The organism is Candidatus Woesearchaeota archaeon (assembly GCA_027858315.1).
In the GTDB taxonomy this organism is placed as follows: Archaea; Nanobdellota; Nanobdellia; order Woesearchaeales; family UBA583; genus UBA583.
Genome location: JAQICV010000041.1, coordinates 1 through 56,702 on the forward strand (window position 1 = coordinate 1; position 56,702 = coordinate 56,702).

General features: G+C 27.0%; 69 protein-coding genes, 1 tRNA gene and 1 rRNA gene (1 of these 71 running past the window's edge). 46 read left to right on the forward strand and 25 right to left on the reverse strand.

All coding sequences use genetic code 11. The annotated features are described in order from the left end of the window. Positions 1–221: 221 nt before the first annotated feature. The 4 genes from gatB to PF569_03280 are packed head-to-tail and all read left to right on the forward strand — an operon-like array spanning position 222 to position 3,232. The gene (gene gatB / locus PF569_03265; GenBank protein MDA3855252.1) at positions 222–1,613 is read left to right on the forward strand and encodes an Asp-tRNA(Asn)/Glu-tRNA(Gln) amidotransferase subunit GatB; all 1,392 of its coding nucleotides are present in this window, start codon (positions 222–224) and stop codon (positions 1,611–1,613) included. 56 nt (positions 1,614–1,669) lie between these two features. After that, entirely contained in the window at positions 1,670–2,614 is a 945-nt protein-coding gene (locus PF569_03270) for a sensor domain-containing diguanylate cyclase (protein ID MDA3855253.1), read from the forward strand. Positions 2,615–2,658: 44 nt separating this feature from the next. Beyond that, positions 2,659–2,832 (forward strand): hypothetical protein, encoded by a 174-nt coding sequence (locus PF569_03275; GenBank protein ID MDA3855254.1) that lies wholly within the window; start codon positions 2,659–2,661, stop codon positions 2,830–2,832. Between the two features lie 34 nt (positions 2,833–2,866). Next, positions 2,867–3,232 carry a hypothetical protein gene (locus PF569_03280; GenBank protein ID MDA3855255.1) on the forward strand — a complete coding sequence of 122 codons (366 nt, stop codon included), beginning with the start codon at positions 2,867–2,869 and terminating at the stop codon, positions 3,230–3,232. Positions 3,233–3,309: 77 nt separating this feature from the next. Here PF569_03280 and PF569_03285 read toward each other — a convergent pair whose 3' ends face one another. After that, positions 3,310–4,062 (reverse strand): ZIP family metal transporter, encoded by a 753-nt coding sequence (locus PF569_03285; protein MDA3855256.1) that lies wholly within the window; start codon positions 4,060–4,062, stop codon positions 3,310–3,312. 23 nt (positions 4,063–4,085) lie between these two features. Further along, positions 4,086–4,667: a DUF1461 domain-containing protein gene (locus tag PF569_03290; protein ID MDA3855257.1), complete on the reverse strand. Its 582-nt coding sequence runs from the start codon at positions 4,665–4,667 to the stop codon at positions 4,086–4,088. 77 nt (positions 4,668–4,744) lie between these two features. Here PF569_03290 and rrf point away from each other — a divergent pair. From rrf to PF569_03325, 7 genes are all read left to right on the forward strand, one after another. Continuing rightward, positions 4,745–4,859: ribosomal RNA gene (gene rrf, locus PF569_03295) — 5S ribosomal RNA — on the forward strand. A gap of 132 nt (positions 4,860–4,991) precedes the next feature. Continuing rightward, positions 4,992–5,834, forward strand: a complete 843-nt coding sequence (locus PF569_03300; protein ID MDA3855258.1) for a hypothetical protein — start codon at positions 4,992–4,994, stop codon at positions 5,832–5,834. 113 nt (positions 5,835–5,947) lie between these two features. Beyond that, positions 5,948–7,234 (forward strand): orc1/cdc6 family replication initiation protein, encoded by a 1,287-nt coding sequence (locus PF569_03305; GenBank protein MDA3855259.1) that lies wholly within the window; start codon positions 5,948–5,950, stop codon positions 7,232–7,234. Positions 7,235–7,310: 76 nt separating this feature from the next. Further along, on the forward strand, positions 7,311–7,598 hold the full coding sequence (locus PF569_03310; GenBank protein ID MDA3855260.1) for a 50S ribosomal protein L21e: 288 nt from the start codon (positions 7,311–7,313) through the stop codon (positions 7,596–7,598). 2 nt (positions 7,599–7,600) lie between these two features. Next, positions 7,601–7,948 (forward strand): hypothetical protein, encoded by a 348-nt coding sequence (locus PF569_03315; GenBank protein ID MDA3855261.1) that lies wholly within the window; start codon positions 7,601–7,603, stop codon positions 7,946–7,948. Positions 7,949–8,031: 83 nt separating this feature from the next. After that, positions 8,032–8,601: a DUF655 domain-containing protein gene (locus PF569_03320; GenBank protein ID MDA3855262.1), complete on the forward strand. Its 570-nt coding sequence runs from the start codon at positions 8,032–8,034 to the stop codon at positions 8,599–8,601. A 98-nt stretch (positions 8,602–8,699) separates the two neighbouring features. Next, positions 8,700–8,966 carry a hypothetical protein gene (locus PF569_03325; protein ID MDA3855263.1) on the forward strand — a complete coding sequence of 89 codons (267 nt, stop codon included), beginning with the start codon at positions 8,700–8,702 and terminating at the stop codon, positions 8,964–8,966. On the opposite strand, the gene PF569_03330 is transcribed toward PF569_03325, so the two are convergent. Then, a complete protein-coding gene (locus PF569_03330; GenBank protein MDA3855264.1) occupies positions 8,963–10,366 on the reverse strand; it encodes a hypothetical protein in 1,404 nt (467 codons plus the stop codon). The genes PF569_03325 and PF569_03330 overlap by 4 nt on opposite strands. A 74-nt stretch (positions 10,367–10,440) precedes the next feature. On the opposite strand from PF569_03330, the gene PF569_03335 reads away from it, so the two are divergent. Both PF569_03335 and PF569_03340 read left to right on the forward strand, forming a co-directional pair. Then, positions 10,441–11,010: an AAA family ATPase gene (locus PF569_03335; GenBank protein MDA3855265.1), complete on the forward strand. Its 570-nt coding sequence runs from the start codon at positions 10,441–10,443 to the stop codon at positions 11,008–11,010. Continuing rightward, positions 11,003–11,512 carry a cytidine/deoxycytidylate deaminase family protein gene (locus PF569_03340; protein ID MDA3855266.1) on the forward strand — a complete coding sequence of 170 codons (510 nt, stop codon included), beginning with the start codon at positions 11,003–11,005 and terminating at the stop codon, positions 11,510–11,512. The genes PF569_03335 and PF569_03340 overlap by 8 nt, the downstream gene beginning before the upstream one ends. Before the next feature lie 15 nt (positions 11,513–11,527). On the opposite strand, the gene PF569_03345 is transcribed toward PF569_03340, so the two are convergent. Next, positions 11,528–11,794: a ferredoxin gene (locus PF569_03345; GenBank protein MDA3855267.1), complete on the reverse strand. Its 267-nt coding sequence runs from the start codon at positions 11,792–11,794 to the stop codon at positions 11,528–11,530. A gap of 113 nt (positions 11,795–11,907) precedes the next feature. On the opposite strand from PF569_03345, the gene PF569_03350 reads away from it, so the two are divergent. Continuing rightward, positions 11,908–13,143: a transglycosylase SLT domain-containing protein gene (locus PF569_03350; protein MDA3855268.1), complete on the forward strand. Its 1,236-nt coding sequence runs from the start codon at positions 11,908–11,910 to the stop codon at positions 13,141–13,143. A gap of 381 nt (positions 13,144–13,524) precedes the next feature. On the opposite strand, the gene PF569_03355 is transcribed toward PF569_03350, so the two are convergent. Together PF569_03355 and PF569_03360 are read right to left on the reverse strand one after the other, a co-directional pair. Further along, positions 13,525–14,100 (reverse strand): ATP-binding protein, encoded by a 576-nt coding sequence (locus PF569_03355; GenBank protein ID MDA3855269.1) that lies wholly within the window; start codon positions 14,098–14,100, stop codon positions 13,525–13,527. Between the two features lie 130 nt (positions 14,101–14,230). Further along, complete coding sequence (locus tag PF569_03360; GenBank protein MDA3855270.1) at positions 14,231–15,208, reverse strand: RsmB/NOP family class I SAM-dependent RNA methyltransferase; 978 nt, start codon at positions 15,206–15,208, stop codon at positions 14,231–14,233. Positions 15,209–15,258: 50 nt separating this feature from the next. Between PF569_03360 and PF569_03365 the strand changes: the two genes are divergently transcribed. From PF569_03365 to rnhB, 8 genes are all read left to right on the forward strand, one after another. Continuing rightward, entirely contained in the window at positions 15,259–16,155 is an 897-nt protein-coding gene (locus PF569_03365) for an EamA family transporter (GenBank protein MDA3855271.1), read from the forward strand. 59 nt (positions 16,156–16,214) lie between these two features. After that, the gene (locus PF569_03370; protein ID MDA3855272.1) at positions 16,215–17,420 is read left to right on the forward strand and encodes a cation:proton antiporter; all 1,206 of its coding nucleotides are present in this window, start codon (positions 16,215–16,217) and stop codon (positions 17,418–17,420) included. A gap of 25 nt (positions 17,421–17,445) precedes the next feature. After that, the gene (locus PF569_03375; protein MDA3855273.1) at positions 17,446–17,913 is read left to right on the forward strand and encodes an HIT domain-containing protein; all 468 of its coding nucleotides are present in this window, start codon (positions 17,446–17,448) and stop codon (positions 17,911–17,913) included. Positions 17,914–17,991: 78 nt separating this feature from the next. Further along, a complete protein-coding gene (locus PF569_03380; GenBank protein MDA3855274.1) occupies positions 17,992–19,830 on the forward strand; it encodes a hypothetical protein in 1,839 nt (612 codons plus the stop codon). A gap of 31 nt (positions 19,831–19,861) precedes the next feature. Next, complete coding sequence (locus tag PF569_03385; GenBank protein MDA3855275.1) at positions 19,862–20,611, forward strand: hypothetical protein; 750 nt, start codon at positions 19,862–19,864, stop codon at positions 20,609–20,611. 46 nt (positions 20,612–20,657) lie between these two features. Then, positions 20,658–22,301 (forward strand): hypothetical protein, encoded by a 1,644-nt coding sequence (locus tag PF569_03390; GenBank protein MDA3855276.1) that lies wholly within the window; start codon positions 20,658–20,660, stop codon positions 22,299–22,301. A 276-nt stretch (positions 22,302–22,577) separates the two neighbouring features. After that, complete coding sequence (gene trxA, locus PF569_03395) at positions 22,578–22,901, forward strand: thioredoxin (GenBank protein MDA3855277.1); 324 nt, start codon at positions 22,578–22,580, stop codon at positions 22,899–22,901. A gap of 150 nt (positions 22,902–23,051) precedes the next feature. Next, the gene (gene rnhB / locus PF569_03400; protein MDA3855278.1) at positions 23,052–23,729 is read left to right on the forward strand and encodes a ribonuclease HII; all 678 of its coding nucleotides are present in this window, start codon (positions 23,052–23,054) and stop codon (positions 23,727–23,729) included. On the opposite strand, the gene PF569_03405 is transcribed toward rnhB, so the two are convergent. Continuing rightward, positions 23,726–24,316 carry a histidine phosphatase family protein gene (locus PF569_03405; protein ID MDA3855279.1) on the reverse strand — a complete coding sequence of 197 codons (591 nt, stop codon included), beginning with the start codon at positions 24,314–24,316 and terminating at the stop codon, positions 23,726–23,728. The two genes, rnhB and PF569_03405, sit on opposite strands and share 4 nt — an antisense overlap. A 52-nt stretch (positions 24,317–24,368) precedes the next feature. Beyond that, complete coding sequence (locus PF569_03410) at positions 24,369–26,102, reverse strand: metallophosphoesterase (GenBank protein MDA3855280.1); 1,734 nt, start codon at positions 26,100–26,102, stop codon at positions 24,369–24,371. Between the two features lie 101 nt (positions 26,103–26,203). Between PF569_03410 and PF569_03415 the strand changes: the two genes are divergently transcribed. Both PF569_03415 and PF569_03420 read left to right on the forward strand, forming a co-directional pair. Beyond that, the gene (locus PF569_03415; protein MDA3855281.1) at positions 26,204–26,554 is read left to right on the forward strand and encodes a hypothetical protein; all 351 of its coding nucleotides are present in this window, start codon (positions 26,204–26,206) and stop codon (positions 26,552–26,554) included. 25 nt (positions 26,555–26,579) lie between these two features. After that, entirely contained in the window at positions 26,580–27,284 is a 705-nt protein-coding gene (locus PF569_03420; protein MDA3855282.1) for an AarF/UbiB family protein, read from the forward strand. Positions 27,285–27,312: 28 nt separating this feature from the next. Here the strand turns inward: PF569_03420 and PF569_03425 are convergent, their stop codons facing one another. Further along, positions 27,313–29,139: a hypothetical protein gene (locus PF569_03425; GenBank protein ID MDA3855283.1), complete on the reverse strand. Its 1,827-nt coding sequence runs from the start codon at positions 29,137–29,139 to the stop codon at positions 27,313–27,315. 174 nt (positions 29,140–29,313) lie between these two features. Beyond that, positions 29,314–29,565, reverse strand: a complete 252-nt coding sequence (locus tag PF569_03430; protein ID MDA3855284.1) for a hypothetical protein — start codon at positions 29,563–29,565, stop codon at positions 29,314–29,316. A gap of 97 nt (positions 29,566–29,662) precedes the next feature. Between PF569_03430 and PF569_03435 the strand changes: the two genes are divergently transcribed. Then, a complete protein-coding gene (locus PF569_03435) occupies positions 29,663–30,040 on the forward strand; it encodes a hypothetical protein (GenBank protein MDA3855285.1) in 378 nt (125 codons plus the stop codon). Between the two features lie 18 nt (positions 30,041–30,058). On the opposite strand, the gene PF569_03440 is transcribed toward PF569_03435, so the two are convergent. From PF569_03440 to PF569_03450, 3 genes are all read right to left on the reverse strand, one after another. After that, complete coding sequence (locus tag PF569_03440; protein MDA3855286.1) at positions 30,059–30,508, reverse strand: hypothetical protein; 450 nt, start codon at positions 30,506–30,508, stop codon at positions 30,059–30,061. Between the two features lie 88 nt (positions 30,509–30,596). Further along, on the reverse strand, positions 30,597–30,971 hold the full coding sequence (locus PF569_03445; GenBank protein MDA3855287.1) for a 30S ribosomal protein S8e: 375 nt from the start codon (positions 30,969–30,971) through the stop codon (positions 30,597–30,599). A 1-nt stretch (position 30,972) separates the two neighbouring features. Beyond that, on the reverse strand, positions 30,973–31,551 hold the full coding sequence (locus PF569_03450; protein MDA3855288.1) for a 50S ribosomal protein L15e: 579 nt from the start codon (positions 31,549–31,551) through the stop codon (positions 30,973–30,975). Positions 31,552–31,935: 384 nt separating this feature from the next. Between PF569_03450 and PF569_03455 the strand changes: the two genes are divergently transcribed. The 14 genes from PF569_03455 to PF569_03520 all read left to right on the forward strand — a co-directional run bounded on the left by PF569_03455 (position 31,936) and on the right by PF569_03520 (position 46,047). Next, entirely contained in the window at positions 31,936–36,765 is a 4,830-nt protein-coding gene (locus PF569_03455; GenBank protein ID MDA3855289.1) for a S8 family serine peptidase, read from the forward strand. 203 nt (positions 36,766–36,968) lie between these two features. Beyond that, positions 36,969–37,967, forward strand: a complete 999-nt coding sequence (gene rpl3p, locus PF569_03460; GenBank protein ID MDA3855290.1) for a 50S ribosomal protein L3 — start codon at positions 36,969–36,971, stop codon at positions 37,965–37,967. Positions 37,968–37,972: 5 nt separating this feature from the next. Next, positions 37,973–38,770 (forward strand): 50S ribosomal protein L4, encoded by a 798-nt coding sequence (gene rplD / locus PF569_03465; protein MDA3855291.1) that lies wholly within the window; start codon positions 37,973–37,975, stop codon positions 38,768–38,770. Between the two features lies 1 nt (position 38,771). Further along, the gene (rplW, locus tag PF569_03470; protein ID MDA3855292.1) at positions 38,772–39,071 is read left to right on the forward strand and encodes a 50S ribosomal protein L23; all 300 of its coding nucleotides are present in this window, start codon (positions 38,772–38,774) and stop codon (positions 39,069–39,071) included. A 1-nt stretch (position 39,072) separates the two neighbouring features. Continuing rightward, complete coding sequence (locus tag PF569_03475; GenBank protein ID MDA3855293.1) at positions 39,073–39,804, forward strand: 50S ribosomal protein L2; 732 nt, start codon at positions 39,073–39,075, stop codon at positions 39,802–39,804. A 2-nt stretch (positions 39,805–39,806) separates the two neighbouring features. After that, complete coding sequence (locus PF569_03480) at positions 39,807–40,178, forward strand: ribosomal protein S19 family protein (protein ID MDA3855294.1); 372 nt, start codon at positions 39,807–39,809, stop codon at positions 40,176–40,178. Between the two features lie 2 nt (positions 40,179–40,180). Further along, positions 40,181–40,660 (forward strand): 50S ribosomal protein L22, encoded by a 480-nt coding sequence (rplV, locus tag PF569_03485; GenBank protein MDA3855295.1) that lies wholly within the window; start codon positions 40,181–40,183, stop codon positions 40,658–40,660. Then, positions 40,657–41,412 carry a 30S ribosomal protein S3 gene (locus PF569_03490; protein MDA3855296.1) on the forward strand — a complete coding sequence of 252 codons (756 nt, stop codon included), beginning with the start codon at positions 40,657–40,659 and terminating at the stop codon, positions 41,410–41,412. The genes rplV and PF569_03490 overlap by 4 nt, the downstream gene beginning before the upstream one ends. After that, the gene (gene rpmC / locus PF569_03495; protein MDA3855297.1) at positions 41,409–41,597 is read left to right on the forward strand and encodes a 50S ribosomal protein L29; all 189 of its coding nucleotides are present in this window, start codon (positions 41,409–41,411) and stop codon (positions 41,595–41,597) included. Before PF569_03490 ends, rpmC begins: the two co-directional genes overlap by 4 nt. Continuing rightward, positions 41,598–41,927, forward strand: coding sequence for a stress response translation initiation inhibitor YciH (locus PF569_03500; protein MDA3855298.1), 330 nt, complete (start codon positions 41,598–41,600; stop codon positions 41,925–41,927). Between the two features lie 115 nt (positions 41,928–42,042). After that, a complete protein-coding gene (locus PF569_03505) occupies positions 42,043–42,531 on the forward strand; it encodes a DUF2853 family protein (GenBank protein ID MDA3855299.1) in 489 nt (162 codons plus the stop codon). 85 nt (positions 42,532–42,616) lie between these two features. Next, positions 42,617–43,723 carry a hypothetical protein gene (locus tag PF569_03510; GenBank protein ID MDA3855300.1) on the forward strand — a complete coding sequence of 369 codons (1,107 nt, stop codon included), beginning with the start codon at positions 42,617–42,619 and terminating at the stop codon, positions 43,721–43,723. Between the two features lies 1 nt (position 43,724). Continuing rightward, positions 43,725–44,171: a hypothetical protein gene (locus PF569_03515; GenBank protein ID MDA3855301.1), complete on the forward strand. Its 447-nt coding sequence runs from the start codon at positions 43,725–43,727 to the stop codon at positions 44,169–44,171. A gap of 109 nt (positions 44,172–44,280) precedes the next feature. Next, a complete protein-coding gene (locus PF569_03520; GenBank protein MDA3855302.1) occupies positions 44,281–46,047 on the forward strand; it encodes an alanine--tRNA ligase-related protein in 1,767 nt (588 codons plus the stop codon). Between the two features lie 64 nt (positions 46,048–46,111). On the opposite strand, the gene PF569_03525 is transcribed toward PF569_03520, so the two are convergent. Beyond that, on the reverse strand, positions 46,112–46,603 hold the full coding sequence (locus PF569_03525) for a hypothetical protein (protein ID MDA3855303.1): 492 nt from the start codon (positions 46,601–46,603) through the stop codon (positions 46,112–46,114). Positions 46,604–46,721: 118 nt separating this feature from the next. Here PF569_03525 and PF569_03530 point away from each other — a divergent pair, with 118 nt between their 5' ends. Then, a complete protein-coding gene (locus PF569_03530; protein MDA3855304.1) occupies positions 46,722–47,321 on the forward strand; it encodes an HD domain-containing protein in 600 nt (199 codons plus the stop codon). Between the two features lie 53 nt (positions 47,322–47,374). Here the strand turns inward: PF569_03530 and PF569_03535 are convergent, their stop codons facing one another. Further along, positions 47,375–48,289, reverse strand: a complete 915-nt coding sequence (locus tag PF569_03535) for an S-layer protein (GenBank protein ID MDA3855305.1) — start codon at positions 48,287–48,289, stop codon at positions 47,375–47,377. A gap of 98 nt (positions 48,290–48,387) precedes the next feature. Between PF569_03535 and PF569_03540 the strand changes: the two genes are divergently transcribed. From PF569_03540 to PF569_03555, 4 genes are all read left to right on the forward strand, one after another. Then, complete coding sequence (locus PF569_03540; GenBank protein MDA3855306.1) at positions 48,388–48,558, forward strand: hypothetical protein; 171 nt, start codon at positions 48,388–48,390, stop codon at positions 48,556–48,558. A gap of 1 nt (position 48,559) precedes the next feature. Then, entirely contained in the window at positions 48,560–50,317 is a 1,758-nt protein-coding gene (gene glmS, locus PF569_03545) for a glutamine--fructose-6-phosphate transaminase (isomerizing) (GenBank protein MDA3855307.1), read from the forward strand. A 75-nt stretch (positions 50,318–50,392) separates the two neighbouring features. Next, on the forward strand, positions 50,393–50,761 hold the full coding sequence (locus PF569_03550; GenBank protein ID MDA3855308.1) for a 50S ribosomal protein L18e: 369 nt from the start codon (positions 50,393–50,395) through the stop codon (positions 50,759–50,761). A 69-nt stretch (positions 50,762–50,830) separates the two neighbouring features. Beyond that, a tRNA-Met gene (locus tag PF569_03555) sits at positions 50,831–50,905 on the forward strand. A 112-nt stretch (positions 50,906–51,017) separates the two neighbouring features. On the opposite strand, the gene PF569_03560 is transcribed toward PF569_03555, so the two are convergent. From PF569_03560 to PF569_03570, 3 genes are all read right to left on the reverse strand, one after another. Next, positions 51,018–51,284, reverse strand: coding sequence for a hypothetical protein (locus PF569_03560; GenBank protein ID MDA3855309.1), 267 nt, complete (start codon positions 51,282–51,284; stop codon positions 51,018–51,020). A gap of 143 nt (positions 51,285–51,427) precedes the next feature. Beyond that, positions 51,428–52,027: a hypothetical protein gene (locus PF569_03565; GenBank protein MDA3855310.1), complete on the reverse strand. Its 600-nt coding sequence runs from the start codon at positions 52,025–52,027 to the stop codon at positions 51,428–51,430. A 43-nt stretch (positions 52,028–52,070) separates the two neighbouring features. After that, complete coding sequence (locus PF569_03570; GenBank protein MDA3855311.1) at positions 52,071–52,619, reverse strand: DUF924 domain-containing protein; 549 nt, start codon at positions 52,617–52,619, stop codon at positions 52,071–52,073. Between the two features lie 210 nt (positions 52,620–52,829). Between PF569_03570 and PF569_03575 the strand changes: the two genes are divergently transcribed. Continuing rightward, positions 52,830–52,982, forward strand: coding sequence for a hypothetical protein (locus tag PF569_03575; protein MDA3855312.1), 153 nt, complete (start codon positions 52,830–52,832; stop codon positions 52,980–52,982). A gap of 2 nt (positions 52,983–52,984) precedes the next feature. Continuing rightward, entirely contained in the window at positions 52,985–53,200 is a 216-nt protein-coding gene (locus PF569_03580; GenBank protein MDA3855313.1) for a cold shock domain-containing protein, read from the forward strand. A 71-nt stretch (positions 53,201–53,271) separates the two neighbouring features. Here the strand turns inward: PF569_03580 and PF569_03585 are convergent, their stop codons facing one another. From PF569_03585 to PF569_03615, 7 genes are all read right to left on the reverse strand, one after another. After that, complete coding sequence (locus tag PF569_03585; GenBank protein ID MDA3855314.1) at positions 53,272–53,910, reverse strand: protein-L-isoaspartate(D-aspartate) O-methyltransferase; 639 nt, start codon at positions 53,908–53,910, stop codon at positions 53,272–53,274. Next, complete coding sequence (locus PF569_03590) at positions 53,907–54,488, reverse strand: hypothetical protein (GenBank protein ID MDA3855315.1); 582 nt, start codon at positions 54,486–54,488, stop codon at positions 53,907–53,909. Before PF569_03590 ends, PF569_03585 begins: the two co-directional genes overlap by 4 nt. A 96-nt stretch (positions 54,489–54,584) precedes the next feature. Continuing rightward, complete coding sequence (locus PF569_03595; protein MDA3855316.1) at positions 54,585–54,851, reverse strand: hypothetical protein; 267 nt, start codon at positions 54,849–54,851, stop codon at positions 54,585–54,587. After that, positions 54,788–55,369, reverse strand: a complete 582-nt coding sequence (locus PF569_03600; protein ID MDA3855317.1) for a DUF2202 domain-containing protein — start codon at positions 55,367–55,369, stop codon at positions 54,788–54,790. The genes PF569_03595 and PF569_03600 overlap by 64 nt, the downstream gene beginning before the upstream one ends. Before the next feature lie 76 nt (positions 55,370–55,445). After that, entirely contained in the window at positions 55,446–56,042 is a 597-nt protein-coding gene (locus PF569_03605) for a VTT domain-containing protein (GenBank protein ID MDA3855318.1), read from the reverse strand. Then, positions 56,039–56,398, reverse strand: a complete 360-nt coding sequence (locus PF569_03610) for a hypothetical protein (GenBank protein MDA3855319.1) — start codon at positions 56,396–56,398, stop codon at positions 56,039–56,041. The genes PF569_03605 and PF569_03610 overlap by 4 nt, the downstream gene beginning before the upstream one ends. Positions 56,399–56,450: 52 nt before the next feature. Continuing rightward, a protein-coding gene (locus tag PF569_03615; GenBank protein ID MDA3855320.1) for a DUF1801 domain-containing protein crosses the window boundary here: on the reverse strand, positions 56,451–56,702 show its 3' portion. 141 nt of this gene lie beyond the right edge of the window; 252 of the gene's 393 nt are visible here — the last part of the coding sequence; its start codon lies beyond the right edge, outside the window; it ends in the stop codon at positions 56,451–56,453.

Consider the following 56,702-nt stretch of genomic DNA (forward strand, 5'->3'; position numbering starts at 1 on the left):
ATCTTATTTAATTCTTGACGAAAAGAATTCTCGTGAGGAATTATTTGTTTTTGTACAAGTTTACGAATCATAATAATTAAAGAAATTTGAACTTTATAAATCTACTTCGGATAAAGCCTGATTACCAATCAAATTGTTCCGAATGAATGTAATCAATGGCTGAACTTATTATTCTTTGATTAAATAATAAAATATATAAACCTAAACTAATATTTTTTCTTATGACTCAAGATATTATGATAGGATTGGAAGTCCACGCATATTTGAAAACAAAAGAAAAATTATTCTGTTCATGTAAAAAATCTTCAAAAGAAGATGAAGTAAATACTAATATTTGTCCAAGATGTACTGGTCAGCCTGGTGCTAAACCTAAATTACCAAATAAAGAGGCATTATACAAAACAATTAAATTAGGTCAAATCTTTGGCTCAAAAATTACTCTTAGAACAAATTTTCAAAGAAAACAATATACTTGGCCTGATATGCCTGTAGGTTATCAAAGAACTGTTTCAGGAAACATAACTCCAACTGGAGTTGGTGGTGAATTTCAAGGTATTGGAATTGAAGAACTACATTTAGAAGAGGACCCAGCAGCATGGGACCCAGTAACTGGTGAGATTAATTATAATAGAGCTGGTTCTCCTCTGGCAGAAATTGTAACAAAACCTGAATTTACTTCAACAGACCAACTAAGAGAATGGTTAAAAGAATTAATCCTTGTAGCTTCCTACATTGATGCAATAGATCCAAATTTTAATATAAAATCAGATGTTAATGTTTCAATTAAGGAATCTGGTTTCAAAAGAGTTGAAATCAAAAATGTAAATTCATTCACAAACATTGTTGCATCAGCTGAAGCTGAGATTAAAAGACAAAGAGCTTTAGTTGCAAATGGTGAAAGTATTGAAATGCAAACTAGAAGGTACAATGAAACTCTTGATGAAACTCAATTTATGCGTTCAAAAGAAAATGCTCAAGACTATATGTTTATTCCAGAACCAGACTTACCTAACTTAATTTTAACTCAAAAAGAAATTGATAAAATTAAAAAGGAAATTCCTGAACTTCCTGCTCAAAAGAGGGATAAATATTCAGGATTTGGTCTAAAACTTGAAGACATAGAAGTATTAGTTTCAAATAGATATTTAACTGAAATATTTGAACATGCTCTTAAAGAAAAACTAAACCCTAAAGAAGTAGGATTATTTTTAAGAAGGGAGATTATGAGAGTATTGAACTATAATAAAGCAACATTTAAAGATTTAGAAAGAAAAGATATTAAATCAGAAATTTCAAAGCTTCTAGAACTCTTATCTTCAGAAAAAATTTCATATACAACTGCTCAAAAATTAATTGAAAAATTGTATGCAGAAAAATTCAACATAGAAAAATTTGTTGAAGAAAATAATTTAATTCAAGTACAAGATGATTCATTAATAGAGGATTTACTAAAAAAAGCCCTAAGTGAAGCGCCAAAAGCGGTAGAAGATTATAAAGCAGGCAATACTAAATCTTTAAACTTTGTAGTTGGCATCGTAATGCGTGAGACAAAGGGAACTGCATCCCCTCAAAAAGTAAATCAAGTTTTAATGAAATTAGTAAAGAATTTATAATTTTGTTGCTAGGCATAACAACTAATATTTATAAATGAAACTCTCAAATAAATATTATGAGACTAAAAGACCATCTCGCATATAATTATTATAAATATTCTTCCAGAGTTTTCAAAAGAAGTACACTTAAGTCTAAAATAAAAAAAGATTTAGTTTGGGGCTTCTTTTTGTCTTCTTTTTTAGGTTTTTTTGTATTTGTATCTCACAGTTTTATTATTGAGGCGCGTTCTATATGGGAGATTTTTATTGAGTCGTTAATTTATTTTTTTAATTTGATAATTATTTTGATAGTTTTTGATTTTTATTTATATAATTCTATTAATAAAAATTTATTTGTTAGGTTTAAGAACATACAAGAAGAGATGAAAGAGATTATGAAAGGAAATTTATCTAAACGAATATCTAATGAAGGAGAAGATGAACTTGATGAGATGATTTACTTTACAAATGATTTATTAGATAAATTAGAACAACATATTGAAAATGAGAAAAAGTATTCATTAATTGATCCATTGACTAATTGTTATAATCGAAGAGCTTTAACTATAAATTCTGAATCTGTTTTGAGTTATTCTGATAGAGAGAAAAAGAACTTCACAATTGCAGTAATGGACTTAGACAATTTTAAAACAGTAAATGATACACATGGACATAAAGTAGGTGATGATGTATTGGTAACATTTAGCAAAGTTATTAAGGGAATTTTAAGGAAACATGATTCAGTATATAGGATAGGTGGAGAAGAATTCATGATATTACTCTCAGATATAAATGTCGCAGCTTCAAAAAAGATTTTGGAAAGATTAAGAAAGGATATTCCTTATCAAATTAAAAAACAAGTAGCTGAAATTAGTTGTAATGTTACATTTAGTTGTGGTTTTGTAAATTCGAGGAAATATAATTTAAAGAATGAAGAAACAATTAATAAAATGATTGAGGATGCTGATGTTCTATCTTATAAAGCAAAAAAATCTGGAAAAGATAAAATTGTATATCGTTAAAAATGTATAGTGTGATAAAATGTTTTAATTGTAAAAAATTCCAATTGAGCAGTGCAAATAAAATATTTACTTGTATTTATTGCAAAAAATCAAAAGAAATTACTCGAATAAGGATATATTATCAATCTCAAACGCCAAAATTAGCTCAAGAGGTTTTAAAAAAAATTAAAGAAGAACTAGCAGGCGAAGATTCAGGATTCAAATCTGCTTTAGAATAGTAATATTTATAAAATATTTAATTTATTAATTCTTATGGCTGAAAACAAAAAAAGTAAAAATTTTTACAAATTCACAACTTATGTATTACTAATTGTAATTGTAGTAGCTATTGCATTTTATTCATTTGGAGTTCATTCAACAACAAAATTTAATGAAGGAGTAATTTATGGACAACAATTAACTAGTGATTATGCAGTTCAAACTCTAAATCAAAATGGATATCTTCCTTTAACTCTTGGAAATCAAACTATTGCTTTAGTACCTTCGCAAATGTTACAAGTTGCAAAAGAAGAAACAATTCTGGAGATTTTAACTTATGTTCAAGAAAATGGATATGTTTCTTTATTTATTAATGAAACTGAAGTGGTCTTGGTACCATACCAAACACCTCAACAATAATTAATAATTAATTTTTATTTATTTATTCCTTTGAATTCTCAATGGAATGACTATTATTATTGTTAAATATTAATTATTTATTCTAAAAATAGTAATAAACTCATAATAAAAATTCCCAATATAAATGTAGTTATTTGTAAAATTGAACTTTTCAATTTGGATTCTTTATGTAATTCAGGGATTAAATCTGAACCTGCTATATATATGAAATTTCCTGCAGCAACAGAGATTAAAAATTCTAGCGAACCATTTATTTTTGTTCCAATAATTAATGCAATTATTAGCCCTAAAAATGCACTAAGTGAAGTAATAAAATTCATAGCAAGTGCTTTTTTTTGAGAAAATCCTCCATGAATCAAAACACCATAATTTGCGATTTCTTGAGGAATCTCATGAAATATTACTGCAACTGTTGTAGCAATTCCTACAGGAATACTAACTAAATAACTAACCCCTATAATAATTCCATCAATGAAGTTATGCATTGTATCACCAACTAAACTCATAATACTTAAAGGATGTACATGTTCTTTAGTAATTGGCATATGGCAATGTCTCCAATGAATTATTTTTTCAAGAATTAATGAAATAATAATTCCGACCATTATATAAATTGAAATCTTCAATGTAAAACTTCCTGCTTCTTCTACTAATTCTGGCAGTAGATGTAAAAACACATCTCCAAATAAAGCTCCTGCAGAGAAACTTATCATATATATTAATGTCTTTTTTAATGTTTGAGTATTCATACCAAAAGTTAAAATTCCAATTAATGAAAGAAAACTTACAATAAAAACGCTACCCAATGAATATAAAAATATATCAATCATAATTAATATGAGTTAATTTGTTTTTAAATAGTTATTCTTTTAGCATTAAATACTATATGAAATATTAAATTTATGACTATTGCAATCAAAATAATAAATATAAAACTATTAATAAAAAATTCGTAGGGAAACAAATAATATGATAAATCATTAGGATTTAAAATCCATAACTCATTACTAAATAATAATGGGTGAAATATTTTGTCCCAGAAAAATATAAAAAAAGGAACAATTAAAAAACTAAGAATAAAGATTAGTGAATTAATAATTGGGTATTTCCCAATTTTTTTTCTATTAAACTTTATTATGAATATTATTAGGCTAACGATACTAAGTAGAAATAAAATGTCATAGATATTTCTAACTTCGCTAAAATGAACTTTTTCTTTATCATTCCAGTTTTCATTTAAGTCTTCTTTATGATAAAAATAATTAATTAAGTTTTTAGTTGAGTTCATTACAATTTCCTCACTAGTATAATTATATATTCTTTGTTTATCATAATTCAATTCATAAGAAGAACTAGAATATATTGTATATGTTAGTGGAACATATAAAGATAAATAAAAAAAGGATACAAACAATAGAAAGTTTTTTAATTTCATTAAAATTTATAGTTCTTATGTCTTTATAATTCTTCCCGAAATGGAAAGTTTTATAAACCGATTGACATTAATATTAGTAGAAGGTTCATATAGCCTAGGGTCACACCTGTTCCCATCTCGAACACAGAAGTTAAGCCTGGTTAGCCTTGGTGAGTACTGTTATATAACGGAAAAACTTTGGTGGCCTTCACTTTTTTAATTAGTCTTATTCTCTAACTTTGAAAATTTAAATTGTAGTTTTTACTATTATATTCTGTATCGTTCTAAATAGTATTTTAAAAGCGTGTTACAAAGATTTATAAAATATTTATTTGTAAAATTATTATGTTTAGAAGTAAAAAAGGAATTACTGCCGTTGTAAGTATAGTTTTTTTAATGTTGTTATCAATTACTGCATATATTTACCTTCAAAATTGGTATTTCAATATTGATTCAAATATTCAAAATGATGTATATACTAAAGAGGTTTCACAAAATTTAGAAGTAAGAAAAATTGAAGGTTCTCTTCTTACAATAAAAAATGATTTTGGTGATGATTTTAAAATTAATTCAATTAAAATTGATGGGGTTGAATGTAACACTCAAGATTATATTATTGATGAGGGTATTGCAACTATAGATATTGGATCTTGTACAAAAGGTTTAAATGAAGTAATTCCTTATTCAGTATCATTATTTACTAATTATGGTATGATTAATTCTTATGAAACTGTTAGAAGTCCACTAATATCTGATTTGATAGTATTATTTCAATTTGGTGCTTGTGATTTTATAAATGGTTATACAAGGTTGTATGGATTAACTGATTTAGAGAGTGCTCATGTAGATGTTGATGGTTCTAGTACTTATAATGTATGCGTAAAACATGTCGATTATAATCTTACCGATTCTGGTTATGTAAATAATGTAAATTTATTTTATTTATATCCTGATTCTAATTCTGCAATTTGGACTCAAACAGGTTCAAGATATAGTGGAGAACCACCATTTTGGTATAATGTGTCTTTATCTTCTGATAAAACTATAAGTTATATAATTAATAGTTCAAGTATGGCTGCTCAAAATTATAGTTGTATTGGGAAAATAGACGAAGATAATATTTATGGATCTCACATGGGCGATTGTTCATCATCGCATCCAGATACTTTGTGGGTTAAATTAATTTAATTTTATAATATTTAGTATTTTTTTTGAAGAGTTATTTCTCCACTAGAAACCTGTGCATTTCCTTTGCCAGTTTTACAAACCTTTATATACCTTATGCACTCCTTGTATTTCTAATGGAGAATCTACTAGAAACTAATCCTATTTCTGAAAATACTAAAGATGATATTGATAACTTCTTTGACGAATTTATGTCATCAAAACCTATTTTTAAAGATAAATCTGTATTACAGTCAAGTTACAAGCCAGATCTAATTCCTCATAGGGAAGAATACATAAAAGATATTGCGAAAATTTTAGCACCAGCATTAAGAAAGGAAAAACCTTCAAATCTTTTCATATATGGTAAAACTGGAACTGGAAAATCTTTATGTATAAATCATGTTCTAAATAAAATGAGTAATGTGGCTTCATCAAGAGATATTCCTCTTCTGATAGTTACTATAAATTGTAAACTAAAGAAAGTAGCAGATACTGAATACAGAATTCTTCTTGAAATTATTAAACAATTAGGAAAGGAAATGCCATCTACAGGAATTTCTACAAATGATTTATACAAAGAACTATACATTTTATTAGACTCACAAAGAAGAACTGTTTTATTAGTCTTAGATGAGATAGACACTCTAATTCATAAAGTAGGTGATGAAATATTATACAACCTAACAAGAATTAATCCTGAACTTAAAAATTCTGAAATTTCAATACTTGGAATTACAAATGATCTAACAGTAATGGACACAGTAGATGCAAGAGTTAAAAGTTCTCTAAATGAAGAAGAATTAGTATTTTTACCATACAATGCTGTTCAGATTCAAGATATATTAAATGATAGGTCATTAATGGCATTTCAAGCAGGAGTTTTACACGAAGAAGTTATTCCTAGATGCGCTGCATATGCTGCAAGAGAACATGGTGATGCAAGAAGAGCTCTCGAACTTTTAAGATTTGCAGCAGAAATTGCAGAAAGAGAAGGCTCTGAAAAAGTATTACCTGAACATATTGACAATGCAGATAAGCGTTCTGAGAGAAATAGAGTAATTGATGTAATCAAATCTCAACCAAAACAATTTCAATTGGTAAACTATGCAATAATTAAAACATCTATGAAAGAAAAGCACAATCTTGTAACAAATAAAAAATCTATGTTTTTTGAACCATCAACAACTGGAGCAGTATATGATTATTATAATAAAATAGCAAAAGAATTAAGTGTGCCATCTTTAAGTTTAAGAAGGATTTCAGACATTATTGTTGAACTTGAAGTACTAGGTTTGATTAATTTTAAAATCGTCTCAAAAGGAAGATATGGAAGAACAAGATTTATCTCTGTAGATTTACCTAAGAGTTTATATGATGATGTTTTAACCATATTAAAAGAAGATTTAAACATTACAATTTAAACTATATTAAAAAATCTTTAAGATAAAGTTTTTAAAGCAAACAAGATTATTTTATATATATATTAAGTGATTTAAAATGAAAAGAATTGGTGGAAGTAGAAGAAAATCAAGATATAAGATGAGTAAGTCTGTATCAGAAAAAGGAAAATTACACATTAAGAGATTTATGCAAAAATATGAATCTGGTGATAAAGTCTTACTAAAAGCATACCCTTCATATCAAAAAGGTCTATTTTGTTTAAGATTTTATGGTAAAATTGGGGAAATTTCAGGAGAACAAGGTGAATGTTATAAAGTAAACATTAAAGATGGTAACAAAGTAAAAATGTGTATTATTCACCCAGTTCATTTATTAAGAGCTTAAAAATGTCAAATAATTATGATTTAATTACAATTGAAGCAATCTCTCAAGCAGATTCTGCAAAAATTATTGCAGACAAAGAGAAAAATCAAGAGCTAACTTATAGGGAAGAAAAAGTTAGAGAATATTTAAAGAAATTTCAAAAATTAGACCATGCTGAAACTAAAAAAGCTCAAGCTGAGTTATTAGCACTTGAAATTCCTAGATTAGGTGAAGAGCATATTGTAAAAATTTTAGAATTAATGCCTGCTAATGGAACTGAATTAAGAGCAATAGTCTCTCATTCAGGAACTGTTTTAGTTGATGAAAATATGACTAAAATAATTGAAGTTCTAAATAACTATAGAAAATAAATTTATAATTATTTCTTTAAAATAGTATAAACAAAGTTTATAAATTAACAATAGTATAATTTTAATTAGGTTAAATAAGAAAAATGGACAATAGATATAGAAGAGAGGAAAAAAAACCCCCAATCAAAGAAGAAAATGCAATTATTCTTGATGTTATTGTAAATAGTTCTTCATTTAAAGATAATAATTTAGCTCAAGCAATAGGAGTTAATACTTACAACTTATTTGAATTAGTGCCAAAACAAGGAGTAGAATTAAGGGCTGGTCAAAAAGTATATGTTGGTGATGGTAAAAGAGATGAAATTCAATACATAAAAAGGGTACTATATTTTGATAAATTATCAGGTACTGCAAGCTCTGAGTTATTTTTCACAATTCAAGATATTGTTGATGAAAAAGAGGAAGAATTTGTAAATTTTTTCAATATGGCTGGTCCAATTTCTATTAGAAGACATTCTTTAGAATTAATTCCTGGAATAGGTAAGAAACACCTTAAAGTTTTAATTGATGAAAGGTACATAAAACCATTTGAAAGTTTTAAAGACCTAACAGAAAGATGTCCTTTTTTAGCAGAACCTTCAAAATCAATTTCTCAAAGAATTTTAGAAGAAATAAAAGATGAAACTGATCACAAATTTTTCATGAAAAAATAATTGGGCTTGCTCAAGTATTTTGCCATAAAAATTTAATTTTTATACTAAAGTAATTTCTTCAATAAATACTTTTATTAATTCTAAAATCTATTAATACTATGCACTCAAAATTATTTGGTTATAATCATGAAAGTATAGTCTTTAAAGAAAGAGAGATAAATTTCAAAATTACTTATTTTTCGAGAAAAGAGCACTCATTCATATTAATAGACTATAAATTAAATGGTTGGAAGAATTCTACTTATTTAGGTGCTGAAAACTATGATGAATCAATTTTAAAAACTTTTTTTGGAGATTTCAAAGAATCAGAAAAAAAAGGAATAATAAAACTAGAAGAATTATTAATAAAATATTCACTCAATTAGTTCTTTTTCTCTTTAGAATTTTTACTTTTAACAAATAAATAAATGTAATGTAGAGGATTTTTAACATTTACTCTCGGAAATTTATCTTTATCTTCTTTGATAATTTCTTCATCAATACCAATTCCTCTGTAATAATTTTGATTATTATAATTTGGTGGAGAAATAGTTTTCTCTTGATTCTCAAACCATGTAATTTGTGCATTTATATAATTCTTTTTTAATGGAGAACTTTGTTTAGAATTCCATTCATCAATTGTTGCTCTAATATGGTCTTTATCCCATTTAACTGCATGTAAAAATGTAAGTAATAAAAATAAAGCTCTTTTTTTCCCATCTTCAAAATCATTCTCAAGTGCAAATACAATAGTTGCAGGAAAATCCTTTAACTCTACTTTTTCATCAATTTCAAATGCAGCAATTTCAAACTCACCTTCAAAAATTATACCTCTTTCATGTCCTTTTTTATCTTTTTTTATCTTATTTACAATTTTTTCAAATTCGTCATCATTTCCATCTTCATAAGTCCTCATAAGTAAAATGTCTCCATCTTTTCCATATTTAGGATCATATCTTAAAAATTCAAAATGTTTATTGAACTCAGGTTTCACATTTCCAACCTTTGCCCAATTCTTTTCAAATTTCATAATGTTCTCATTCTTTAAAGGCACACTAGCAAGACCTGATTTCTCATTCAAAGAATAAGGCATTCTAAAAAGATGTCTTGATGAAATCAAAATAGTATCAATTTCAATTACTTTCATAAATTCAAAATTATATGAATCAATATCATCATTAATCAAATCATTAACATCTAAATCATACTTCTTAGCAATTTTTTCAACACTTCCATCATGTTCAAGTATAGCTTTAGATATTCTTCCCTTTAATTCAACCATTAAATATGCGGCAATTTTTCTAGCAACTACTGGGAAAAGTTTTCTAGTTTCTCCAATTCCAATAATATTCTTAGAAAATGCTTCAAAAGGAATTCCAATATGAAAACCCTTATTCCCACTAAATTTAGTAGAAGCATTATGAACTCCTATCTCATTTAAAAATTCAATAATAATTTTACCAACTATTTGTGCATAAAAAAAATCTACACCATCTAAATCAAGAATTAAATCCCATCCTATTCTATTCTTAACTTTTTCTTCTTCAGAATATTTCTCATTACCTAAAAGGAGAGGATTAGCCCATCTCTCCTCGCTACAATGAAAAGAACTAGCTTCTTTTTGTACAAAACTCTTAACATCACTGATATATTCAATAGTATCTGGTCTCTTTCCAAAATAAGAACTCTTGAATTGAACTGCAATTTCCCTATCTTTAGCAAAATCTAATATTGCCTTTTGGATTTCAGGCCTAGAATAATATTTATCTGCTAAAGTTTGATTCATAATATATTTGAGAATAAATCATTTATATAATTTTAGTAAGAAATCTTATAAACTTTAAACTTTGAGAATATATTATGGGTGAAAAAGTAATTATTGGAATTACGGGAACTCTTGGTGCTGGAAAAGGTACAATTGTTGATTATTTGCAAAAGAGATATAATTTTAATCATTTCTCTGCAAGTGAATTCATAACTGAAGAAATTTTAAGGCGTAATTTAGAAGTAAATCGAGATTCGATGCGAGAAGTTGCAAATGATTTGAGGGAAAAAAATTCTCCAAGTTATGTAGCTGAAGAATTATATTTAAGAGCAGGAAAGACTAAAAACAATGCAATTATTGAGAGTTTGAGAACTCTGGGTGAAATAAATTCTCTAAAAGAAAAAGGAAATTTTTATTTATTTGCTGTAGATGCAGACTCCAAAATTAGATATGAAAGAATTTTATTAAGAAAATCATCAAAAGATAATGTATCTTTTGAGAAATTCATTCAAAATGAAAAAGCTGAGAGTCTAAATGAAGAGCCACACAAACAGAATTTACCTAAATGTATTAATCAAGCAGATTTTAAATTCAACAATGATTGTAATTTTGAAAATTTATACAAACAAATAGATGAAGTAATGAGGAAAATAGTAAATGGATAATCAAAAATCAACTTTAAAAGAAAAATATCAAAGACCTTCCTGGGATGATTATTTTATGGAAGTAATGGAAGCTGTTGCAAAAAGAGCAACTTGTGATAGGGGAAGATCTGGTTGCGTTATTGCAAAAGATAAACAACTCTTAGTAACTGGTTATGTTGGTTCTCCAATTGGACTTGATCATTGTGATGAAGTTGGACACCAAATGAAAATTATGGTACATGAAGACGGTAAAGCTACAAATCATTGTGTAAGAACAGTTCATGCTGAGCAAAATGCTATATGTCAAGCTGCCAAACTTGGTGTAGCATTAGAAGGTTCGACTCTTTATTGTCGTATGACTCCTTGTAGAGTCTGTGCTATGTTAATAATAAATTCAGGAATAAAGCGAGTAGTATGTCAAAAAAGATACCATCAAGGAGCTGAAGGTGAAGAAATGTTTAAAAAAGCTGGAGTTCAAGTTACTATATTAAATCCTGAAATTGAAAACTATGCAAATCAATAATTAAAAAATATTTTTTTAGAAAATTTTATTCTCGCTACCATCTTCTTTAAACTCAATGATATGGATACAATTAACTGGACAACTCTCAGCACCTTCTTTATTTAAATCAAAATCTGTTCCATCATCAAATTTTCTAATTTCTTCATTTCCATTTCCGGATTTTTCAGAACCTGCTAAATCTGATTTACCATCACTATTCATACTCCAATAACTAGGAGCAACACTAGCGCAAGCTGCGCAACCAATACATGCATCTCTATCGTGAACAATTTTATATGTCATATCAAATTTAAAGAAAACTAGTTTATAAATTTAATTACTTTAATATAAATAAATCTCCTATGTCTAGACCAAGAGTAGTAACACTTTTAAATCTAAAGTAATTACTTATAAATATGCGAACTGATTATGCTGAATCAATTGATAGAAATTTGTCAAATAAAAGTAAATTTATTTTACCAAAACTAGCCTTATCTTCAATCTTACTATTAGGTACTGCATTATTTAGTTATAATTCTGGGGTTAATTTTAGTAAAACTTCAATAGAAAATAAACAAAATAAAATTATCGAAAATTTTGTTGAAAATACTGATAAAAATAATTTTAGTGGATTTAGTAATAGGATTAAAATTGATAATCTCGAAAGAAAATTGGAAGTTAAATCTACTAATGAGGAACTCAATGAGAAATTAGATAGACTGCTAAAAGGAAAATATATAACTAAATTTGCTTATGACGATTTTTTTAAAAATGGTGATTCTAAAGCTTACGATTTATACAAAAATAAAAAAATTTCAGAATTTGCTTTAATTACATATTTGAGGGCAAATCCTGTTATTGATATATTAAATGAAAGTGAGGCAATCTTTCAAACTCCTGAATTTAAAGCAATAGTTGGTGCTGAATCTGATTTTTCACCTAACGCAAAATCCAATGCTGGTGCTATAGGGATGGCTCAAATGACTAAAGGTAAAAATGGTGGAATTGAAGGTTTACTCCATACTCGAAAAAGGGATAATGAAATTGTAAATAATATGTTAAATAAAGACAAAGTTAGTAAATTATCACTTGAAAATTATTTTGAGGATTCAACTAAAATTAATTTAAATGATTTGGGATTAAATAAAGAAACACTTAAATCTTATGGTATAAGTGAAATAGAATTAAGTGAAGTAATAATTCCTAGGTATTTGGCAATGAATGAAATAAACTTTGATAAATATACTTCAGAGAGTATAAAAAATAATATCAGATACAATATTTTGGCAGGAAATGCTCATTACTTCTCAGGAAAATTAGAATTAAGTATTCTGTCAACAGTAAAAAAAGAAAATCCTACTCGAGTTTTTTTTGAAGATGTTTCAAGATCTGAATTAGAAAAAAATTTAAACAATAGTGCTTTTCTTTGGAATTTAGATGAATTTTCTCAAGGTGCATACAATGCTGGAGTCAATGCCTTTAGGAATAAATATTTAAAACTTGCAAAAAAAGATTTATACGATACATTTAGGCTTGCATCTAATGAAACTAAAATTCACAGAACTAGAATAAATAAATATAAAGAAGCATTTAATGAACTTGAATCACATAATGTATTTGATAGTGAAAATCTGTATGTTACTAAAAATTAATTTTATTTTGAAAATTAGATATAAGTAAAAATTTATTGGGGTATTATAAGCCACATTCTGTATTTCGTATTAGCAAAGACCTATAATGTCTTCAATCGAAATTTCAAGATTTGTCTAAGCGAGCATTCTGCTCTTGCACCAAGCTTTTTATCTCAACTCTGCATTTACTCGAAGCTCATCTAACAATAAAAATGTAGAACATTTTTAAGCATGGTTAATAAATCAACCATAAATCATAGCTCATAAAACAAAGGGGGTTTCTGTAGTAGGCGATTTTCTCTCCTAAGCCATTTTAGTGGTGTGTGGACTTTCCTCTCCTTAAAGAGTCACTTGAAATATCCCAATAGAATTGAATAAGTGTAAGTTGTTTATAAAATTAAGTTATTGCTTTTTATAAAGGTATAAACTAACTCCACCAAGTTCTTTACTTTTAAAATATTTTATTTCATCCATATATGCATGCATAAATGATGTTCCAGTACCATTATTTATATCTGGTTTTATTTCTTCTGAAAAATTATACCAATTTAAAAAAGAGTTAGTTGAGTTTTTTTGTCTTTGTTCTAGTATAAATCTTGAAAATTTTGGATGTATTTTTTCACCTTGATCTGAGATTATGAATTCCAATTCTTTAGGTTTTATACTTGTACTAAGGATAATTTTCTTATTTTCATCATACTTATTTCCATGTTGGAATGCATTTAGCAATCCTTCATATAATGTTGTAAAAATATTTGCACTATATCCTAGTTTTTCTACATGTTCTGATATTGGTGTTATAATACTTCTAATTTGTCCAGGATATGTCTCTTTCTTAAGCGAAATTGGAGTTTTTTTAAAATATCGAGGTATTTGTATTTCAGTTAATCTACTATCTTTCAAATTAATTTCTCTATCAATTAGACATTTCAAATATTCTGATCCAGTTAAAGAAAACATATCTTCCGTTTTGTTCATACTTCCTATACTTCTTATGTATTTATAAATATATCGTTTGTAACTACTTCATAGTTAAAAGTTTAAATCTTGGACATTCTTATTAAATTTTAGGAATTATATGTAAAAATTTATATAACTAATTAATATTTTACTTTCTAAAGCAACATACAAAAAATCCTTGTGTCTTGGATAAATAAGGCATAATTCTTATTGAATTCTCAACTCCTTGGTCTAACTTCTTTCCTTTAAATATAGTTAAAGGTTTAGTATCAAATCCGAATTTCAAAATAGGTTTAAATGATTTCAATTTTGAATTCTTTAAAATCCAGTCTACATTTAATTCATTTTCTTCAACTTCAAGGGAACATGTTGAGTAAATCATAATTCCTTCCTTTTTAGTTAATTTTTCTGCATTTTTAAGTAATTTTTTTTGTAAATCTGAATTATTCAAAATTCCATTCATATCTCTTTTTTTAAGCCAATCTCTATCTCCTACTAAATTCCCACTACAAGGCGCATCAAGTAGAACTATGTCAAACAATTCTTTATCTTCATAATCCTCTCCCAAAGTATTTACTATAGTAATATTTTCAAATCCTTGTTTCTGAATATTATTAATTAATCTTGTAAGTCTTTTATTTTCAGGCTCTAGAGCTACAATCTCATAGTCAATTTCATGTAATGAAAATAAATCAGCAATTTGGGTAGTTTTGGAACCCGGGGATGCAGCCATATCCAATATTCTTATTTTTTTATTTTTATATTTACTAAAATCAATACAATTAACTGGAATTTGAGATGCTAAATCTTGCAAATATACTTTTCCTGAAATAGACTCAATAGAGGAAGAGATATTAAAAAAACTTCTCTCAATTTTAAGAGCATTAGAAATAAATGTATTAGAATATTTCACTCTATTTTTCTTCAAAAACTTATCACCTTCTTCGATACTAATCTTTGAAAGGTTAATTCTGATAAATTGATTTTTAGTATATTTCTCTTTTGCATCAAGTAATTTATGAAAAGTACCTCCTCCAAAAAAATCATCATATCTTTGACTAAATGTATTATTTTTCGGTTTAAAATTAGATTTATTCTTAGAAAAACTCTTCTTTTTGTATGTCATTATATATTAAGTGTAAAAACATTTTTAAAAGCTTTTGCAGAAAAAAGTATATGGTTTTATGGATTGCGTATGCACTTATTTCTGCTTTAACTATAAGTATAAAAGATATTTTAGTAAAAAAAGTATTCAAAAATAAGAATACTTCTCCTTATCAAATAATATTTGAGGAATATTTTTTACTACTACTTATAGTGTTAATTTTATTTTCTCCAAAAGTAGATTTTAGTTCATACATACTTCATTGGCACTATTATTTGATAAAATCAGTAACTTTAGTTTTAGCAACTATTATTTATTTTAAGCTTCTTCAAAAATATGAGGTTTCTTCAATTGTTCCTCTAATGAATCTAAGTCCTATGTTTTTACTTATACTATCAATTATCTTCTTGGGGGAGTTGATAAATCTTGTTCAATTTTTTGGAGTTATATTAATTATAATTTCAACTTATATTCTTGAAATAAATTTTCACAATCACAAAAAAAAAGATCCTAATAAACATCACTTCGATTTTTTGAAGAAATTAAATTTGAAAGTAATATCTTCAGTTCTTATAATGTTAATTGTAATAAGTATGACTGCAATTGCTGATAAAAAAATTTTAAATGAAGTCAATGTTTACACAAACATGTATTTTACGGGCTTATTGATATTTGTAATGCTTTCTATTTATTATCTATCTCAAGGTCATTTAAAATTAGCATTTAAAGATATATTAACAGAGCCTTCAACATTAGTAATTTCTATATTTGCAATAATTTCTACATTTTTCATACTTTTAGCTATAGGTACTCCGGGTGCATTGGTTAGTTTAATAATTCCTCTTAAAAGAACTTCTACACTTTTCGCCTCAATTGGAGGAGGGATACTATTTCATGAAAAACATATGAAACGAAAATTATTTGCAACAATTGGCATGCTTTGTGGAGTTTTATTAATTGTATTTTAATGTTTCTATCTCTAGGAGGTAACTTATCTTTATAGTCTTTTTTATTTGTATTTTAAAGAATGGAGCAGATGATGTTAATTTTCTTGATACTTAGTGTATCTTTCTTATTCTCTAGATTTTTTATTTATTTTAATCTGCCAAAAGTTTTATCGCCTATATTTTTTGGAATATTTATAGGTTATTATAGAGATTATTTGGGTTTAATTAATCTTGATTCATTGGAATTTTTATCTGAATTAGGAATAATCATGCTTTTGTTTTATATTGGTCTTGAATTGAACTTGAATAATGTTAAAAAGCAAGGAAACCAAACTATCTTTGTAGCAGTCTTTGGTTTTATTTTCACATTTATTTTGGGTTTTATATTTTCACATATGATTATGTCTTATTCAATTAAGGTAAGTTTTGTTATTGCATCAGTTTTAAGTGTCACCGCAGAGAGTATAGTAATTGTAATTCTAGAGCAAGCCAAATTACTTAAAAGTAAAATAGGTGAAGTCATTATTGGTGCAGGATTACTTGATGATATATTTGGCCTTTTTTTTCTTGCGATTATATCTATAATGGTAGCTGATAATTATAGTTTAATTTCTATGTTGCCTTTATTTCTAGGTGTATTGGTTGTTTTTATTGGATACTTTTTTATAAAGAAAATTTCATATTTTATTGATAAAGTGTTTATGCAAGATAGTTTAAAATTATATGATATATTTACAATATCTATAATTTTTCTTTTATTTTTTGCTTTATTTTCATCTCTTATTGGTTTGGATTTTTCATTAGGTGCAATTTTATCAGGAATTTTATTAAATTTTTCATTAAGTAGGGAAGGTAAGAAAGGAGTTTTAGAAGAACATCAAATAAATTTATTTATCAAAAATATGACTTTTGGTTTCTTGTCATATTTCTTATTTTTTTGGATAGGATTTAATATTGATTTAACTCAATTCTTACAAAATCCAGTTTTAGGTTTTATTTTTGCAATAATTGCTTTTAATGGTAAATTCTTTGCAGGACTTTTTTCATCATATATTACTAAAAATAATTTTTTCACAGGTTCATTAATAGGTGTAGGGATGACAACAAAAGGTGGAGTTGAATTAATTATACTTGAGATTGCAAGAAAGTCTGGTTTAATTAATGTACAAATATTTTCTGCATTAGTTCTTATGAGCTTAATCTTGACTATTTTTTCGCCTATTATATTTAATATAATTGTGAAGAAATATAATAAAGGATTACTATTAAAGACAGGAAATATTTAAAAACAATCATTTCTTGAAATATATTATGACGCAGCAAGAACTCTCAAAGGAAGAGATTCAAAAGAGAATGGAATTGATGAAGGAAAATTGTATTTTCTGTAAAATTCAAAAAAAAGAAATTCCTTCAAAAATTATTTTTGAAGATGATATTTGTCTTGCAATTCTCGACATAAATCCTGCTACAATGGGACATTTACTTCTAATGCCTAAAGAGCACTATATGTTAATGCCAATGGTTCCAGATGAGATTTTAGGGCATTTATCTATCATCTCTAAATATCTAGCAGACTTATTAAAAGAGACATTTAATCCAAATGATATTTCAATTTTTATTTCTAATGGTGCAGCTGCAGGCCAACAATCTCAACATTTCATGATGCATGTAATTCCAAGGTATGAAAATGATGGACTTAATTTTGACTTATCAGGAAGTAGTCTTTCTTCAGAAGAATTAGAAAATCTTGCAATAAAATTAAGATCAAAATTGAATTAATTCTTATCGTGTCTAGTCAGAGTAGTAACTAACTATTATAAACGAGTTATTCAATAAATATCTTATATAATTATAAAAATGGCTATGGTTAAAAAGGTTTTAATATTACTGATTGGGATTTTTGCACTGCTTAGCGTATCATACGCAACACAGGAGCAAATTCTAATTGAGTTAAATGAATTCGTAGATCAGGAAGTTATCTACAATCCATTAAAGTTTGGCGGAACAGGCGTTGGTACTTGGTCTGATGCTAATGAGAATCAATCTTCATATTCTATTACTGGATATGTTGTAGTATCAAATACAAATCCTAATGGAAAAACACTCTCGGATATATACATTTCATTAGATAATACTAATAATATGACTCTTCCGGTTTTACATCAAGGAAGAAATGGTACTTTTATTAGTAATAATCCTGCAAGTAATTTATTAGTTTTACATATTCCTGAGTTAATGACAGGAGAGAATAGTACTTGGGTTTATTCTGTAAACACTACAAGTATTAGACCTCCTTTAAATTTTACTTCAACATATTCAGATAGTAAAGTTTTAGCTGGTGATAATGTAACAATATATGATAGAGTTGAAAATGTATATGATAATGAAACTTATCAATTAAACACTTGTATTTATGGGATTAATGTATCTCAAACAACTGTGCCTGTTAATTTTTCAGGACTTATGCAAGATTATTTCTTTTTCCCTATTTCAACAGCAGGTTCTGATGCAACTAATGTAACTTATCCTGCAGCTTACGCAGATAAAACTCAACATTGGTCAGTTTTAGGTGGAGGCAATTCATGTTTGGATAAAGGTGCAAGTACTGATATTGAATACATAGTTTCAACTCCTTTAAATATTCCAAAGACAACAGATTATACAATGCTTAATACAACACTAAAATATAATTTAAATAGTACAATATCTCATACTAGAGTTATAGATATTGTTGCTTTAAGTGAGGCATATTTGGATTTTGAGAAAAAAATTCTAAAACCTTCTCATCCAACACTTTATGGAAGTAATGTGACTTGGAATGTAACTGGCTATTTTGCAACTGATATTAATATATCTTATGTTTTAGAAGAAGTAACTTTATGGGTATCACAAAGAAATGTGAATGGTATTTATACTGACCCAAATACTGTAGATAATGATACTATTGCAACAACTGTTCCTTTAACTGTAGAAACAAATCCTTTCGTTGTAGTAAATACGACATCCCCTTGGTCAAGTTCAAATTGGTTATTCAATTATTCCGATATTCCTTCTCCTATTGTTTGGATGGATATTAATTTTTCAATTGATAATGATGGAACTCAACTAATTAATAGAAGTATTACTAAAAATGGTAGAGATATTTATATTAAAGAAATCTATTTAATTATTGGTTATTGGTTAGAAATTAACAAAAATATTACTGCAATTTCAGATGATGAATATCATGTAAGAATCGATGTTCACAACAAAGGAAATCAAGTAACTCCTGCAGATACAATTGTAACAATTTACGATTTCATTCCTGGAAATTATAATTTGACTGGTCCTTTTGTTTTTAGTAATTCGCCATGGTATACTACAGCAAATACTAGTAATAATATTTCTGGAATTTATAATGGTACACTTCATCAATGGGGTCTAGTTCCAACTGGAGTTGGAGGTTTAAATACTTCTTTTGCACAAGGTCCAGGAATTAGTGTTAATACTTCATGGAGTGCAGATTATAATGTTACAGGTATTGGAGATTACACTTTACTGGACATATTTATTACAGGTTTAGATCCTCAAAAAGTAGATGGTGCAGGTTCAACAAATACTGTAATTGTTACAGAAGTTATGGATAGACTAAAAAGTACTGAAGGAATATTTGCAGCAGTTGCAAGTGTTTTATTACTATTAGGTTTATTATTATAATTAAATACTTAAAATTATTTTTATATATAAGATGCATTCGAAGAATAGATATTTAAAGTTTTTTTTAGCATTCATAGTATTAGTTTTTTTATCTAATCTTGTTTATTCTAATGTTGAAGTTTTTTCAAATTACGATACTGTTGTAACAATTAATAGTGATAATTATATTGATGTAAATAAAACTCTAACTCTAAAAAATGTTTATAGTGTAGGAATAGTTCCTGGACAAATTGAATTTAAAGTTGCAAAAGGAATTGATGGTAGTTTATCAAACATTGAAATTCAAAATGTTTCAGCAGTAGATCAATATGGGAAAGAAATTAAGACAAGAGTTAGAAATACTGACAAATACTCAGTGATTATAGTTGATGTTTATTATCCTTTACTTCCTGGATTTGAATACAAATTTAACTTAAATTATCAATTAGGATATGATCCTGGTGGAATTTTTTTTAAGAGTTTACAAATACCTTTAAGAGAAAGTACGATTCCTATTGAAAAAGGAGAATTTAAAGTAGTTCTTCCTGAGAATTATCATTTTACATATGTTGAAGAGAATACTGATACTAAAACTAGTATTGAGGGAAATAATGCTGTTTGGGAAATTAAAGATAATCTGCCTAATTCAATAGTATTTGAATATTCGTATCTTCCTATTTCAATAGGTTCATTTAAAGGTTCATATATTTTTTGGATTACAATAAATATAATTTTACTGACTATATTATTTGTCGAAGTTAAAAGAGAAATTAAGAAGGTGAAAGGACAAAATGATGTTTAGATCATTTATTAAAAGTTTTATTTTAATTATTTTTTCAATTATTTTTTTGAGTAGTATAGTATACTCTATAAAAGTTGAAATTTCAATTACAGAAGATAGTGCTGTAACTAAATTATTAAATGATAAATACTCTCTTGATGCAAGTGGAATTTTAACAATTAAAAATCCTTCAAATGTAAGTAAAGTATATGAGTTTGTTCTTCCTCTAGACTTAGATTCATTAATTGGGATAAACAAAATAAATTTGCCAAATTCTTCGACATTTAATAATATTACAAATATAACAACTTCAATTTCACCAAATTCTGAAAAATTTGAATTTAGTTTTGATAAAATTAAAGGTTATATGATTGAACCAAATCAATCAATTAGTGTAGGATATCATATCTTTGGACTTTCCGAGTATAATATTTACAATAATTTAAATGATACCCAAAGTGTTTTAGATTATTATGTGAAATCTTATGATCTAGTTTCAAATGTTATTTTAAATTTGCAAAAACCACAAAGGGAAGATTTCGAATATAATATAGATGGAACTTTAAATAAAACTCCATCATCAAATTCTTCAAGACTGGTTTCAGCACAAATTAGAAATCCTACTGATTATGATTATTTCATCGATGAATTAAAATTATATAAAACTTCAGTTTCAGACCCATTTTTTAATAATGGTGGAGTTTTAAATTCATATTTTAATCTCTCGATTAATCCTTTTGGTTATAGGGAAGTAGATTTTTACGATATAAATAGTGATGAAACTTCAGTATACTGGGTATCTTCTAGTGTTTTCATATTAACTGATATAAATTCAACATTAAGTAAAGTATACAAGCTTGAAAATAAAGGTGGTGGAAGTTCTGATAATGATGCTAATACTGGTGGTGGCGGTGGAGTATATATTAGTGATACTATAAAAGATTCAATCATTTTCAAAAAAGATGTTGATAAAACTATCATTTCTAAAGGTGATGAATTCAATGTAATATTGACTCTTGCAAATGTAAAAGATAGAACTATTCTAGATTTAGAATTAAGTGATGAAGTGCCTGAAGGATATGAAATCAAAAATGTATCAACAAGCGTTAAAATTTCAAATAGGGATTTAACTTTTGATATTTCTAAAATTGAAGGATATGAAACAAAAAATATAATATATACTTTGGTTTCGAAAAAAGAATATAAAGGAATTACATACTTAAAACCTGCAAAATTATCTCATAATGATGAGACATTATACTCTGAAGGTGTTCTTTTAATTAATGATATGCTCCCTGATCAAAAAATTTTCATTCAAAAAGAAGTAAAATATATGGATGATGATTATGCAAAAGTAATAATTACTGTGAAAAATTTAGGAAATTTTCATCTTGAAGATTTATTAATTTCAGATGAAATTCCTGATGATTCGATAATAAAGCAAATTTCGAAAGTATTTTTAGAGAGAGGAGTTTGGTCAATTAAATCTTTAAAGCCTGGAGAAGAATGGGAAGTCTCATATTTAATTTCAAGGGATGGTTCAAATTTTGATACCCTACCAAATATTTTTGGTGTAGAAAAATCAGATGTGTATGGAACGATGATATTTTCTGAAGAAATTGTCACAATCTTTAATGAAGAACCAAGAACTATAGAAAAAGTGGGGATGACTCTTGCAGTAGGCTTTTTGATAGTATATTTATTATTCTAAAAATTATGATATGCAAAGCAAATCTATTCTTTTGGTCCATACTTTCGCAAGAAATTAAAAATTTCTGTGCACTAAAAATTTATTCAAAATTTTTCTATGTCTTAATGAGTCAATTTTTTGACGAATGTTAAAGAAAAGGTGGGTAGGGATGACTCTTGCTGTAGGTTTCTTAATAGTATATTTATTATTCTAATTATTACTAATATTATATTGAATTTTCATTCATTTTTTTCTCAGATAAGTAACTTTTATAAATTAATAGTATGTTTAAATTATATGACAGTAAAACATATAACAACTATGGCAGAATTTCAAAAAGAAGTTCTTGATTCTGACAAACCAACAATCGTTGATTTTTGGGCAGAGTGGTGTGGTCCTTGTAGAATGCTTGGTCCTATTTTTGAAGCAGTTGCAACTGAGAGAGATGATATAGTCTTTGTAAAAGTTGATGTGGATGAAGCGCAAGAAATTGCAGGAAAATATGGTATCATGAGTATTCCTTCCATATTAATAATTAAAGAAGGTGAAGTAGTTGATCAACAAATGGGAGCTGTTCCTAAAGATGTTCTGAATTCTTTCATTGATAAAAACATTAAATAAATTTTTATTTTTTTAAATAGTTCTATAAATAATATTTTTTATTTTATGTACTTAAAAATCTTTGATATTTTTTAGAGACATTTGTAATAACTAAAATAAGATATAAAATTCTAAAGATAGATTTTTAAACAGAATTAACTTAAGTAAATTATGTATAAAGTAATTGGAATTGATGAAGCTGGAAAAGGGCCAGTTTTAGGTTCTATGTTTATTGGTTTTTCTATAATTAATTTAGCTAATGGTCTAAAAGATTTAAATGAGTATCAAGATAATTTGAAAAGTATTGGAGTAAAAGACTCGAAACTTCTAACATCAAAAAAAAGGAATGAACTTTATCAAATTTTAAAAGACACTATGGATTTAAAATATGCTCAAATAACTCCTGCTTTAATTGATTCAAATAATGCTCAAGGAGGTAAATTAAATGAACTTGAAGTTGATGCTATTGTAAAAATATTGGAATCAGAAAAACCTGACCTAGTAATGATTGATGCACTAACAGCAAATCCTGAAAAATTTGGACAAGATATTCTTAAAAAATTATCTTTTGAACCAAAAATGATTTCTGAAAATAAAGCAGATGTAAAATACACAATAGTTGGAGCAGCATCAATTGCAGCTAAAGAATTACGAGAACAAGAACTTGAAGAAATTAGAAAAAATATTGGAATTGATTGTGGAAGTGGTTATCCTGCTGACCCAAAAACTAAAGCTTTTCTAAAAGAACACTACGAATCAAAAGAATTTGACTTCATATTTAGAAAGTCTTGGCAAACCTATAAAAATTTGGTTGGTGATAAGACAAACAAATCTTTGTTAGATTTTTAATCTAGATGTTCAACATTACCAATATCATGATTCTTCAATTCTCTTTTTTCATCAATATCAATAATTGAAATTGAAGCATTAGGTTTTTTAATTTCATAAACTCCAACTTCCCAAGGGATTTTTTTAAGAATTGAAAGAAGCATTTTTAAAGTTCCTCCATGTGAAACAACTAATATGGTTTTACCAAAATGTTCTTTATGAATTTCATCTAAAAACTTTTCAACTCTTTCTCTAAAAATTGTTGGGCGTTCAACACTAAATTTTTCATAAGTATCATCTTTCTTAACTTTCGGATAATCTACATTATCATAGCTCTCTCCCTCAAAATCTCCGAAATCTCTCTCAGTAATTTCATCCAAAGTTTTAATTTCTTTATTATGAAATTCATTAATAATTTGAGCAGTTTTCATTGCTCTCTTAAGTGGGGAAGATATAATTAAGTCAAAATCAAAATCTTTAAGGAACTCCGCAGTTTTCTTAACTTGGCCAATACCAACTTCATTTAATTCCTTATCAGTTCTCTTTCCTTGATAAACTCTTTTAGTATTTAAATCAGTCTGTCCATGTCTTACTAGAATTAATTTCATTTTTTGTTCTCCGAGCAAAAAGATGCCCAAAAATTATTTTCAATTTTTAAGATCATTTCTCCGTATAAAAATTTAATATTTGTGGTTTTCTAGTTCTAGTATTAACTAGGATAACTTTTCCAATATCTGGATACATTCCCATTTTTTCTTGATAATCACTCATCTCTACCCAACATCCACAACTAATTATCGAACATCCTTTATAATTGGCAAGACTCATTTTATGTGTATGTCCTGTAATGAAAAAATCAGGCATTTTTTTAATAACTAAAGGATCATTTTGCGAATCAGGAACATAAAGTGTAGATCCATGTGATGGTGCTAGGTGTCTCTTTTCAAGAAGGTACTTTACAACCTCTTCAGGAGACTTAACTCCACCTTTTTCCCTTAAGTGTTGTATCTTGTCTGCATAATAAAAAAAACTACCTCCATGATACAAATAAAAATCTAATCCTCCACTAGGATCCTTTGAAAAAAGACAAACAGTTGAAGGATTCGAAACCATAATAACATTTTCCATATTATACAAAGCGTATGTTTTTTCATAAGATAATTTAAGTTGTGGTTCTGATAAACGAGAAGTATCGTGATTTCCTGGAATTATAATAATGCATTTATCTTTTGGAATTTGAGAAAGCCATCTTGCAGCATCATGGTATTGTAATTCTGTTGAAAAAATTCTAACATCCTCTCCTTGTCCTGGATAAACTCCTATACCTTCAATTATATCTCCTGCAATGACTATATATTTAACTTTTTTAGCAAGCTCATTAAGTTCATCTGAACTAGTATTTCCATTAATCCAATCAATAAATTTTTGAAATGCCTCATCAACAAAAACTTTTGAACCAAAATGTATATCCGAAAGACATGCAACATAACCACCATTCTCAGTTTTTTTAAGTTCAGAGTTATTAGGTGGAGAAGGGATAATTATTTCATCAGTCCAGATAATATTCTTTCCAACTTTGCCTAAAATTCCAATACCCTCGTCCAAACAAAGTCCTGCAACTATCTTTAAGAGTTCTTTTTTATCTTTGTTAATAAAACATTTAATCTCTCCACCTTTATCTTCAATAGTAAGCATAATATGTCCATTTTTTGTTTCAATAATCTCTGAAACAAGTCCAATAACTGTAACTACTGTATTTGTTTCAAAAAGATCTTTAAGCTTAGAAATTCTCATAACATTATCTGCATTAACTCTACCCTCTAGGAGGTTAGTAAAATATTCCAGTCTTTTTGTGAAATACAAAACAAAATCATTAACTGTAGTTTTTTTACCTCTCGTAGTATAGTCAAAAGTTATATCTACTCCAAACTCTTTAGCTTTTCTTAAAGTATCTTCTTCAATGTCAAAATTATCTTCTTTTTCAAATATCTTAGGGTCAATCCTATAACCACTTTCATCTATTTTTCCATCAATTAATGACTTGTCATGTAATGGTTTTTCAGGAACATGAAGTCCAATTTCACTTTTAATAAAAAGAATAAAATTTTCATAGATTCTCTTTTTTCTTTTATTATTTTTTGCACTAAGAATTATTTCTGTGAAATCTTCCCAATTAATTTTTTGAAGTTTTTTAATATTATCTTCATTAAGATCAAAATCATTAATAATTTCTTTCAAATCATTATTTATAACTTTTAATTTAATATCTTTTCTAGCAATACTCTCAAGTTTATTTAAAAAATCAAGTTTTTGATTTTCACTTTCAAATTCTAATTTTTCTATAAGTTCTATATCAAATTTTTCTAGAATTAATTCTATATCACTATTATTCATATATATTTGAAGATACTTTTATTTATATATTTTTACTTATGAATTTTCAAATAGATTTAAAAAACAAATAAACTTAAATACTTCCTAAATTAGATTAACATATGGTTGAAACGGAAAGTGAATTATTATCTTTAATTTATTCGAATTTAAAAGAATTATTAGATCAAATTGAAGATAAGAAAATATTTGTTGAGTTAATGAGGAAAAATTCAAATTTAGAAAGTCGACTTCATACTACAAACTTCAAACTTAAAATTTCAATTAATGGAATTAAAGATGAGGATTTAAGTGAATTAACATATAAAATGAATACTTACAAAAATAATCTCTCTTCGGCTCATTCAAATTTTTTGGGAAAATCTGACGAGAATTATAATAAAATAAAAAATATTGCAATATTACAATTAAAAGATCTCTTCATTTGTGCATATGATTTAGGAATCCATTTATAAATACATATTTCTTACTAATATATAAGTGGCTAAAATTACTAGGGAAAAATTTAAAGTATATTCAGGAGTATTTGATGAATTTACTTTAAATACATTAGAATTTCTGAAAAGAAAGAATTACTATGACAAATTTGGAAAACCTATTAAAACTGGAAAAGAAGGTGATGTCTATTCAGCAGTAAAAGGGGAAGAAATAAGAGCAATTAAAATTTACAGATTAACTAATGCTAATTTCAAAAAAATTTCTGAATACATCAATCGTGATTTCAGATTTAGAAACATTAAAGGTAATTTAAGAAAATCAATTTTAGTTTGGGTACAAAAAGAATATCGTAACCTTTCAATATGTCATAAGGCTAACATGAATGTTCCTTATCCTTACAAACAATCGAATAATATAATTATTATGGAGTACATTGAAGGAGGAATGTTAAAAGATATTCCTCTTTCAAATCCTGAAGAATTTTTTGATTTATTAATTGAACAAATGTATATTATGAAACATGAAGCAAAACTAATTCATGGAGACCTTTCAGAATTTAATATAATGGTGAAAGATGATTTGCCAGTAATTATTGATATGGGTCAAGCAATGACAATAAAAAATAATGATGATTTCAAAGAATTTTACGATTTATATGAAAGAGATGTTAAAAATGTTGTAAGATATTTTAACAAAAGATATTCTCTTAATGTATCTGAAGAAGAAACTTTTCAAAAACTTTTATGAAATAAAATTCAATAAAAATTTAAATTTTTTATTTTAAAAATGCTAGGAGAACAAGCAAAGCTCCTAAAAATACTAAAGACTCATTATTTCCACTAAATAATTCAACAATAATTGTATTAAAATATGATTTTCTTGTAACTTCCTTTTCTAAATAAATATTCAAATCAGTATATGAAAGTGCATAATTTGAATAAAGCATACTAGAAGATAAATCGTCTTGTTCAAACAAATCTTTGGAATATTCAAAATATATGTAAGGTATTAATGGGAAATCTCCATTAGTATTATGATTCAATCTAGAGTTTGTAATTTCAAGTAATTCTTTAGTATAATTTTTCTGATCTTCATCATTAATTCCCATAGAGTTTAATAAAGTATTAATTTTCCCATTAAGTTCTAATCCCTTGTATATACATAGATATTTATTTGAGAAAGGTTCTCCCAATCCAATTTGTTCTCCAATTTCTTCATTTAAAAATCCGAATCCATAATTATTTAACAATTGGGACTTAATTGATATTTCTCTATTTATTTTAACGCATGCATCACTAATTGTTTTATCATTAAATTTAACTCTATCTCCATTATTAATTATTAATTCTTCCCAAAGTTCAACTGTGTAAAACCTCTCTGAAGCATAAGAATAAAGTCTTGTTTTTTGTGAATTAATCTCTTCTTTAGTTAGGATGTCAATTTCTGCTAAATCGGAGATATTAATATTTGAATTAGTAGAGATGAGATTATTCTCTTCAATATCTTCAGCAATTTTTAAAAATTCTCTACTCTCTTCAATTCTATCTATTAGCAGAAGATAAACATAAAAATCATTTATTGTTTTAATCTTACTTAAATATCCATCAGAACTTATTTCTACATACTTCAAGTTTACTTTACTTTTAAGTGCATTAAGTTCAGTATTTCTATCATCAAGTGTTAAGTTTTTTTGTGTTTCCAAAAGAGCTTTATAGTTCAAATTCGCATTAAAGCAAAAACTTCCTTGTGAGTAATAATTTTCATTAATTTTTGCAGTTTTAGACGAATTATAACTATTATCTGCAATTTCTTTTGAGCTATCTTCAGAACTATTATCTTTAATTATTCCAAAGTCGATATCATTAATTAGATTTAAACTTCTATCACACATTTTTTGTCCAAGATTTTCCATAACTCTTTTATAGTTGCTATTATTAATTGTTTGAGTTTTCAAATCATAATGAGTTTGATTATTAAAATTATTATAAGCCTCAATCACATCAATTACTTTTACTATTTCTATAAAATAAGTTACATTTTCATCATAACTAGAAAAAACAGGAATTAAAACTTTTCTAAATCCTAATTCTTGGGCAATACTAATCTTTTCATCAACGCCTCCAACATTACCTATAATTCCTCCAGAATTCAAAGCTCCAGTAATCACAACTTCATCAATAATTGGTTGTTTTTTAACAGTCTTAGCAGTAAGAATTGCAATTGCTGAACTTGCAGAAGGTCCCTTTAAAACAAGTGCAGAGCCTTCAAAATTATAAAAAAAATCATATTCATTACAATCAAGAGCAAATAAATCACATGCAATTTTTTGTGAATTAATAATTGAGATTTGTGTATCTACTTCTTCAATAGTATTCAAATTAGTATAAATTTGTCCATTACCTGGCTTTATTCTAAGATTCAAATTAATAATTGAACCACCTACTGCATTACCATTTGAATCTTCAGTTACTGCAAGAAGTGAAATATCATTTTCAAATGAATTATTTGTATAATAAAATCCGAAAACAAAAAATCCAACAATTAAAATTTTAATAAGAATTATTGTAATTGAAAATTTTAAGCTCTTTTTTTTCTTAATCATAACAATAACTATTTTTTTCGATTAATAAGTGTTTTTATTTACTCATAGTTTAATACTAATATTTATTGTCTAGATTTTTTTTTAAAATTAGAAGTTAGATTTAGTATTTTATTCCTTAGAATACTAAATATTTTAAGTATGGGATAAAATAAATATTTGATAATGAGGTAAATTTTATAACTTTTCAAGAGTTTCTAAAATTTTATTAAGTTCATCTTTTGGAATTTTACTTTTATAATTCTTTTTATTAACATTTAGTTGATTAATTTTATGATTCAAAATTGCAAGTGCAACCCAAATTTGAGCTTTAGATTTATCTTTTGCCTTTTTTACAGCATAATCATATTCCTTAGTTTCTTTAATCAATTCACTTAAATTTTGTTCAACAACTATTTCAAGGTCTACTCTCCAATCATTATCATTCATATATTTAAATATTTTCAGTAATTTATAAAAGTTGTCTTTTCTTAGTAGTCACGATAGAAACATTTATAAGTACTCTTTTCTTTATATAATTATCAAAATGACATACGAAAAAAAAATTGCATCATTAACAGTAATCTTAGCTGTGATTTTAGCTTTATTAGCATATTTATTCGCAGGTCAATATGTTGTGGTTGACAATTCACTTAGCTTTTCAGATGTAAAAAGTCAAGATGGTTCAATTGTAAAAGCAAATATTGTATATGTTGAATTAACAAAAGAAGTATCTGTAAAAGATACAAGAAATCTTGTAACTGATAGATTTTCTCAAGAAATAGAAACTGATGGTCAACTAATTGTTTTAGGAAAAGACGGTTCAATCAAATCTATAACTAGTGGAGTTGTTCTAGTAGATAATAACATCATAAGTGTTAATGAAGAAGAAAGCGTAATTATTGCTCTTGAAAAAAGAGATTAAATTTTTCAAATAATAATATTAATTATCATAATTTTTATACATCTCAATTAAATTTCCAATAATAGGTTCAGAATTTATTTTTGCTTGATTTATTATTTCTAGCTTTTCTTTTAGATGTTCGATTTCATCGCTACTTGTTTCAGTACTAATTTGTGATTGAGTATGTTTAATCTTAGTATCTACAATTCTATTAAAATATTCTAGAATAGTTTGAGAAAAAATTTGAATTGAAATATTTTGATTCATTAATTCTTCAAAGAAGTTTTTTTCAAACAATCTTTGTAAAACAAAAATGATTATATCTTTTTCATGTGAATTTTCATAAGGACATATTTGATTTAGAATTTGTTCTCTTTCATTTTCATTTTGGAGTACATATAATCCATACTTTCCAATTAAGTGTCCAAAATTTTGAACTTCAAGTTTCATATTATATTTACAAAAGTAGTCTTTAATAAATCTTTTCATTTATTAAAAGGTTCTCATAAATTTGATAATAAAATTTATTTTGAATCTTTCTAATTAAGAATAAAAATTAAAATTTTTTAAGCATTGATTATTTAATCAATACACCAAATAATGAACCTGATTGACCTGGTCTTGAAGTAATTTTAACATTACCTTTCTCAGTTTTAACAATAGCACCTTTAGTAATAAGGTTCCTTCTTGTAAAGTTAATATTTGCAGGGTTATTTTCTACATCTAAAATTTTAAGTGTTTGAGTTTTACCTAAATCACTAACACAAACTTTATCAGTTGATAATAATGATTTCTTTTGGTTTCCACCAGCAACTCTTTTAAGTTTTAATCTAAGTCTATCAATACTAGTTAAAGCAGGAATTCCTACCATATCTTGGGCTCTTTTTTTCCTAACTGGAATATATCTCTTACCTGATACTTGTTTTTTTGATCTAAATTGTGAACTTGCCATTTTATCTTAATCTTCCTCCATTAGCATTTAGGCTAGGTCTTACTTTTTCAGCACCCATTCCTTTATTTCTTAAACCTCTAGACTTTTTAGCACCTGAAGTAAGTCCTCTAAATACTCTCTTTGTATGTTTATTTGAAACAATCCAACCAATTTTCTTATCTGATGCAATTTGTGGATGATATATATCAACTAAAATAATTTCATACCAATAATGAATTTCATCTTGACCTACCCAATATGAGTTTAAAACTTCTAAATTAGGGAATTTCTTTTGCACTCTCTCTTCTGCTATCCATAGATAGTTTTTAGCTTGTACAATTTTTGATGAAGTATTTCCACCATCTCTTCCTTTTTTAATTGAAGGATTTTTCTTTCCTCCTCTTTTAACTCTAGATCTTACAATAACAAAACCTTGCTTTGCTCTATAACCTAAAGATCTTGCTCTATCAATTCTAGTAGGGTATTCAACTCTCTCGATTGAATTCTCTCTTCTCCATTGAACTAGCATACCTTTGTAACTCTCACCTAAATTTTCTTTAGGTTTTTTCCATGCTTCTTTAATATATTTTAAATATCCCATCTTTTAAATCTTTGATTTCTTTTGTCCCATTTTTATGAGTCATTACGAATAATAATGAAGGCTTAAAAATCTCTTACGAAATTTTTATTTTCCCATTCATTCGAATTAATTTGTTTAATTTATCGCTTATGCGACTAATAGATTCGTTAGAACCTTAGAATACTAGACTACACATCCGCTCAACATATACTCAATTAAATTGTCGTATCATCGCCAACATGACTAATATTTAATAATAAAGAATAAAAAAGCCTTTAAAAAGTTTACCTTGTAAGAGTTGTTCCTGTTAGTTAAAAACAAAGTCTATAAACGATTTAACTAATTTATATATATATGTATATTAAATATAATAAGTTTTTAGCCTTTTTTTTCCTTTTTGTTATAATGTTTTCATCCTCATCTTCAATTTTTGCTAAAGAAAAATCTATGAACGAATTTAACGGTATAGAACTAAAGACTAAATTTAAAATTAATGAAGGGCAGTTGAAGAGTTTTTCAACAGATAGTGAAAATAAAAATGAGTATTATCTTATTCAATTTAATTCTAAGTTAAATGAAAAAACAAAATTAGAATTAGAAAAAGATGGGGTAATATTTTATGACTATATTCCTGATAATTCTTATCTTGTGAAATTTGATTCTCAAAAGAAATCAAAAATTCTATCTTCTAAAGATATTAATTGGTATGGTAAGTACTTATCTGAATATAAAATTGATAAAAAAATAAACCTTTCAAATAATGAGTTAATTGAAGTGCTAGTTAATCCTCATAAAGATATTGATTTAGTTTTATTAAAATCAACTTTAAAAAATAATGATGCAGTCTTAGAAATATTAGGTGATACGAAATTTCTTATTTTAATAAATGTTTCCAATATTCAAGACATTGCAAATTTGAATGAAGTAAAATATATTGAAAAATATTCTAAGCCCGAACTCTTTAATATCAATGCAAGAGTAACTACTAATGTAAATTTTATTTGGGATAATCTAGGACTATATGGAGAAGGTCAAAAAATTGCAATTGCAGATTCAGGATTAGATACTGGAGTAAATGATGCCTCTATGCATGATGATTTTGAGGGAAGAATAATTGGAATTACTGACTTGTGGGGAGCTGGTCCTGACGATGATTCATCTCATGGGACTCATGTTGCTGGAACAGTTTTAGGAGATGGTAATCTTAGTGGAAGTAATCCTAGTTTAGATGATTATAAAACTTCAAATGCTGGAGTAGCACCAAAAGCAAAAGTTTATTCTCAAGCATTTGAAGATACAGGACTTGCTTTGGAAGGAGTACCTGCCGATTTATTTGACTTATTCAATCCAATGAATTCTATTGACATTAAAACTCATACTAATAGTTGGGGAAATACTGCTTGTAATGGTATTTATAATATAAATTCAGTTTCATCAGATCAATTTATGTGGGACAATCAAGATTTTACAATTTTATTTGCTGCAGGAAATGATGGTCCTACTCCTTCAACAATGGCATGTCCTGCAACTGCTAAAAATGTTATAACTATAGGTGCATCGAATACAAGTGGCGCATTTGCAATTGCTGAGTTTAGTTCTAGAGGACCAACTAATGATTCAAGAATTAAGCCTGACCTTGTAGCACCAGGAGCAATGGTATTTTCAACATTATCCCAAATAGTATATCCTGGAATTTATTATGGTGGTTTTGGTGGAACTTCAATGGCAACGCCTCATGTTGCAGGAGTAGTTCTTCTTATGAGAGAACATTTAAATTCAACTAAAGGGATATCTAATCCTTCATCATCTCTAATTAAAGCATTATTAATTAACGGTGCAGATGACATTACTGGAACAAGGCCAGATAACGACCAGGGGTGGGGGCAAGTCAATTTAAAGAATTCAATTAGTCCAAGTCAACCTGGAAAAATATTTTTTTATGACAATACAACAGGATTTTTAATTGAATCAAATTATACTTATGACTTTGAAATAAAAGATGACTCTCTTCCTCTAAGAATTACTCTTGTGTGGACAGATTATCCTAGTACTGAAATTGCAACAGAAAATTTAGTAAATGATATAGACTTAATTCTTAATACTCCTGATGGAACAATATATTTTGGGAACGATTTTTCAGCACCATTTAACAATGAAAAAGACGACATTAATAATGTTGAAGGAATAGAGATATTAATTCCTCAAATTGGAAATTATTCCTTAAATGTATCTGCATTTAATATTATAACTGGACCTCAAACATATTCTTTAGTAATGTCTTATGCACAAAGTAGTCCTAAGATTTTAAAAATTGATTCACCAGAAAATATTATTTACAATACTTCTAGAATAAACTTCAATATAACTTTGGATGATATTGGTTTAGTTGAATTTTCATTAGATGATGGGATAACAAATATAACTATGCAAACTTTAGATGATATTGAGTTCAACTACACTTTATCAAACATTCCTGATGGAAATTATAATGTAACTTTTTATGCAAAAAATCTCTCAAATGTTTTATCTGATACTCGAAAACAAGCATTTATAGTTGACACAATTAAACCAACAATTACTGTAAATTCTCCAAATAGTTTTAAATATTCATCATTATATATAATATTTAATATAACTTCCAATGAGTTTTCTCAAATGTGGTTTAGTGTAGACAATGGAACTACAAATACAAGCATGCAAACTATTGATAATTTATCTTTTACATATAATTTCTCAATTCAAAATAACAACAATTATTCAATAATTTTCTATGCTCAAGATGTGGTTGGAAACTTAAATCAAACTCAAAAAATTAATTTTTCAGTAGATTCTAAATCACCAAAAATATCAATTAATTCTCCACAAAATATTAACTATTCAAATATAAATTCAACAATATTAAATATAACTTTGGACGAGATAGGTTTAGCATGGTTTAGTACTAATAATGGAATTACTAATACTAGTATGCAAAATCTGGATAGTTTAACTTTCACATATAATTTAACAGGTTTAATTGATGGAATTTATAATTTAATTTTCTATGCAAATGACACTATAGGGAACTTAAATTCAACTTCAATTCAATTCAGAATTGATAATGGAATTTTGAATATGTCTATTGACTCTTTTTCAAACAATTCACAAATTAATACTTCAAAACTTTCAATTTATTTTAATGCCACAACAAATAAAGAATTATCAAAAATAACTTACACAATAAATTCATTTACTTATGATATCTTTGACAAATATTCTTTAAACTATATTGAAACAGACTTAGACTTAATTGAATACGGAAATCAAAACATTAGCTTCTATATTGAGGATTTATTTGGAAATTCAAAAACTTTAATATATAATTTAAACATTATTTCAGATCTCTCAGGAGTAATAAATGATACTGATGGAGATGGAGTTAATAATTCAATTGATAATATATTAGGTAATGAAACAAACATTCAAACTAATTTAAATGATTTAACTCTAGAAGTTAATAATTCTATTAATTTAACTAAGATTTTTAACACAACATATAATGTATCTATAAAGGAAAATAATAGTATTGTAGTAGAATTCCTAAATAATTTTTCGAGTAATAAATTAGATTTCTCCAATGTAACAATAAAAAAAGATAACTCATCCAACTTATCTAAATTACTTTTAAGGGGAATTAATTTAGAATCAACAAAAACAAAAACTCTTTATTTAGACTTGATTGGAAATACAACAAAAGATAATAGTTTATGCTTAAAAGATGAAGTAGTATATGATTTTTCACAGATAACTTCAACTTGTTCAGGTTCATCCGAAACATATATCTATGAAATTCCATATTCTGAAAATGGATATATTGTAACTTATACAAATTCAACTAATAGGACTGTAAAAATTCAAGGTTTATCTCATTCAGCTATAACTCAGTCGTGTACTGAAGATTGGTCAGATGTTGATTGGGAAACCACTTGTACTAGTGATTCTCAAACTGGAACTACTATTGATAATAATAATTGTGGCACAACTTTCACTAAACCTGTAACTACACAAAGTTGCACATCTCCTGTTGATAATGAAGAGGAAGAAGAATCAAATACTGCAAGTTCTAGTACAGATGATGGCGACGATGAGTATATTATAACTACTGATGATGACGATGAAGATGAGGAAGAAATAATTAACAATACTATTGAAGGTTTAAGAAGTACAATTAAAAATTCTTATAGTTTTAGTGTAGGTAGAACTGGTGGAATTAATGATGGATTTAAAGGTGTTGAAAAAATCAAAATAAAGGATAAAATTTGGTTAAGAACTTTAATTGAATTTGAACATGATTTTTCAGACTCAGAATTAGATTTAAGTAAATTTGATTTTGAATACTCTCAAACAAATAAAAGTTATATAATTGTTAAAGGATTAGACCTTGGAACTAAAACTAAAAAAGTTAGAATTAAAGCTTTAGATAATACTAATAAAATTTGTATTAAAGATGAAGAAGTAAATTCGATTGAAGAAATTAGTTTAACTTGTGATTCTGTAAATGAGTATTTAGTTAATTGTGATAGTATTCAAACAAATGAAGGATACACCTGTATTATTGATGAAGAATATTATTATGTGTTAGGTCTAAAACATTCAGCAGTTTTAGAATATGTTGAACCTGAAAAGTCTATCTCTGAAGTTGTGACTATTGATGAAACTTCAAATAATTTAGATTCTTCTAATATAGTTTTATCTGATTCATTAAGTTCAAATTCAAAGATTAGTATCTTAAAGATTTCATTATATGCTTTTATTGGAATTTTTTTATCAATTATTGGTATTTTGATAATTCTTAGAATCTCGAAAAATGGTGAGGATGAATCTGATGATGAATCTAAAATGACTGAATCTAGAGTTCTTAATCATGTTGATCCAAATAATCCTAAAGCTAAAAAAGCATTTTTTAAAAATGAAAGTAAAGATAATCTCAAAGGAGAAAAAATCTTAATTAGTAATTACAAACAAGCAAAAATGGATATTGATAAGATAACTACAAAAACTAAAAAAAAGTTTGTAGATAATGATAGTTTTTCTGATATTCATGGTTATAAATCTGCAAAAGAATATGTAAAATCTCATAAGGAAAGTCATGATAAAAAAGTACTTTATGAATCTTTAATTTCTTCTAAATATTCAAAAGATATAATTGATCAAGTTTTCAAAGAAGAGTTTGTTGATGATGATAATCAAAAATAATTTCAAATCTCTTTCCAAATAATCTCACTTATATATATCTAACGAAGGCTTTATAAACCGATATTTGTTCTTTTTTTGTATTACTATGCAGAATTAAAGCATGCATTTCATATTAATTTTATGAAAGCTCTGCAAAGCAATCCTGAAATAGGCAATGTAAAACTGGCATCCTATCAGGCAATTACAGTTATAGAGTAATAAAAATGGCAGCTCCAAGCACAAGAAAAAGAGGTAGTAAGCAGTTCTGGCCAAGAGTCAGAGCAAATAAGCCTACTGCCGTTGTAAACAGTTGGGATTCTAAAATTTTACCTAAAGAGAGCAATTTCTTAGGTTTTCCCGGCTATAAGGTAGGTATGACAAATATCGGTATTATAGACAATTTTTCTCACACTTTAACTAAAGGAACAGAGATTAATACTGCGGTGACAGTATTAGAATGTCCTCCAATTAAAGTTTTATCAGTTAGATTGAGTGGACTTGACGAGTATGGAAACATGCAAGTTTTAAAAGAAGTTCAAGCTCAAGTTAAGGATAAATATTTAAACAGAAAAATTGATGTTCAGAAGAAATCTTCTGTAATTCCAAGTGTTGATGAATTAATTAAATTTGCACAAGAGTATGAAGTGTATGATGTTAAAGCGAAAGTTATGACAACTCCTTCTGCTACAACTATTGGAAAAAAGAAACCAGAGATATTAGAACTTGGTGTTTCAGGTTCTATTGAAGAGAAAATCACTTTTGTGATGTCTAAATTAGGACAAGAAATAAAAGTTGGTGATGTGTATACTGGTGGAGAACTAGTAGATTCACATGGAATTACAATAGGTTACGGTCATCAAGGTGCTGTGAAAAGATTCGGTGTAAAACTGACTTCGCATAAATCCGAAAAAAAGAGAAGGCACGCAGGAAATGTTGGTGCATGGACTCCTTCAAGAGTTTTGACAACAATTCCTATGCCTGGTCAACATGGTTACCATGAGAGAACAGAATGGAATAAATGGATAATTAAAGTTTCTTCAGACTCAAGCGTGATTAATCCTGATTCAGGTTTTACTGGATATGGTTTAGTTAAGAGCGATTACTTACTAATTAAAGGAAGTATTCAAGGACCTAGAAGAAGATTAATAACATTTGTTAGAGCTACAAGGCCAAATGCGAGATATCCAAAGATTGCTCCGCAAATCACATATATTAGCAGGTAATGAAAATGAAAGTAAGCGTATTTGATAAAATAGGAAAAGAAGTTGAAACATTTGAGTTTAAATTATCTGAAGATATAAGAGAAGATATTTTTAAAAAGGCAATTATTGCTGAGAACTCATTGTTTAGACAATCTTACGGTGCAACACCTCTTGCAGGTAAAAAAGCATCAATTAATGTATCTAAGAGAAGACAAACATTTAGATCAACATATGGGAAAAGTATCTCAAGAACACCTAGAAAAACTATGTGGAGAAGAGGTATGCAATTAAGATTTGTAGGTGCATTTGCTGCTAACACAGTTGGTGGTAGAAGAGCGCATCCTCCAAAGGGTAATAAAAGTTTCTTAAAAGATATTAACAATAAAGAGTGGTTAAAAGCACTTAAAATTGGAATGACTGCATCAATGAACAATAAACTTGTTGCAGAAAATGGTCAAAAAGTACCTAGTACTTATCCGTTCATATTAGATAATAGTTTAGAAAATGTAACAAAAACTAGTGAATTTAGAGAAATCTTAGTTAAATTAGGTTTTGATGATGAATTAGAAAGAACAGCTATTAGAAAAGTTAGAGCAGGAAAAGGTACAATGAGAAATCGAACTTACAAAGTTAAAAGAGGGCCATTAGTAGTAGTTTCATCAACTGAAGTACCATTAATGAAAGCTGCAAGAAACTTTAGAGGTTTTGAAGTAATTACTCCTGATTTATTAATGGTGAGTGATTTTGGTATGAGTTACAAACCTGGTCGGGCAGTAATTTTTACTAAATTAGCATTAGAAGGATTCAAGGAGGTTTTAGAATAAAATGGCAAATGTTGAAGATACATTCAAGACAGAGCTTAGTAAACAGTTTTACGATATTGTGAAAAAAGTAATTGTTTCAGAGAAATCAACAAGACTCTCAGAATTTGAAAACAAATTAGTTTTTGAAGTAGACAGAGCTGCAACTAAACCTATGATTAAATTATTAATCGAGAATGAGTTTGGAAAAACAGTAAAATCAGTAAATACTGTTAATGCAATTAGCGGTAAAAAACAAGCAGTTGTAACTTTCAAAGATGAAGGTGTTGCATCTGATTTGTCATCTGAATTGGGGTTAATCTAAGATGGGAAAGAGAATTATACAACAAAGAAGAGGAAGAGGAACTGCAACTTATAGGGCTAACAGTTTCAGATTTGCAGGTAAATTATCTTATAATGCTTACAGCAAAGATGGACAAATCAATGGTACAATTATCGACATTGTCCACTCTAGAGGACACAGTGCACCACTTCTAAAAGTAAAATATGAAAATGATAAAGAAGCTTTAATTCCTGCATACGAAGGAGCTTTTGTTGGTCAAACAATGATTATTGATCAAAGAGAAAAAGTAACTAAAGATGAAATTAAAGTTGGTAATGCTTATATGATTAAAAATATTCCTGAAGGAACAAGTATTTATAATATTGAATTAAAACCTGGTGATTCAGGTAAACTTGTAAAAGCAGGTGGAAGTTTTGCAACTGTAATATCTCACCTTAAAGGCTTAACAAAAATTGTACTCCCTTCTAAAAAAGAGAAGTTAGTACACAGTAATTGTAGAGCTTTTGTAGGAGAAATAGGTGGTTCAGGAAGACATGAAAAACCATTCATGAAAGCTGGAACTAAAGCTATGGATAAAGCAAAGAAAAATAAGTTATACCCTATGGTATCCGGAGTTGCAATGAGTGCATATGATCACCCTCACGGTGGTACAAGGTCCTTGAGAAAAGGTAGACCAACAATTGCTCCAAAGAACGCACCACCAGGTAGAAAGGTTGGAATGCTGAGACCTAGACATACAGGAAGGAATAAATAAAGATGGCAGAAGATAAACAATTTACATATAGAGGAAAGACATTAGATGAGTTAAAAGCTATGTCTACAGAACAATTCTCTGAGCTTTTGCCTTCCGAATTAAGAAGAAAAGTAAAGAGGGGTTTTGGTGAACAAGAACTAAAACTTATCGAAAAGGTTAAATTAGGAGAGAAAAAAATCAAAACACATTGTAGAGATTATTTTGTTACACCTGATATGGTCGGTCTAAAGTTATTAATTTACAACGGAAAAGAATTTACAGAAGTAACTATTGTTGTAGAGATGATTGCTTTAAGATTAGGAGAACTAGCACCAACTAGGAAAATTGCAACACATACAACTATGGGTGCAAAGAAAACTGTTACGAGGAAGTAAGGATGGCATATAAATATTCATTTCAAAACTTTAACAAGGAAACTATGGCAAGAGCACATTCAACAAATGTTTCAATTTCATTGAAAAATTCCGTTGAAACAACTAATGCTATAAGAAATAAAAAACTTGGAGTAGCAATTTCATATTTGGAAAGAGTTGCAAAAAAAGAATCAGTAGTTCCATATAAAAGATATAATACTGATATGCCTCATCGTAAAGGTGCAGGTATTGCTGCAGGTGGTTATCCTGTAAATGTTGCTAATGAGTTAGTTAGGTTATTAAAAGCTGCTCAAAAGAATGCTTCCGAGCAAGAAATTGCAGGAGAAATATATGTTCTTGCAACATCAGTTAGAAAAGGAGCTCAAAGATATCACATGGGTAGATACAGTGGTAGAAAAATGAAATCAACACATGTAGAAGTAATTGTTGGTTTAAGAGAAAAAAAAGTAGCATCAAAAGCTAAAGAGGTAAAGAAAGAATGATTGAGAGAAAAATTGTTAAAAGTAACTTTTTAGAGTTTTCAGTTTCAGACTTCATTAGAAAAAATATATCTGATGTTCCTATTAAGGATATCTTAGTTGAGAAAAGTCCACTTGGAGAGAGAATTACAATTTATACTTCAACTCCTGGTTTAGTTATTGGTAGAGAAGGTTCAAACATTAAAAAATTGACTAAAACTCTAAAAGAGAAATTCAAGTTTGAAAACCCTCAAATTAAAATTGGGGAAGTAACTGAGATGTTTCTATCTGCGAGTATTGTTTCAAAAAGAATTGCTAATGATTTAGCAAATTTTGGACCTCGAAAATTCAAATTGACTGCATTTAGAGCACTTGGAAATATTATGAATTCTGGTGCAATGGGAGTTGAAATTAAAATTTCAGGTAAAGTTCCTTCATCAAGATCAAAAACATGGAGATTCTTTAAAGGTTATTTGAAAAAAACTGGTTATGTAAGTGATTTTTTAGTAGATCATGCAGTTGAAAGTGTAACTCTAAAAAGTGGAGTTGTAGGTATTAAAGTAAGCATAATGCTGCCTAACACGCCTCTGCCAGATAAGATTGAATACTTAGCTGCTGTAATTCCTGAAGAAGTAATTGCAAAAATTGAAGAAGAAAAAGTTGAATCCTCTCAAGGTGATGTTGAACAAACAAAACCAAAAGAGTTAAAAAAAACAAAAGATACTAAAGAAGTAGAAGTGGTTAAAGAATCTAAAGAGGAGACTAAGAAAGAATGAAAAAATTAGACTTACTTAAAAAGAAACCTGAAGAATTAGAATCTACTTTAATCTCTTTAAAAAAAGAGTTATTTAATCTAAACTCTGCATCTCTTGCTGGTGAAGATAGTCTTAAAAAAAAGGCTAAAATCAAAGTAGTGAAAAGAGACATTGCAAGAATTAAGACTAAATTAAATAATAGCTAAATGTTAGAAGATACTTGTTCAGTTTGCGGATTACCACAAGAATTATGTGTTTGTGGTGACATTGAGAAGACGGGCTCAGTTATTGAAGTAAAATCTGAGAGAAGAAAATATGGAAAAATTTGGGTAGTGGTTACTGGTATTCAAGCCGACACTACTGAATTAAAAGACATATTAAAAAAAATTAAAAATAAACTTGCTTGCGCAGGTACTATCAAAGGAAGATCTATTGAGATTCTTTATGGTAGGAAAGAAAGAACTAAAGAATTAATTGAAATCTTATCTGAATTAGGCTTTAATAAAGACTCAATTCATGTAACTGAGATGAAATAAAATTCTACTTTTTTATTTTAAAGCTAAATATTTATTCTGAAATTTTATTATGTTCTTCATTTAAAAATTATTTAAGAGTTAGATTTATATATTTGATGCAATTTATAACTATATAATGACAAAAAGAGATGAAAAAATAGCTTTTTATAATGAAGAGCTATCTAAATACACTAAAAAAGCAGATGAAGAACTACTAGAAGCAATTGTTGTATATCTAGGCCCAAGTATTTACAAGAATGACGCAGAATTGGTCTCAACTAATGATGTAAAAGAAGTTCAAACAGTGAAAGATAGTTTTCTTAAAAAAAAACTAAGTCTAGATGGTATGAATGAAGAGGTTTTGGACAAAGCAATATTAGAAGTTAAAGATATTCTGGGAAGTTCCAATAAGAGAAAATATAGGGCAATATTCTATTATTTTCTTGTGAAAAAGTTCGAACTTGAATCAGTTTTTATAACAAAAATAGATGAAGTTGAAATAAAATTAGAAGAATTAACACAAATAAGAACTAAATATTCAAGAGACAATATATTACCTTTGTTATATTTAGCATTATTTATTGATTTTTTAGTTATTGTAATCCTAGCATATATTTTATTCTAAAAATAAATTTAGATATTATATTTTTTTAGTCAAATTCTAAGTAGTAACTATTCTTTTTAAATTTAAATATTCTAAAATATTCTATATGGATAAAAAAATAATGATTTTAGCTGCCTTTTTTATCTTATTCTTAGGTTTTACTTTTGCAGATACAGACGGTGTTTGGCATTATGCTAAAGATATAAGGGGAGGAATATTTGGTGCTGATGAGCAAGATACAACTCAAGATTTCACATTTATTAATGATGTAAATTTAAATTCAACAACATATTATTATGGGGTTGAATTGAATGCTTCTTTTGTGAATACAAATGAAGATAATTCAATAACCTCTAATATGATAGTTGATGGTTCAATTACATCTGCAGACATTGCTCCAGGAACTATAAATTTAGATGATATTGATACAAGTGAAATTCAAACAAAAATTGTTGGAACTTGTGACTCTGGTGAGTTTATGGTTGGAGTAGATAGTCTAGGTCATCCAATTTGTGAAGAAGGAGGAAGTGCAAGTGCTCCCTCTCCAGAGTATGAATTAGGAGAATATTTAATTGGTGCACAACACACTATAGGTTTATGTTTAGCAGAAGGCGGAGAAGTCTTTGATACAGGGGGAGAGAATTATATTTGTAAATTCAGTGCATTAACACTTCCTAAATCTGCTTATGAATGTTATGATTCCCAGTATGTGACTGCAAGTTATACAAAAATTTATTCTACTGCTATAAATATAGCTAATGTAGTTGAAGAAGGTGTAAAATCTGTTAAGATTAGTGCAGGTTGTATTTTATTAAAAGAGGGAGAGAGTAGATTTAATGCAGATGGAACTTTAAATGGACATGTTACAATTTATGATTATACTTGGACTACTGATCCTAGATATCCTTATGTTAGTTATAATGTTGGTTATATTGATGCACATTGTCCATCAGGTTGGAGTCAACATGAAAATTATATGGAACAAATTTCATTTACAAAGAAAGCTCTTGCTATTCAATGTGATTCTTTATCAGATAGGATGGGTAGTTGTTCAGTAACAGGTCATAGTTTTAGTAATCAAGTTTCTACTTGTAGTTTGAATTTTGGAGCAGCAGAATTTTGGTTTTTGTATAAGTGTGTGAATGGCGTTACTAATGGCGGTAGTTATACAATAAATAGTTATGTACCAAAAACTGTAGTGGGGTGTAAATAAAATGAAACTGAATAATATTAAATTTATTTTTTTATTAACTTTATTACTTTTTGGTAATATTTCAGTTTTTGCTTTAGATAATGAAGAGGAAGTGACAAATGATGATATTATTCAATTAGTTAAAAATTATGGAATTGATATGACCTATGAAGAAATTGTTGAAAATGTTCAAAGTTATTATAAGGTACAAGATTTATCTAATGTTGAAATAAAATGGATGATTCAAAATATATTTTTAACAAATAATGAATTTGGAGTTGAAAATAATAATTTATTAAATGTTCAATCACAGTTGTCAATTCAATCTCAATCTGTTCCTCAAACAGTTGAAAAAACTATTTATGTTGAGAAAGATTCATATACTTTGGAATTATTGATTTTCATAACATTAGCTTTAACAGTAATTAACTCTATTGCTTTAGTATATGTTCTAAAAAATAAAAAATAATTTTTTAAACAATAATATTTGTCTAAAATCAAAAATTTTGGAGCAAACTTAATTCTTCATGAATAAAGTTTATAAACAAATTTTCTTTTAATTTTATTAGATACTTAAAATGAATATACCTAAATTAATTAAAAAACAAATTATTGAAGAAGCATCTTCTAATCCTGAAAAATATTTTCCAGTAAAAACTCTTGAGGAATTTGGATTAAAAAGACAAAAATGTTCAACTTGTTCTTGTATGTTTTGGTCTTCTGTTAAAAGAGAAGTATGTGGAGATTCAAATTGTGTTGGTACATATACTTTTATTGGCGAGACTCCTGCGACAAGAAAAATGGAATTTGCAGAGACTTATCAATTATTTAGAGAATTTTTAGAAAAAAGAGGTTATATGCATGTAGAAAGATTTCCTATTGTTGCTCGGTGGAGAGATGATTTAGATTTCAATATTGCTTCAATCATAGGTTTTCAACCATATGTTACAAAAGGTATTGTAGCACCTCCAGCAGAATTAGTTACAATTCCTCAAAATTGTTTAAGATTTGGTGATATTGATAATGTTGGTTATACAGGAAGACATGGAACAAATTTTGTAATGATTGGACAATGCGCTTTTAAGAAACCTGAAGAATACGACCAAGCAAAATATATGAAAGATTTATATGATTGGTTTACAGTAGTTATGGGAATTCCAAAAGAAGAACTACAAATTCATGAAGATGCATGGGTAGGTGGAGGAGATTGTGGTCCTTCAATGGAATTCTTTTCAAGAGGACTAGAATTAGGAAATCAAGTTTACATGTGGTTTGATATGAGTAATGCAAATGACATCTCAGAGATAAAACCTTTAAAATTAAAAGTATTAGATATGGGAATGGGACTTGAAAGATGTTGTTGGTTTTCAAAAGGAAGTATTAATCAATATGAAGCATCAATGCCAGTAGTATCCAAATACCTATTTGAGAAAACAGGTTTAAAACCAAATTGGGAAGTATATAACAAATTCTTACCATATTCAGGTATTTTAAATCTTGATGAAACTGATGATATTGATAAAGCATGGATTAATATTGCTAAAAAAATTGGCCTTAGTGTTGATGTACTAAAAGAAGAAGTAGAACCTGTTGCAGGTATATATTCAATTGCAGATCACACAAAAACACTACTTTATGCTTTAGCAGACGGCGCTCTACCTTCAAATGTCAAAGGTGGGTACAATTTAAGGCTAGTTCTAAGAAGGGCTCTTGATTTTATCTATAAATTTAATTGGGACATAAACTTATTCGATGTAATTGTTCTACAAGCAGAAGAAGTAAAAGATTTATATCCTGAATTTGTTAAAGAGCTTGATGGAATTAAAAAGATAATTGATTTAGAAGTTAAAAAGTACATTCATCATAAAGAAAAAGTTGAAAATAAAATTAAAACTCTAATCAAAAAAGATAAAAATTTATCAACAGAAGAATTTATCAAATACTATATTTCAGATGGAATAACTCCAGATGAATTCAAAGAGAGCTTTGAAAAACAAGGAAAAATAATTGAAATTCCTGCAAACTTCTTCACACTAGTTGCAGAATTTTTTGAGAGTAGAAAAGCCTCAGAGCAAAAAGTAATGAAAAATAAACTAACAGAATTTGTAGAAGGAATTCCTGAAACAAAACTTTTATTTTATGCTGATGTAAATAAAGAGGAGGAAGATGCAGAAATACTAAAAGAATTTGAATTTGACAAATCAAAATACATCATCTTAGATAAAACTCTATTCTATCCAACAATGGGTGGTCAAGCATCGGATGTAGGATATATTGGTGAGAAAAAAGTAATTGAAGCAATTAAAGTTGGTTCAGTTGTTGTACATAAACTTTATTCTAAATGAATAAAGTTTGCTCGATAATTTAAGTTATTAAATTATCGACAAGTAAAATAAATTTTTTTAAATCTTAATATCTTTTTCTAAAAAATTCAATAAATACTTCATAGATATTTTTCTTATCACTCATAATTTCTTCTATTGTTTCTTTCTGGTGCTTAGTATAAATTGCAATTAAATGTGCAGTTAAAAGATTCAAATCTTGGTAATATAAATCAATAATTTTTTGCGAAAAAAACACTGCAATAATAAATACTGTGGTTCCAAAAACACTAATAACTCTACTAATTAAAACCCCAAGCTCAGTAAATAATAAAAAATCAGGTAGAAAATAAGAAAAAAATGAGAAGTAGATTGCAAAATAAAGGATAATATTAATTCTATAGTAAACTTTTACTTTTTTAATAAGATTTGTAGCAAGATCTTTAATATCTGTAACATTTTTTTTATCTCTAGCACTAGAAATCTCTACATTTTGTTCTAAAAGCTCCATGTAATTTCTAATTCTATTATATTTTGTAGGTGAAGTTGTCTTAAGTTGTTCTCTTACCTTATCTAACATAAATATTTTATGGTCTTATTGTTTATAAACTTTATTAACTAAAAATATCTGTAATTTTTATTTTCTCTAGAATGCAAATGTTTATATTATTTGAAGTTTAGAATTATTAAGAATTAAAATGAATGCAAGAACTTTTTTTGAGGAAATAATTGAAGAGCCAAACATTAAGAAGTATCTTGATTTTTTAAAATATCACCATAATGAAACATATGAACACTCATTAAGAGTTGGAATGTATTCTACAATTATTGCATTCAACAAATTATTAGAGATTAATCAAGTAAGACTTGCAACAATATCTGGACTTTTTCATGATATAGGTAAATTAGGAATTCCAAAAGAAATATTATCTAAAACTACTAGTCTTAATGACAAAGAAAGGGAGATTATGAAAAATCATTCAAAACTTGGGTTTGATTTTTTATTAAGTTTTCCTGTTGATATAAGAAAAATAATAATTGCCCATCATGAATATGATGAATTCCAATCTTATCCAAGAAAACATCATGTTGAAGAAGGAACACTTAAATTAAGAGAAAATAATTCAATAATTGACACAATTGCACAAATTGTTGCAATTTGTGATGTATATGATGCATTATTAAATGAAAGGTCGTATAAAGATGCATATCCTAAAGAAAAAGTAATTGAAATGTTAAAAAATCCCAAATATTTATGGGACCAAAATATAATACTAATTCTCGAAGAAAATATTTAATTTAATTATTCGAGAAACTCAACAATGATAATTTAAAATTCTCAAGCAGATTTTTATTCTAAAAATTCGACATCATCAACAATTCCATCTGAATCTAAATCTATACCTTCAACTACTTTACTTTCGATTTTTGAGTCAAATATGTTCCCACCTTTAATATTAGAAAAATATTTTAAAAAAGATAGAATTGCAGACTTTGTACCTGCATTCCTAAGTCCTGCAACTATGAGTATTTTTTTATCTTTATTATAAGGATTAGATATTTTATTAATAATTCCAATTTCATCATTAAAATATGTTTTTTTAGTTATATTAGAATAAATTCCTTTTTTTTCTTCATCAAAAAATATTGGCATTTGGTCATTAATCTCCAAAGTTACCTTATTAACAATTGGGCCTCCTATAACAATTAAATTATTATCCTCAATTTGTTTTTGAGAAATTTCAGTATCAAGCATTACTTTACTATTAGGAACATAATTTAGAAAACTACCTAAAAAAAGTGCAAGGTCCATACCAAAATATCCGTCTCTTGAACGAGCTTTTTGAGGTCCATGAGGATCAGGAGAACCAACAACTATAATTGAATTTAATTCACCTTTCTCAATAAATGGATTAAGATAATTTGATTCTTTTTCATGAATACTCGTAGTTTCTCTAAAATCTTTAAATCTAAAAAAAAATGAATCTGAAGAAGTAGTATAAAAATTCGCATTTGTTCCATTAATATTTTCTTTTCTTTCTATTTCAATTATTTTAGTTTTTTCTAGCTTTTTAATATAATAATAAATATTTTGTTCATGAACATTTAAGGCCTTTGCAATTTGTTTTGGGTACATAGGTTCTTCAGAAATTAATTTTAGGATTTCACGAATAACTTTATTATTTAAATTTTCAATATTCTCAATGTCAATTTCACAAGTATCTAAAGCATAATTTTTATTTTTCTCTTCTTTTAATATTTTCATAGTTAGTATTAGTTTCAATCTTTTATAAATTTATTCATAATAGTATTATGATTTTTTTAAAACCCTTTATAAGCTAAAAATCTTTAGTAATAAGTATTATGAAATTAGTAAAAAATTATAAAGTTAATATATTAAGCTTAAATTTAGCAAAAGAGTTTATAAGTAGTAAATTTTTTAGATTAAATATGCAAGATTTACATTCTAAAAAAGGTTTAAATAATATTTCTCAATTAGAATTTAATAGAAAAAATTTAAGAGGTTTATTTTAGAATGTGTGGAATAATAGGTAGGTTATCTATAAATAATCTAGATCCAAGAAAAACACTTGAAGGAATCAAAGAATTAGAGTACAGAGGTTATGATTCATATGGTATTTTAATGTATAATTGTTTAACTGAAGAAAGTATCTATGAAAAAAATATAGGTGAACTTGATTTCATGGATTTTCATAAATTTTCAGACATAAAAAGCAATATTGAATTAGGACATACAAGGTGGGCCACCCATGGTGGAATTTCAATAAATAATGCCCACCCTCAATTTGATTCATCAGAAAATTTTTTTGTAGTTATGAATGGAATAGTTGAAAACTTTTCAGAGGTTAGAGAAAGACTCAAAAATTTTGGTCATAAATTTATCTCCGATACAGACACAGAAGTAATTCCAATGCTATACTCTTATTTTTTTGAAGATTTTGGTGATATACGAAAAAGTTTAATTGAAGCCTCAAAAAAAGTAATTCAAGAATTACAAGGGGAATTTTCATTTCTATTAAAATATAAAAATTATGTACTTGGATATAAAAATATTAATCCTTTAATTTTTGGTATAGGTAATGACGAATTATTTATTTCAAGTGATTCAAACTTAGTTCAAAAAAATTCTGAGCTACATTTCATATTAGATGATGATGAGTTTTTTTTGGCATCAGTTATAGATAATAATTTATCTTTTGAATTTTATAACCTAGCATTTAAAAGAATCTCAAAGCAGAGTTATAAATCAGAACATATTTTCGACTCTACTGAAAAATTGACGACTTATTATATGGAAAAAGAGATTTTAGAGCAACGAGATTTAAAAAATTTCATAACTCCTTCAAATCTTAAAAGTATAAGTTATTTACTAGATAGGATAAAAAAGAAAAAAAGAATAATATTAACTGGTGCAGGTACTTCATATCATGCAGCTATTTTTTTACACTATAGATTACTTAGTCTTGGAATATTATCTCAACTAGTTATAGCATCAGAACTTAAAAATTATGCAAATGTAATAAAAAATTCATTGGTAGTAGTATTTTCACAATCAGGAGAAACTGCAGATTTAATTTATCCTCTAAAAGAATTAAAAAAAAAAAATGAGATTTTCACAGTAACAAATAGTATAAATTCGACTCTTGATAGGTTTGCAACAAATAGTGTATATCTAAATTGTGAAAAAGAAATATCTGTAGCATCAACAAAAGCTTTCACTTCTCAAATATTTTTCTCAAAAGTAATTGAGAATCTATACATAGAAGAAGATTTAGGAGTATTTATTGAGCGTTATGAGAGAGATTTCGAAGAAGTTATATCTAACAATCAAGGAGTTCTAGATAATATCTGTTTCGACTTTAGAGACCAAAAAAGTTTCTTTTTTATTGGAAGAAATTCTTACTATCCTCTAGCACTTGAAGGAGCTCTAAAATTAAAAGAAATTTCATATATTCATGCTGAAGGTTTTGCAGGAGGAGAACTTAAGCATGGAAGTTTAGCTTTAATTGAAAGTGGAGTTCCTGTAGTTGTAATTGGAGATGATTCTGAAATTTTATCAAATGCACTTGAAATTAAAACTCGTTGTGGGATTATAATTGGAATAGGTAGTAAAAATCATGAAATATACGATTATTACCTTGAAGTTCCTGAAAATTTTAAAGCGATATTTACAGTAATTTTAATGCAGATTTTATCATTAAAAATGACTTTAGTATTAGGATTTAACCCAGACAAGCCTAGAAATTTGGCGAAAAGTGTAACAGTTAAGTAAAATGAATGAATTAATTCATTAGTTACTTTGTTTATGAACAAAGTTTATAAATCCAATTTCATTTTCTTTTGTATCATGGCGCAAGTTCCAAAAACAAAAACAACAAACAAGGTTCTATTTGATACCGTTCAAGATTTAAGAAAATTATCTAATAAGACTGGTGTTAAGGTGTGGAAAGCAGTGGCAGTAAAATTAGCTGGTCCTGCGAGTCAAAGGTCACAAGTAAATGTTGGTAAAATTGACAAGTTAGTAAAAGATTCAGAAACAATTATTGTTTGTGGAAAAATTTTAGGTGACGGTTTATTATCTAAAAAAGTAACTGTAGTTGCACTTAGTGCATCAGATAGCGCAGTTGCAAAAATCGAGAAAGCAGGTGGTAAATTTGTAAAAATTAAAGATCACATTGCAAAAACTCCAGATAACAAACTAAGAATTATTGCATAGTCGATGAATGAATCGACCACCGAAAAAGACTTAGTCTTTTGACCGTGATTAATTCAAATTATTTTTTATAGCGAAGTGGAGCAGTTAGGAGTGCTCGCAGGGCTCATAACCCTGAGGTCAGTGGTTCAAATCCACTCTTCGCTACTCAAGGAAGATCCGTTTATTGGGTCAGACCTATATTTCTAAAATAACTAAAATTTAAATACAAATTTCACTATTTTTATTAAATTTTCAAAAAAATTAAACAATAAATATTTTAGAATTTTAAATATTTATCTGCATAAGAACCAACAATAGGTATCTCATCATTTTTCCCATTAATTGAATTAACAAGTCCAATTATCCATAATACAAATATTGTGATACTAACAATTACTTCTATAAATATAATTATAGGTATCAATACTATAGTAAAAGCCAAAATGCTGCCTAAAATTGCAAAGGCAATGTTAAATACTAATGATATAATTAGTAAATTTAAAGCTTGTTTAGTATGGAATTTCACATAAGAACTTTTTTTCATTTTCTCATCAGCAAAATACCATATAATTCCAACTAGGAAATAGGCTAAAATTGAGACTAGCTTTTCATTTTATATATTTTCTGTTTTTGCCATTCTATAATATAAACTTAGCAATTTATAAAGTTGAGCACTATTAAAATATTTTACAACTTCAAATTTCTTCTATATCTAATTATTTTAAGTGCTTTAAGCATTGGATGACTATTATTATTATTTTTAATACATTCTTCTTTAAATTTAAAATAGTATAAATCTAATTTATCATTAGTTAATTTACTCAAATATTCAAACTTTGAATCTAATTCCTCATTTACTATTGAATCACTTTTAATGTTATTAATAGAAAATACTTCAGATGAATCTTTAGATTCTCCAAAATCAAATAAATTCTTTTTTTTTTTAGTCTTTTTCAATTTAGACTCATATTGATTCATAATTGTAAAAAGGTCTTTAATTCCTCTCGTAATCTGCCTTATATCTTCCTGAATTGCTTGAGCAATAGCTCCAAGGTTCTTTTCAGCATTTTTTTGGCTTTTACATCTAAAAATAAATTCTTTACCATTAATAACCCATAATACTTGTGCAAAATCATCATCATACTCAATTTCAATATAATCTTTCAAAACTCCAATTTTGCTCAAAGCAGAAATAATTTGATTTTCATAATATTCAACAGATTTTAGTCCTTCAAACTCATGTGGTTTAAATATTAATGTTTTTCCATTGATATTATACTCTTTCATATAAATAAAAATTATGTTTAAGATTTATAAAATTTGAGTTTCCTCAAAATCCACTATTCTCAGCCAAATATTTAATCTCTTCAATAGTCGACTCTCTACCTAAAATTTCATTTCTATATGGAAATCTTCCAAATTCTTTAATAATTTCTTTATGTAGATTAGCATATTTCGTACTCTCTTTCAAATCTAATCCTTTCTCTTTAGCCATTTCTTCAAAAAATTCAACACACTTTTCTTGTTCATTCAAGCTCTCAGAGTGCATAAATGGCATATAAAAAAAATTTCTTCCTCTTTTAACTTTTTTATTAAAACCTTTTTCAATTGCTCTTTTAGCAACATTTAGAGCTAAATTATCACTTGCAAAGCTTTTAGTAGTTCCTCTATACATATTCCTAGGAAATTGATCAAGTAGAATAATCAAAGCAAGAGTAGACTCTGGATCCTCTTCCCAAGATGTAAGTCCCAGATTTATAGCTTTATAGTACAAATCTTCAAACTTCTCACGAATTTTTTTATCTAATTCAGGATTCTTCTCAAACCATGCTTTAGGCTCTAAATTAAACCAAAACTCTATTACATCTTTAGATTCCATTATCGGATATGGTTTTTCAAATTTATAAAATTAAGCAAATAAAACCAATAATATTATAAATAAAACTATTCTCTCTATTCTTAGCATAGTAAAAATAAAATAATATTAATAATACATAATTTTGAATAAAATTACAAATTTTATATCAATGTTTTATTATACATGCAAAAAGTGGCTATTAATAACGGTCAATGAATAGGTATTAAACAAATGATTTGTAAAAGTTGTAATAGTAATAAAATAATAACACGAAAAAATTATTCTCATGGTAAAGCATCTGGGGGAAAGAAAGTTCTGTCCTGTAAAGAATGTGGTTCAAGTGATATTGAATTACCAAGAAGTAATAATTTTAGGAGAAGATAAAAATGAAAGGAACAGTTAAATTTTTTAACCAATTAAAAGGCTTTGGATTCATCAAAGCTGAAGACGAGAAAGAGTACTTCGTTCACATCTCAGGTATTGAGGGTGGAGTAGAATTAAATGAGGGAGATAATGTAGATTTCGAAACTCAAAAAGATGACAGAGGATTAAAAGCAGTTAATGTAAAAATTGGTGCTGAATCTTCAGATTCTGAAGAATAAATATTTTATTCTTTTTAAACAAACAAAAATTCTAAATAAAATATAAATTACTTGTAATTTTACTATTAAATTCAAACCAAACTATCTCTACCACTAAAAGGCACAAATCTCACAGATATAGATTTCATTACAAGTTTAAGTTCATCAGCACTTTTAACATACTTTGTAAGCCTTTGAGAATGCAAGTCTCCTTCAGGTAAGACTATCACTCCTCCTTCTTTCAAAGATTTGATAATACTTATTGGCACTTTATCTATTGCTGTAGTAATTATTGCTTTATCGAAATAATTTTCTTCTTGAACATCAGAACCATCTATACATTTAATAACAACATTATCTATTTTAGATTGTTTCAAGTTATTTTTTGCAAAATTACAAAGCTCTGGAATAATCTCGTAACTAATTACCTTACTAACAATTTTGCTTAAAATCGCTGATTGGTATCCACTACCAGTTCCAATTTCTAAAACTAAATCATATTCATCTAAATTTAGCATCTGAGTCATATACGCAACAACAAAAGGTTGAGAAATGCTCTGTAATGCGCAAATAGGTAATGCAGAATCTAAATAAGCGTAATCTTTATTTTCTTTTAAAACAAAATTTTCTCTTGGAACTTCAAGCAATGCATTTAATACATTCTTATCAACAATTCCTTGAGATTTTAGATAAAATGTTAAAATCTCCCTTTCTTGTTTCCTAGTTTTCATTTGATTAATTTATTTTTATCATCTTTAAATATTCTAAGCGCAATCCATACAATAAGTATAAATTCAACAAGTAATATTGCAGGTCTTGCATATCTTCCCATATCAGAAAAATACTGTGCAGTACCAAAAAAAACGGTACTTATTCCACCAATTAAAAGACCTGATATAATCCAATCTGTAGCATTTTTCTTAGATGTTGTATACATTCCAACAATAATTGCAATAAGTCCCATAACACTCGTTACAATAAATCCTAAAAGTCTAAAATCTTTTGATGCTTTATTATATTCTGCTTGACAAGTATTACATTCATAACTTATAGGACAATTTACGCTATCATATGTATATTCTATAAAACCTTCACTCTGACTACAAATCAATTGTTCTTCTTTAGAAGGATTTTCAAATAGAGGACAAGAATCATTGCCTTGCTTGTCAATAAAAGGTCTTGAATCCTGAGCGCAATAATCATTGTAATTAGGTTGTGGTTTAATCAGCTCAACAACACTAAAACTAAAAAGAGTAAAAATTATCACGATAATAATTATAATTCCATATTTCTTAACTTTGTCTATCATATCAGGAGTATATGATTTGTGAATTTATAAAATTAACTTGAAATATTAGTAATTTGAGAAAAGAAGAGATAGATTTAATTATTTTCAATAAAATAATTAACTAAACCAACCTTTAAACCCTGTCCACATTTTTGAAAACATATTTTTAGATTGAACTTGATTTACTTGTTGTACATTATTTTCATTAATTTGATTAACTCCATTATCTGCAGCATTAGAATTCTTATTCTGACTACTTACTTGAGTTTGAGCTCCTTGAGAATCATATTGAGTTCCAGTTTCCATATCACCTGATAAAATTAAATTATAATCTTCTTCAGTAATAAATTGAGGCTCATAAACTCCACCATTTCTTTCAAGCAATCTAATAAATCTTGTAAATCTTTAATATCTAAATCTTCAACTGTTGCTCCAACACTTAGTGCATCAACTAATGAATTTGAACCTTGTTCTACTAATTGATTATACAAATCTTGTAATTCTTGATTTTCAAATACTCCTCTTTCATCATTTGTCATTGGGTCTTCAATATCATACTTATCTAAAAGAGATTTAACTGCAGTAGTATGTGTTTGTTCACTACTTGCAATATTTGTGAAAATTTGTTGAGACCAAATATCATAAAGTTCTAAATAAACATCTCTTGCTAACTTTTCTTCTTCTTTCATAAGCAATAAACCATTCATCTCTTCCTGGCTTAATTCTTCAATTGGATATGCATCAATTTGAGTTTGATGATCTACTTGAGTATCATCATAAATTAAGTAAACCTGTCCACCTTGATTCTTTCCAAAACCTTTGCCTTGTTGTCCATTACCATTAAATGCAAATGTGCTACTGCTCATTAAAATAACTAAAAACAGATCAATTATTATTTTCATTGTATTTTATCAATTTGTTATATTTTTCTATGTTTGAAACAAGATATATATATTATTGAAACCTATATACTTAAATCTACGCATAATCAACTTTAATCAGGAAATAGATTTTTCTTGTCACAAAAAATCCTATCAGAAGTAGAAATATTAATAATGAGAAATCAGAAATCAGAGTAAGCAATTCTCCCCATGTTTCTTTAAAGAAAAACCCTAATGAAGCAAATATAGTTGCATATAGAATCTCCCCAAATATTATAAATATTATAAACTTTTTAAAATCAAACTTATTCAATCCGGCTATATAATTCATAGCAGGTCCAAGTCCAGTAATTAAAAATCTAGTAAAAAATATACTAGAACTTCCATATTTACTCATTGCTTTCTCACTTTTGTTATAATTTTTTGAAATAAACTTCTTATGTTTATATTTTTCTAATAATTTGCTTCCATATTTCTCACCTATTTTATATGCAAAAATATCTCCAGTAATTGTAAAAATAATAATAATTAATATTATCAAGAAAAGATATGAAATACTATAAGTAGAAGAACCTGCAAACATAATCAAAAAAATTGCTCCAAGTGGAACTCCAATTTGAGAGAAAAAAGTAAAGAATGAAAGAGCAAAAATAATATTCTCTTCAAAATAATCAAATATAAAATCTAAACTCATTTTTTATTATCACCTGAAGAATTATCATTTAGGTTATATTTCTTATTTAAATCTCTAATAATATTTTTACAATCTAGATTTTCTTCAATACAAATAGTTGAAAGAGGTTTCCTTTTATCATAAAAACTCAAATCTATATTTAATTCATTTTTGAAATCAACCTCAAATCTACTCTCAATAGATTTAATATTCATCCAATCTTCTATCTTTTGTGTAGATTCATCTTGATTAAAATAATCTTTATGCAAATCCCACATTTGATACTTATTATAAGTTTTAAAAGAAAATAGTGAAATCAAACCTAAAATAATAATTAATAAAACTATCAAAAATATTAATTTTTTCTTTTTATTCATAATTAATTATTTCATTAAATCTTTATAAATTATTTTAATTATATTTATATATTTACAAAACATCGCTAATTCTTTTCTTTTTTATTAAAACTGATTGTCCTATATAATCATTAATAATATCTTCATCAATTTCTTCTGCATGTTTAAATTTGACATATTTTATCTTATCTTCACTTTTTTTATCAAATATTTTATATCTATCAACTATTAAGTCTCCATGTCCAAATGAAAGCTTAACATAATCTTTTATAGGAAAAATTCCAATAATATATCCCGATATTGGATGATGGTAGAGTATGCTTTT

What these genes read in the sequence shown, in the direction of transcription:
- trxA (MDA3855277.1), top strand. Translation starts at nt 22,578, where the DNA reads ATGACAGTAAAACATATAACAACTATGGCAGAATTTCAAAAAGAAGTT.
- PF569_03475 (MDA3855293.1), top strand. Translation starts at nt 39,073, where the DNA reads ATGGGAAAGAGAATTATACAACAAAGAAGAGGAAGAGGAACTGCAACT.
- PF569_03335 (MDA3855265.1), top strand. Translation starts at nt 10,441, where the DNA reads ATGGGTGAAAAAGTAATTATTGGAATTACGGGAACTCTTGGTGCTGGA.
- PF569_03455 (MDA3855289.1), top strand. Translation starts at nt 31,936, where the DNA reads ATGTTTTCATCCTCATCTTCAATTTTTGCTAAAGAAAAATCTATGAAC.
- PF569_03440 (MDA3855286.1), bottom strand. Translation starts at nt 30,508, where the DNA reads ATGAAAAGATTTATTAAAGACTACTTTTGTAAATATAATATGAAACTT.
- gatB (MDA3855252.1), top strand. Translation starts at nt 222, where the DNA reads ATGACTCAAGATATTATGATAGGATTGGAAGTCCACGCATATTTGAAA.
- PF569_03600 (MDA3855317.1), bottom strand. Translation starts at nt 55,369, where the DNA reads ATGAAAATAATAATTGATCTGTTTTTAGTTATTTTAATGAGCAGTAGC.
- PF569_03550 (MDA3855308.1), top strand. Translation starts at nt 50,393, where the DNA reads ATGGCGCAAGTTCCAAAAACAAAAACAACAAACAAGGTTCTATTTGAT.
- PF569_03565 (MDA3855310.1), bottom strand. Translation starts at nt 52,027, where the DNA reads ATGAAAGAGTATAATATCAATGGAAAAACATTAATATTTAAACCACAT.
- PF569_03340 (MDA3855266.1), top strand. Translation starts at nt 11,003, where the DNA reads ATGGATAATCAAAAATCAACTTTAAAAGAAAAATATCAAAGACCTTCC.
- PF569_03605 (MDA3855318.1), bottom strand. Translation starts at nt 56,042, where the DNA reads ATGAGTTTAGATTTTATATTTGATTATTTTGAAGAGAATATTATTTTT.
- rpmC (MDA3855297.1), top strand. Translation starts at nt 41,409, where the DNA reads ATGAAAAAATTAGACTTACTTAAAAAGAAACCTGAAGAATTAGAATCT.
- PF569_03410 (MDA3855280.1), bottom strand. Translation starts at nt 26,102, where the DNA reads ATGAATAATAGTGATATAGAATTAATTCTAGAAAAATTTGATATAGAA.
- PF569_03405 (MDA3855279.1), bottom strand. Translation starts at nt 24,316, where the DNA reads ATGAAATTAATTCTAGTAAGACATGGACAGACTGATTTAAATACTAAA.
- PF569_03290 (MDA3855257.1), bottom strand. Translation starts at nt 4,667, where the DNA reads ATGAAATTAAAAAACTTTCTATTGTTTGTATCCTTTTTTTATTTATCT.
- PF569_03300 (MDA3855258.1), top strand. Translation starts at nt 4,992, where the DNA reads ATGTTTAGAAGTAAAAAAGGAATTACTGCCGTTGTAAGTATAGTTTTT.
- PF569_03350 (MDA3855268.1), top strand. Translation starts at nt 11,908, where the DNA reads ATGCGAACTGATTATGCTGAATCAATTGATAGAAATTTGTCAAATAAA.
- PF569_03580 (MDA3855313.1), top strand. Translation starts at nt 52,985, where the DNA reads ATGAAAGGAACAGTTAAATTTTTTAACCAATTAAAAGGCTTTGGATTC.
- PF569_03560 (MDA3855309.1), bottom strand. Translation starts at nt 51,284, where the DNA reads ATGAAAAAAAGTTCTTATGTGAAATTCCATACTAAACAAGCTTTAAAT.
- PF569_03320 (MDA3855262.1), top strand. Translation starts at nt 8,032, where the DNA reads ATGGACAATAGATATAGAAGAGAGGAAAAAAAACCCCCAATCAAAGAA.
- PF569_03505 (MDA3855299.1), top strand. Translation starts at nt 42,043, where the DNA reads ATGACAAAAAGAGATGAAAAAATAGCTTTTTATAATGAAGAGCTATCT.
- PF569_03415 (MDA3855281.1), top strand. Translation starts at nt 26,204, where the DNA reads ATGGTTGAAACGGAAAGTGAATTATTATCTTTAATTTATTCGAATTTA.
- PF569_03425 (MDA3855283.1), bottom strand. Translation starts at nt 29,139, where the DNA reads ATGATTAAGAAAAAAAAGAGCTTAAAATTTTCAATTACAATAATTCTT.
- rpl3p (MDA3855290.1), top strand. Translation starts at nt 36,969, where the DNA reads ATGGCAGCTCCAAGCACAAGAAAAAGAGGTAGTAAGCAGTTCTGGCCA.
- PF569_03345 (MDA3855267.1), bottom strand. Translation starts at nt 11,794, where the DNA reads ATGACATATAAAATTGTTCACGATAGAGATGCATGTATTGGTTGCGCA.
- PF569_03530 (MDA3855304.1), top strand. Translation starts at nt 46,722, where the DNA reads ATGAATGCAAGAACTTTTTTTGAGGAAATAATTGAAGAGCCAAACATT.
- PF569_03515 (MDA3855301.1), top strand. Translation starts at nt 43,725, where the DNA reads ATGAAACTGAATAATATTAAATTTATTTTTTTATTAACTTTATTACTT.
- PF569_03570 (MDA3855311.1), bottom strand. Translation starts at nt 52,619, where the DNA reads ATGGAATCTAAAGATGTAATAGAGTTTTGGTTTAATTTAGAGCCTAAA.
- PF569_03330 (MDA3855264.1), bottom strand. Translation starts at nt 10,366, where the DNA reads ATGAATCAAACTTTAGCAGATAAATATTATTCTAGGCCTGAAATCCAA.
- PF569_03365 (MDA3855271.1), top strand. Translation starts at nt 15,259, where the DNA reads ATGGTTTTATGGATTGCGTATGCACTTATTTCTGCTTTAACTATAAGT.
- rnhB (MDA3855278.1), top strand. Translation starts at nt 23,052, where the DNA reads ATGTATAAAGTAATTGGAATTGATGAAGCTGGAAAAGGGCCAGTTTTA.
- PF569_03270 (MDA3855253.1), top strand. Translation starts at nt 1,670, where the DNA reads ATGAGACTAAAAGACCATCTCGCATATAATTATTATAAATATTCTTCC.
- PF569_03500 (MDA3855298.1), top strand. Translation starts at nt 41,598, where the DNA reads ATGTTAGAAGATACTTGTTCAGTTTGCGGATTACCACAAGAATTATGT.
- PF569_03360 (MDA3855270.1), bottom strand. Translation starts at nt 15,208, where the DNA reads ATGACATACAAAAAGAAGAGTTTTTCTAAGAATAAATCTAATTTTAAA.
- PF569_03305 (MDA3855259.1), top strand. Translation starts at nt 5,948, where the DNA reads ATGGAGAATCTACTAGAAACTAATCCTATTTCTGAAAATACTAAAGAT.
- rplV (MDA3855295.1), top strand. Translation starts at nt 40,181, where the DNA reads ATGGCATATAAATATTCATTTCAAAACTTTAACAAGGAAACTATGGCA.
- PF569_03435 (MDA3855285.1), top strand. Translation starts at nt 29,663, where the DNA reads ATGACATACGAAAAAAAAATTGCATCATTAACAGTAATCTTAGCTGTG.
- PF569_03375 (MDA3855273.1), top strand. Translation starts at nt 17,446, where the DNA reads ATGACGCAGCAAGAACTCTCAAAGGAAGAGATTCAAAAGAGAATGGAA.
- PF569_03370 (MDA3855272.1), top strand. Translation starts at nt 16,215, where the DNA reads ATGGAGCAGATGATGTTAATTTTCTTGATACTTAGTGTATCTTTCTTA.
- PF569_03430 (MDA3855284.1), bottom strand. Translation starts at nt 29,565, where the DNA reads ATGAATGATAATGATTGGAGAGTAGACCTTGAAATAGTTGTTGAACAA.
- PF569_03490 (MDA3855296.1), top strand. Translation starts at nt 40,657, where the DNA reads ATGATTGAGAGAAAAATTGTTAAAAGTAACTTTTTAGAGTTTTCAGTT.
- PF569_03450 (MDA3855288.1), bottom strand. Translation starts at nt 31,551, where the DNA reads ATGGGATATTTAAAATATATTAAAGAAGCATGGAAAAAACCTAAAGAA.
- PF569_03540 (MDA3855306.1), top strand. Translation starts at nt 48,388, where the DNA reads ATGAAATTAGTAAAAAATTATAAAGTTAATATATTAAGCTTAAATTTA.
- PF569_03380 (MDA3855274.1), top strand. Translation starts at nt 17,992, where the DNA reads ATGGCTATGGTTAAAAAGGTTTTAATATTACTGATTGGGATTTTTGCA.
- rplW (MDA3855292.1), top strand. Translation starts at nt 38,772, where the DNA reads ATGGCAAATGTTGAAGATACATTCAAGACAGAGCTTAGTAAACAGTTT.
- glmS (MDA3855307.1), top strand. Translation starts at nt 48,560, where the DNA reads ATGTGTGGAATAATAGGTAGGTTATCTATAAATAATCTAGATCCAAGA.
- PF569_03480 (MDA3855294.1), top strand. Translation starts at nt 39,807, where the DNA reads ATGGCAGAAGATAAACAATTTACATATAGAGGAAAGACATTAGATGAG.
- rplD (MDA3855291.1), top strand. Translation starts at nt 37,973, where the DNA reads ATGAAAGTAAGCGTATTTGATAAAATAGGAAAAGAAGTTGAAACATTT.
- PF569_03315 (MDA3855261.1), top strand. Translation starts at nt 7,601, where the DNA reads ATGTCAAATAATTATGATTTAATTACAATTGAAGCAATCTCTCAAGCA.
- PF569_03575 (MDA3855312.1), top strand. Translation starts at nt 52,830, where the DNA reads ATGATTTGTAAAAGTTGTAATAGTAATAAAATAATAACACGAAAAAAT.
- PF569_03585 (MDA3855314.1), bottom strand. Translation starts at nt 53,910, where the DNA reads ATGAAAACTAGGAAACAAGAAAGGGAGATTTTAACATTTTATCTAAAA.
- PF569_03535 (MDA3855305.1), bottom strand. Translation starts at nt 48,289, where the DNA reads ATGAAAATATTAAAAGAAGAGAAAAATAAAAATTATGCTTTAGATACT.
- PF569_03325 (MDA3855263.1), top strand. Translation starts at nt 8,700, where the DNA reads ATGCACTCAAAATTATTTGGTTATAATCATGAAAGTATAGTCTTTAAA.
- PF569_03285 (MDA3855256.1), bottom strand. Translation starts at nt 4,062, where the DNA reads ATGATTGATATATTTTTATATTCATTGGGTAGCGTTTTTATTGTAAGT.
- PF569_03525 (MDA3855303.1), bottom strand. Translation starts at nt 46,603, where the DNA reads ATGTTAGATAAGGTAAGAGAACAACTTAAGACAACTTCACCTACAAAA.
- PF569_03355 (MDA3855269.1), bottom strand. Translation starts at nt 14,100, where the DNA reads ATGAACAAAACGGAAGATATGTTTTCTTTAACTGGATCAGAATATTTG.
- PF569_03280 (MDA3855255.1), top strand. Translation starts at nt 2,867, where the DNA reads ATGGCTGAAAACAAAAAAAGTAAAAATTTTTACAAATTCACAACTTAT.
- PF569_03520 (MDA3855302.1), top strand. Translation starts at nt 44,281, where the DNA reads ATGAATATACCTAAATTAATTAAAAAACAAATTATTGAAGAAGCATCT.
- PF569_03385 (MDA3855275.1), top strand. Translation starts at nt 19,862, where the DNA reads ATGCATTCGAAGAATAGATATTTAAAGTTTTTTTTAGCATTCATAGTA.
- PF569_03610 (MDA3855319.1), bottom strand. Translation starts at nt 56,398, where the DNA reads ATGAATAAAAAGAAAAAATTAATATTTTTGATAGTTTTATTAATTATT.
- PF569_03590 (MDA3855315.1), bottom strand. Translation starts at nt 54,488, where the DNA reads ATGATAGACAAAGTTAAGAAATATGGAATTATAATTATTATCGTGATA.
- PF569_03510 (MDA3855300.1), top strand. Translation starts at nt 42,617, where the DNA reads ATGGATAAAAAAATAATGATTTTAGCTGCCTTTTTTATCTTATTCTTA.
- PF569_03445 (MDA3855287.1), bottom strand. Translation starts at nt 30,971, where the DNA reads ATGGCAAGTTCACAATTTAGATCAAAAAAACAAGTATCAGGTAAGAGA.
- PF569_03310 (MDA3855260.1), top strand. Translation starts at nt 7,311, where the DNA reads ATGAAAAGAATTGGTGGAAGTAGAAGAAAATCAAGATATAAGATGAGT.